This window comes from Sphingobium sp. CFD-2, from assembly GCF_024611135.1.
Lineage (GTDB): Bacteria > Pseudomonadota > Alphaproteobacteria > Sphingomonadales > Sphingomonadaceae > Sphingobium > Sphingobium fuliginis.
The window spans coordinates 2,871,123-2,926,209 of record NZ_CP084405.1 but is presented as its reverse complement, the minus strand read 5'-3'; the positions used below and the strand labels follow the sequence as shown (position 1 = coordinate 2,926,209).

Annotated in this window: 55 protein-coding genes and 1 pseudogene (1 of these 56 running past the window's edge); 32 read left to right on the top strand and 24 right to left on the bottom strand. The window is 66.4% G+C overall.

The features are described from left to right. Positions 1-2 precede the first annotated feature (2 nt). The 3 genes from LDB29_RS14475 to LDB29_RS14465 all read left to right on the top strand — a co-directional run bounded on the left by LDB29_RS14475 (position 3) and on the right by LDB29_RS14465 (position 2,510). Positions 3-659 (top strand): adenylate kinase, encoded by a 657-nt coding sequence (locus LDB29_RS14475; protein ID WP_025547288.1) that lies wholly within the window; start codon positions 3-5, stop codon positions 657-659. Positions 660-755: 96 nt separating this feature from the next. Further along, positions 756-1,295, top strand: a complete 540-nt coding sequence (locus tag LDB29_RS14470; protein WP_025547290.1) for an SRPBCC family protein — start codon at positions 756-758, stop codon at positions 1,293-1,295. A 174-nt stretch (positions 1,296-1,469) separates the two neighbouring features. Further along, positions 1,470-2,510, top strand: coding sequence for an acyltransferase (locus LDB29_RS14465; protein ID WP_025547291.1), 1,041 nt, complete (start codon positions 1,470-1,472; stop codon positions 2,508-2,510). Positions 2,511-2,544: 34 nt separating this feature from the next. Here LDB29_RS14465 and LDB29_RS14460 read toward each other — a convergent pair whose 3' ends face one another. Beyond that, the gene (locus LDB29_RS14460) at positions 2,545-3,189 is read right to left on the bottom strand and encodes a glutathione S-transferase family protein (protein WP_025547292.1); all 645 of its coding nucleotides are present in this window, start codon (positions 3,187-3,189) and stop codon (positions 2,545-2,547) included. Positions 3,190-3,687: 498 nt separating this feature from the next. On the opposite strand from LDB29_RS14460, the gene LDB29_RS14455 reads away from it, so the two are divergent. The 4 genes from LDB29_RS14455 to LDB29_RS14440 all read left to right on the top strand — a co-directional run bounded on the left by LDB29_RS14455 (position 3,688) and on the right by LDB29_RS14440 (position 7,873). Continuing rightward, positions 3,688-5,643 (top strand): ribonucleoside-diphosphate reductase subunit alpha, encoded by a 1,956-nt coding sequence (locus LDB29_RS14455; RefSeq protein WP_025547294.1) that lies wholly within the window; start codon positions 3,688-3,690, stop codon positions 5,641-5,643. A 22-nt stretch (positions 5,644-5,665) separates the two neighbouring features. Next, entirely contained in the window at positions 5,666-6,121 is a 456-nt protein-coding gene (locus tag LDB29_RS14450) for an endonuclease domain-containing protein (RefSeq protein ID WP_257557038.1), read from the top strand. Between the two features lie 6 nt (positions 6,122-6,127). Further along, entirely contained in the window at positions 6,128-7,183 is a 1,056-nt protein-coding gene (locus tag LDB29_RS14445; RefSeq protein ID WP_025547297.1) for a ribonucleotide-diphosphate reductase subunit beta, read from the top strand. 189 nt (positions 7,184-7,372) lie between these two features. Further along, the gene (locus LDB29_RS14440; RefSeq protein ID WP_025547299.1) at positions 7,373-7,873 is read left to right on the top strand and encodes a glycine zipper 2TM domain-containing protein; all 501 of its coding nucleotides are present in this window, start codon (positions 7,373-7,375) and stop codon (positions 7,871-7,873) included. A 68-nt stretch (positions 7,874-7,941) separates the two neighbouring features. Here LDB29_RS14440 and LDB29_RS14435 read toward each other — a convergent pair whose 3' ends face one another. Next, on the bottom strand, positions 7,942-8,517 hold the full coding sequence (locus LDB29_RS14435; RefSeq protein WP_257554486.1) for a thermonuclease family protein: 576 nt from the start codon (positions 8,515-8,517) through the stop codon (positions 7,942-7,944). A 116-nt stretch (positions 8,518-8,633) separates the two neighbouring features. Here LDB29_RS14435 and LDB29_RS14430 point away from each other — a divergent pair, with 116 nt between their 5' ends. Next, the gene (locus LDB29_RS14430) at positions 8,634-9,026 is read left to right on the top strand and encodes a globin (protein WP_025547301.1); all 393 of its coding nucleotides are present in this window, start codon (positions 8,634-8,636) and stop codon (positions 9,024-9,026) included. A 27-nt stretch (positions 9,027-9,053) separates the two neighbouring features. On the opposite strand, the gene LDB29_RS14425 is transcribed toward LDB29_RS14430, so the two are convergent. Next, a complete protein-coding gene (locus LDB29_RS14425; protein WP_025547303.1) occupies positions 9,054-9,359 on the bottom strand; it encodes a hypothetical protein in 306 nt (101 codons plus the stop codon). A 134-nt stretch (positions 9,360-9,493) separates the two neighbouring features. Between LDB29_RS14425 and LDB29_RS14420 the strand changes: the two genes are divergently transcribed. The 5 genes from LDB29_RS14420 (at position 9,494) to LDB29_RS14400 (ending at position 12,574) form a co-directional block, all read left to right on the top strand. Then, a complete protein-coding gene (locus LDB29_RS14420) occupies positions 9,494-9,874 on the top strand; it encodes a RidA family protein (RefSeq protein ID WP_025547304.1) in 381 nt (126 codons plus the stop codon). Positions 9,875-9,879: 5 nt separating this feature from the next. Beyond that, the gene (locus LDB29_RS14415) at positions 9,880-10,236 is read left to right on the top strand and encodes an ArsC family reductase (protein ID WP_025547306.1); all 357 of its coding nucleotides are present in this window, start codon (positions 9,880-9,882) and stop codon (positions 10,234-10,236) included. Between the two features lie 11 nt (positions 10,237-10,247). Beyond that, positions 10,248-11,285, top strand: coding sequence for a glycerophosphodiester phosphodiesterase (locus LDB29_RS14410; RefSeq protein WP_373886346.1), 1,038 nt, complete (start codon positions 10,248-10,250; stop codon positions 11,283-11,285). Positions 11,286-11,324: 39 nt separating this feature from the next. Further along, positions 11,325-11,750: an Rrf2 family transcriptional regulator gene (locus LDB29_RS14405; protein WP_013848211.1), complete on the top strand. Its 426-nt coding sequence runs from the start codon at positions 11,325-11,327 to the stop codon at positions 11,748-11,750. A 167-nt stretch (positions 11,751-11,917) separates the two neighbouring features. Then, a complete protein-coding gene (locus tag LDB29_RS14400; RefSeq protein WP_025547311.1) occupies positions 11,918-12,574 on the top strand; it encodes an MBL fold metallo-hydrolase in 657 nt (218 codons plus the stop codon). 2 nt (positions 12,575-12,576) lie between these two features. Here the strand turns inward: LDB29_RS14400 and LDB29_RS14395 are convergent. Continuing rightward, positions 12,577-13,009, bottom strand: a pseudogene (locus LDB29_RS14395) (MAPEG family protein). A 208-nt stretch (positions 13,010-13,217) separates the two neighbouring features. Here LDB29_RS14395 and rpmF point away from each other — a divergent pair. From rpmF to LDB29_RS14370, 5 genes are all read left to right on the top strand, one after another. After that, positions 13,218-13,397 (top strand): 50S ribosomal protein L32, encoded by a 180-nt coding sequence (gene rpmF / locus LDB29_RS14390; RefSeq protein WP_013848214.1) that lies wholly within the window; start codon positions 13,218-13,220, stop codon positions 13,395-13,397. Between the two features lie 68 nt (positions 13,398-13,465). Then, positions 13,466-14,491 carry a phosphate acyltransferase PlsX gene (gene plsX, locus LDB29_RS14385; RefSeq protein WP_037481578.1) on the top strand — a complete coding sequence of 342 codons (1,026 nt, stop codon included), beginning with the start codon at positions 13,466-13,468 and terminating at the stop codon, positions 14,489-14,491. Next, complete coding sequence (locus LDB29_RS14380; protein WP_025547316.1) at positions 14,488-15,456, top strand: beta-ketoacyl-ACP synthase III; 969 nt, start codon at positions 14,488-14,490, stop codon at positions 15,454-15,456. The genes plsX and LDB29_RS14380 overlap by 4 nt, the downstream gene beginning before the upstream one ends. A gap of 572 nt (positions 15,457-16,028) precedes the next feature. Further along, positions 16,029-16,325, top strand: coding sequence for an integration host factor subunit alpha (gene ihfA / locus LDB29_RS14375; RefSeq protein WP_007687990.1), 297 nt, complete (start codon positions 16,029-16,031; stop codon positions 16,323-16,325). Between the two features lie 72 nt (positions 16,326-16,397). Further along, on the top strand, positions 16,398-16,751 hold the full coding sequence (locus LDB29_RS14370; protein WP_025547319.1) for a MerR family transcriptional regulator: 354 nt from the start codon (positions 16,398-16,400) through the stop codon (positions 16,749-16,751). A gap of 121 nt (positions 16,752-16,872) precedes the next feature. On the opposite strand, the gene LDB29_RS14365 is transcribed toward LDB29_RS14370, so the two are convergent. From LDB29_RS14365 to LDB29_RS14355, 3 genes are all read right to left on the bottom strand, one after another. Beyond that, positions 16,873-17,415, bottom strand: coding sequence for a histidine phosphatase family protein (locus LDB29_RS14365; RefSeq protein ID WP_025547320.1), 543 nt, complete (start codon positions 17,413-17,415; stop codon positions 16,873-16,875). Positions 17,416-17,487: 72 nt separating this feature from the next. Continuing rightward, complete coding sequence (locus LDB29_RS14360) at positions 17,488-20,223, bottom strand: ATP-dependent DNA helicase (RefSeq protein WP_025547322.1); 2,736 nt, start codon at positions 20,221-20,223, stop codon at positions 17,488-17,490. A 52-nt stretch (positions 20,224-20,275) separates the two neighbouring features. After that, positions 20,276-20,632 (bottom strand): PilZ domain-containing protein, encoded by a 357-nt coding sequence (locus tag LDB29_RS14355; RefSeq protein ID WP_025547324.1) that lies wholly within the window; start codon positions 20,630-20,632, stop codon positions 20,276-20,278. Positions 20,633-20,872: 240 nt separating this feature from the next. On the opposite strand from LDB29_RS14355, the gene LDB29_RS14350 reads away from it, so the two are divergent. Further along, positions 20,873-22,453, top strand: a complete 1,581-nt coding sequence (locus tag LDB29_RS14350) for a lysine--tRNA ligase (protein ID WP_025547326.1) — start codon at positions 20,873-20,875, stop codon at positions 22,451-22,453. A gap of 218 nt (positions 22,454-22,671) precedes the next feature. On the opposite strand, the gene LDB29_RS14345 is transcribed toward LDB29_RS14350, so the two are convergent. From LDB29_RS14345 to LDB29_RS14335, 3 genes are all read right to left on the bottom strand, one after another. Continuing rightward, the gene (locus tag LDB29_RS14345) at positions 22,672-23,142 is read right to left on the bottom strand and encodes an RcnB family protein (RefSeq protein WP_025547327.1); all 471 of its coding nucleotides are present in this window, start codon (positions 23,140-23,142) and stop codon (positions 22,672-22,674) included. Positions 23,143-23,335: 193 nt separating this feature from the next. Continuing rightward, on the bottom strand, positions 23,336-24,013 hold the full coding sequence (locus LDB29_RS14340) for a 2OG-Fe(II) oxygenase (RefSeq protein ID WP_099186375.1): 678 nt from the start codon (positions 24,011-24,013) through the stop codon (positions 23,336-23,338). 114 nt (positions 24,014-24,127) lie between these two features. Then, positions 24,128-25,060 (bottom strand): RcnB family protein, encoded by a 933-nt coding sequence (locus LDB29_RS14335; protein WP_037481581.1) that lies wholly within the window; start codon positions 25,058-25,060, stop codon positions 24,128-24,130. Between the two features lie 226 nt (positions 25,061-25,286). On the opposite strand from LDB29_RS14335, the gene LDB29_RS14330 reads away from it, so the two are divergent. From LDB29_RS14330 to LDB29_RS14320, 3 genes are all read left to right on the top strand, one after another. After that, positions 25,287-25,820 (top strand): biliverdin-producing heme oxygenase, encoded by a 534-nt coding sequence (locus LDB29_RS14330; protein ID WP_037481584.1) that lies wholly within the window; start codon positions 25,287-25,289, stop codon positions 25,818-25,820. Next, a complete protein-coding gene (locus tag LDB29_RS14325) occupies positions 25,813-28,380 on the top strand; it encodes an HWE histidine kinase domain-containing protein (protein WP_099186374.1) in 2,568 nt (855 codons plus the stop codon). Before LDB29_RS14330 ends, LDB29_RS14325 begins: the two co-directional genes overlap by 8 nt. 94 nt (positions 28,381-28,474) lie before the next feature. Further along, the gene (locus tag LDB29_RS14320) at positions 28,475-29,284 is read left to right on the top strand and encodes a class III extradiol ring-cleavage dioxygenase (protein WP_025547334.1); all 810 of its coding nucleotides are present in this window, start codon (positions 28,475-28,477) and stop codon (positions 29,282-29,284) included. A gap of 21 nt (positions 29,285-29,305) precedes the next feature. On the opposite strand, the gene LDB29_RS14315 is transcribed toward LDB29_RS14320, so the two are convergent. The 3 genes from LDB29_RS14315 to LDB29_RS14305 all read right to left on the bottom strand — a co-directional run bounded on the left by LDB29_RS14315 (position 29,306) and on the right by LDB29_RS14305 (position 31,745). Continuing rightward, positions 29,306-29,842, bottom strand: coding sequence for a (2Fe-2S)-binding protein (locus LDB29_RS14315; protein ID WP_025547336.1), 537 nt, complete (start codon positions 29,840-29,842; stop codon positions 29,306-29,308). Continuing rightward, positions 29,839-30,315: a DUF2721 domain-containing protein gene (locus LDB29_RS14310; protein WP_025547338.1), complete on the bottom strand. Its 477-nt coding sequence runs from the start codon at positions 30,313-30,315 to the stop codon at positions 29,839-29,841. Before LDB29_RS14310 ends, LDB29_RS14315 begins: the two co-directional genes overlap by 4 nt. A 221-nt stretch (positions 30,316-30,536) precedes the next feature. Further along, positions 30,537-31,745 carry an LL-diaminopimelate aminotransferase gene (locus LDB29_RS14305; RefSeq protein WP_025547340.1) on the bottom strand — a complete coding sequence of 403 codons (1,209 nt, stop codon included), beginning with the start codon at positions 31,743-31,745 and terminating at the stop codon, positions 30,537-30,539. A gap of 139 nt (positions 31,746-31,884) precedes the next feature. On the opposite strand from LDB29_RS14305, the gene LDB29_RS14300 reads away from it, so the two are divergent. The 4 genes from LDB29_RS14300 to LDB29_RS14285 all read left to right on the top strand — a co-directional run bounded on the left by LDB29_RS14300 (position 31,885) and on the right by LDB29_RS14285 (position 36,416). After that, positions 31,885-33,624 carry an alpha/beta hydrolase gene (locus LDB29_RS14300; protein WP_099186373.1) on the top strand — a complete coding sequence of 580 codons (1,740 nt, stop codon included), beginning with the start codon at positions 31,885-31,887 and terminating at the stop codon, positions 33,622-33,624. A 153-nt stretch (positions 33,625-33,777) separates the two neighbouring features. Then, positions 33,778-34,680, top strand: coding sequence for a phasin family protein (locus LDB29_RS14295; RefSeq protein WP_025547342.1), 903 nt, complete (start codon positions 33,778-33,780; stop codon positions 34,678-34,680). A 330-nt stretch (positions 34,681-35,010) separates the two neighbouring features. Continuing rightward, positions 35,011-35,841, top strand: a complete 831-nt coding sequence (locus tag LDB29_RS14290) for a sulfite exporter TauE/SafE family protein (protein WP_025547343.1) — start codon at positions 35,011-35,013, stop codon at positions 35,839-35,841. Between the two features lie 209 nt (positions 35,842-36,050). Further along, positions 36,051-36,416: a hypothetical protein gene (locus tag LDB29_RS14285; RefSeq protein WP_025547345.1), complete on the top strand. Its 366-nt coding sequence runs from the start codon at positions 36,051-36,053 to the stop codon at positions 36,414-36,416. A gap of 146 nt (positions 36,417-36,562) precedes the next feature. On the opposite strand, the gene LDB29_RS14280 is transcribed toward LDB29_RS14285, so the two are convergent. From LDB29_RS14280 to ung, 6 genes are all read right to left on the bottom strand, one after another. Beyond that, complete coding sequence (locus LDB29_RS14280; protein WP_025547346.1) at positions 36,563-37,453, bottom strand: transglutaminase family protein; 891 nt, start codon at positions 37,451-37,453, stop codon at positions 36,563-36,565. After that, the gene (locus tag LDB29_RS14275; RefSeq protein WP_025547348.1) at positions 37,450-39,921 is read right to left on the bottom strand and encodes a circularly permuted type 2 ATP-grasp protein; all 2,472 of its coding nucleotides are present in this window, start codon (positions 39,919-39,921) and stop codon (positions 37,450-37,452) included. Before LDB29_RS14275 ends, LDB29_RS14280 begins: the two co-directional genes overlap by 4 nt. Beyond that, complete coding sequence (locus LDB29_RS14270) at positions 39,918-43,247, bottom strand: DUF2126 domain-containing protein (RefSeq protein ID WP_025547350.1); 3,330 nt, start codon at positions 43,245-43,247, stop codon at positions 39,918-39,920. Before LDB29_RS14270 ends, LDB29_RS14275 begins: the two co-directional genes overlap by 4 nt. A 198-nt stretch (positions 43,248-43,445) precedes the next feature. After that, positions 43,446-43,877 carry a DUF488 family protein gene (locus LDB29_RS14265; RefSeq protein WP_025552249.1) on the bottom strand — a complete coding sequence of 144 codons (432 nt, stop codon included), beginning with the start codon at positions 43,875-43,877 and terminating at the stop codon, positions 43,446-43,448. 39 nt (positions 43,878-43,916) lie between these two features. Next, a complete protein-coding gene (locus LDB29_RS14260; protein ID WP_025552251.1) occupies positions 43,917-44,180 on the bottom strand; it encodes a hypothetical protein in 264 nt (87 codons plus the stop codon). Continuing rightward, on the bottom strand, positions 44,177-44,872 hold the full coding sequence (gene ung, locus LDB29_RS14255; protein ID WP_025552253.1) for a uracil-DNA glycosylase: 696 nt from the start codon (positions 44,870-44,872) through the stop codon (positions 44,177-44,179). Before ung ends, LDB29_RS14260 begins: the two co-directional genes overlap by 4 nt. Before the next feature lie 79 nt (positions 44,873-44,951). Here ung and LDB29_RS14250 point away from each other — a divergent pair, with 79 nt between their 5' ends. From LDB29_RS14250 to LDB29_RS14240, 3 genes are all read left to right on the top strand, one after another. Next, the gene (locus tag LDB29_RS14250; protein ID WP_025552255.1) at positions 44,952-45,923 is read left to right on the top strand and encodes a serine hydrolase; all 972 of its coding nucleotides are present in this window, start codon (positions 44,952-44,954) and stop codon (positions 45,921-45,923) included. Positions 45,924-45,988: 65 nt separating this feature from the next. Next, entirely contained in the window at positions 45,989-46,357 is a 369-nt protein-coding gene (locus LDB29_RS14245; protein WP_025552257.1) for a DUF962 domain-containing protein, read from the top strand. Between the two features lie 116 nt (positions 46,358-46,473). After that, positions 46,474-47,529 (top strand): GNAT family N-acetyltransferase, encoded by a 1,056-nt coding sequence (locus LDB29_RS14240; RefSeq protein WP_193666668.1) that lies wholly within the window; start codon positions 46,474-46,476, stop codon positions 47,527-47,529. Here the strand turns inward: LDB29_RS14240 and LDB29_RS14235 are convergent. The 3 genes from LDB29_RS14235 to LDB29_RS14225 are packed head-to-tail and all read right to left on the bottom strand — an operon-like array spanning position 47,507 to position 50,743. Next, a complete protein-coding gene (locus LDB29_RS14235; protein ID WP_025552156.1) occupies positions 47,507-48,367 on the bottom strand; it encodes a cupin-like domain-containing protein in 861 nt (286 codons plus the stop codon). The genes LDB29_RS14240 and LDB29_RS14235 overlap by 23 nt on opposite strands. Further along, positions 48,364-49,479 (bottom strand): GNAT family N-acetyltransferase, encoded by a 1,116-nt coding sequence (locus LDB29_RS14230; protein ID WP_099186371.1) that lies wholly within the window; start codon positions 49,477-49,479, stop codon positions 48,364-48,366. The genes LDB29_RS14235 and LDB29_RS14230 overlap by 4 nt, the downstream gene beginning before the upstream one ends. 34 nt (positions 49,480-49,513) lie before the next feature. Beyond that, positions 49,514-50,743 carry a polyhydroxyalkanoate depolymerase gene (locus LDB29_RS14225; RefSeq protein ID WP_025552155.1) on the bottom strand — a complete coding sequence of 410 codons (1,230 nt, stop codon included), beginning with the start codon at positions 50,741-50,743 and terminating at the stop codon, positions 49,514-49,516. 125 nt (positions 50,744-50,868) lie between these two features. Here LDB29_RS14225 and LDB29_RS14220 point away from each other — a divergent pair, with 125 nt between their 5' ends. Next, a complete protein-coding gene (locus tag LDB29_RS14220) occupies positions 50,869-51,525 on the top strand; it encodes a glutathione S-transferase (protein ID WP_025552154.1) in 657 nt (218 codons plus the stop codon). Between the two features lie 149 nt (positions 51,526-51,674). On the opposite strand, the gene LDB29_RS14215 is transcribed toward LDB29_RS14220, so the two are convergent. Continuing rightward, complete coding sequence (locus LDB29_RS14215) at positions 51,675-52,400, bottom strand: glutamine amidotransferase (protein WP_048576291.1); 726 nt, start codon at positions 52,398-52,400, stop codon at positions 51,675-51,677. 71 nt (positions 52,401-52,471) lie between these two features. Beyond that, positions 52,472-52,711 carry a hypothetical protein gene (locus LDB29_RS14210; RefSeq protein ID WP_044661366.1) on the bottom strand — a complete coding sequence of 80 codons (240 nt, stop codon included), beginning with the start codon at positions 52,709-52,711 and terminating at the stop codon, positions 52,472-52,474. 539 nt (positions 52,712-53,250) lie between these two features. Here LDB29_RS14210 and LDB29_RS14205 point away from each other — a divergent pair. Next, a complete protein-coding gene (locus tag LDB29_RS14205) occupies positions 53,251-54,261 on the top strand; it encodes an NAD-dependent epimerase/dehydratase family protein (RefSeq protein ID WP_099186370.1) in 1,011 nt (336 codons plus the stop codon). Positions 54,262-54,604: 343 nt separating this feature from the next. Next, positions 54,605-55,087: the 5' portion of an SIS domain-containing protein gene (locus tag LDB29_RS14200; RefSeq protein ID WP_044661368.1), read on the top strand. It continues 525 nt past the right edge of the window; the window shows 483 of its 1,008 coding nt (coding positions 1-483); its start codon is at positions 54,605-54,607; the stop codon falls past the right edge of the window.

The window sequence follows — 55,087 nt, the reverse complement described above, 5'->3', positions numbered from 1 at the left end:
ACATGAATATCATTCTGCTCGGCCCTCCGGGCGCCGGCAAGGGAACGCAGGCGACGCGCCTGGTGGACAGCCGGGCCATGGTGCAACTCTCGACCGGCGACATGCTGCGCGCGGCGGTGAAGGCCGGGACGCCCATCGGCCTCAAGGCCAAGGCGGTGATGGAGGCCGGCGAACTGGTGTCGGACGAGATCGTCTCCGGCATCATCGGGGAGGCGCTGGATGCCCTGGCGCCCGAAACCGGCGTGATCTTCGACGGCTATCCGCGGACGGAGGCGCAGGCCCATTCGCTGGACGGCATCTTGGCCGACCGCAACCGCACCCTAGACCATGTGATCGAACTGGAAGTGAACGAGGATGCCCTGGTAGAGCGCATCACCGGCCGCTTCACCTGCGCGACCTGCGGCGAGGGCTATCACGACAGCTTCAAGCAGCCCAAGGTCGAGGGCGAGTGCGACAAGTGCCATGGGCACGAATTCAAGCGCCGTCCCGACGACAATGAGGAAACCGTCCGCACCCGCATGGCCGAATATCGCGCCAAGACCGCGCCGATCCTGCCGATCTACGAAGCGCGCGGCATCGTCTCGCGGGTCGACGGCATGGCCGATATGGACGATGTGACGGTCGCGATTGCCGCCATATTGGACGGCAAAGGCGCCTGACACCTCTCCGTTCGCGCCGGATTGCCGCATTCGGCCGCTCGGCAAATGCGGCAATCGGCATTAGGCTACCCTTCTGATCAGGGAAGGGAAGGCGCGATGGGAAAGCAGCGGATATGGATATGGGCTGGCGTGGCGATGGCTGCGCCGGCCCATTCTGCCGTCACCGGCAGCAGCGATCATGGCTTCGCCGTGGAGAACAGCGTCCACATCTCCGCCGACGCGGCCACCGTCTATCGGCTGTTGGGCCAGCCGGGGCGCTGGTGGAACGGGCAGCATACATATAGCGGCGACGCCGCCAATCTCAGCCTTGATCCCGTAGCCGGCGGCTGCTTTTGCGAGAAGGTGCCGGGGAAGGACGGCAGGCCGGGCAGCGTCGAACATGGCCGCGTGATCCAGGCGCAGCCCGACAGGCAGTTGCGCCTGTCCGGAGCGCTGGGGCCTTTGCAGGCGGAGGCGGTGACCGGCACGCTCACCTTCGACATTGCGCCCGACGGCGAGGGCGCGCGTGTCGGGATGAGCTATGTCGTCGGCGGCTATCTCCGCGCCGGTGCCGCGGGCATCGCTCCGATCGTCGACAGGGTGCTGGCCGAACAGTTGCAGGGGCTGAAACGCGCCGCGGAAGTAGGCGGGCAATAGCTTTCCACGCCGGTTGCGCCGCTGACGCGCAATGCCATGCCAGCCGATAGGCCGACGGGGCGCGCAACGGGCCTCGTCGCGCCACCGCCGCTTTTTTTTCCGGAAATGCCGCCGGGCTGCGCGTTAACCACGATATTAACGGTATGATTGCTGTTCTGTTGCTATGGCGGACTCATGACGGGGCCGCGCCCTTCCACCCGCCGCCTGACGGAATTGGACGCCTTGCGGGGGCTGGGCGCGCTGTGCGTGCTCGTCTTCCACTATTCGACGCGCTTCCATGAGCTGTTCCCCCAGGCGGCCCATGTGCCCTTCCGCTTTCTGGGCGGCAATTACCGGGTGCTGCTGTTCTTCGCCATCTCCGGCTTCGCGATCTTCTTCACGCTCGATCGCATCCGCACCACCGCCGATTTCCTGATCAACCGCTTCGCCCGGCTCTATCCCGCCTATCTGGTCGCCATGCTGCTGACGCTGGGCATCGAATATCTGGCCCATGTCTCGCAACTGCTGATCGGGCCGGGGGCGATCCTGGCCAATGTCACCATGCTGCAGGGCTTCGCCTTCCTGCCGGAGGTCGACGGCGCCTATTGGACGCTGACGGTAGAGATCGCCTTCTATGTCTGCATGCTGTCGATCTGGAAGTGGACGGGCCTCAGGCGGCTGGAACCCGTACTGCTCGCCTGGCTGGCCCTGCGCTGGCTCTATGCGCTGTGGCCGGGCATGCCGGAGCGGATCGTGATGCTGCTGGTGCTGCGCTACGTGCCCTTCTTCATCATCGGCATATTGTCCTATCGCGTCTGGGCAGGGCAGCGGAGCTGGCTGCAACAGGCGCCCTATGCCGCGCTTGCGCTGCTGTCGATCGCGACGATCGACAGCCCGGACATCATGCTGGCCGGCCTCCTGCTGCTCGCCGCCTTCGCAGCGCTGACCGCCGGGCGGCTGCACTTCCTCAGCCTTCGTCCGCTCGTCTGGATGGGCGGTATCAGCTATTCCTTCTACCTCATCCACCAGCATGTCGGTTTCGTCGTGATGCTCAAGATGGCGGAGGCGGGATATAGCCCCTGGGCGGGATTTGCGGCGGCGTTCGCCGTGGCGCTGGCGCTGGGCACGCTGATCAACCGGCTGGTCGAACGGCCCGCTGGCGAGGCGATATTGGGCTGGTGGCGCCGTCGCCGGGACCGTGCCGTGCCGCGCGAGACGGCCCCGAGCCGGGCCTGAGGCGATTCGGAAGCGCTGCCCGATCCCCTAAGGCCTAATCCGCAAAGGGAAACATGGACCACCAGGGCTGCTTCTCCCGCAGCACCCGGGCAAAGCTTTCCCGCGCCTCCAACCGTTCCAGATAGGCGCGCAGCCCCGGAAAACCCCCGCGCATCGGCTCGATCTTGTCGGCATAGAACAGCGCCGGGGCCGCCGCGCAATCGGCCAAGGTGAAATCGTCGCCCGCCGCCCAGCGCCGCCCCGCCATCCGCGCCTCCAGCAACGCATAGGCCTTGCCCAGCATTCGCCGCGCCTCCCCCACGCCATGGGAATCGCGGGCCACGCCCTCGGGCCGGATCTTGTCCGCGACGATCGCCTGCATCGGCGTCATCACATAGAGGTCGAACAGCCGGTCCATCAGCCGCACCTCCAGCGCCGCGTCGGCATCCTCGGGTATCGGCCGGAAGGGTCCGGGATGATGCCGTCCCAGATATTCGACGATGATGCTGGTTTCCGCGACCGTCCTGTCCCGCGCCTCGTCCCGCAGCACGGGGAACTTCCCCAGCGGCCACAGCGTCAGCCACGCCTCCGCCACGGCCGGATCGTCCAGCATGCGCGCTTCGAAAGCCGTGCCGTTCTCGTAAAGGGCGATCAGCACCTTCCAGCTGCAGGAGGAGAGGGGGTGGTAATAGAGAATCATGTCGGCTCCTCTCGTCGGCCATGGGTTCGCGCCATTCCGTTCCCCTGTCTTGTCATCCATCCGTCACGAAGCGCCAAGCGCGGAATCGCCCGGCCCGGGGAATTGCGTGGCAAGCCAAATTTATTTTCCGCGCCAAATTGTCCCTCTTGCCTTTTGCAAAGCCAAGGAAAGTCCGTGCGTCGCTGCGCTGCGCCGTGCCGGACCGTCGATGAAATGAGTCTCCGCGTCGATGAACCGAGTCCCCGAACTGTCATTTACCCCCTTGAAAGGAAATGAAGCTGTGGCACTATCCCTTGTATCGGGTTAACGGGGGTTACCCAACAGATTGTGATCGCACCAACCGGGCCGGTTCCCGGAGGAAGGCTGTTTTTGCCCTTGCGATCGCGTCTGCTGGCCCCATCTCCGTGCCTGACCGGGTCGATAATGCTACATTCGTTCGGCCCGGCCGGCAGCGGCTTGACCGAATCGAACGAAACAGGAACATTCGGGGAGCTGGTCATGGATTTTCGAGACAGCGAACAGGTGAGTGCAAGCGACGTGGCAACCGTGATTGACGAAGTGGTCGAAACCGTGGCGGACAAGAAGAAGGCTCCCGCTCCTTCGGACCAGGCGCCGGCCCCCAAGGCCGATCCCACGCCGGGCTCGTCAACCGTGCTGGAACGCCGTTTCCATGTCGTGACCGACGCCAGCCGCGACGCGCTGCTGACCGATTTCGGCAAGGACACGCTGCAGGACCGCTATCTGCTGCCCGGCGAGAGCTATCAGGACCTGTTCGCCCGCGTCGCCGCCGCCTATGCCGACGACGCCGACCATGCCCAGCGCGTCTACGACTATATCTCGCGCCTCTGGTTCATGCCCGCGACGCCCGTCCTGTCGAACGGCGGCACCGGACGCGGCCTGCCCATCAGCTGCTATCTGAACAGCGTCGACGACAGCCTGGAAGGCATCGTCAACACCTGGAACGAGAATGTCTGGCTCGCCAGCCGGGGCGGCGGCATCGGCACCTATTGGGGCAATGTGCGCGGCATCGGGGAGCCGGTGGGCCTCAACGGCAAGACCAGCGGCATCATCCCCTTCGTCCGCGTGATGGACTCGCTGACCCTCGCGATCAGCCAGGGCAGCCTGCGCCGCGGCTCGGCTGCCTGCTATCTCGACATCTCCCATCCGGAGATCGAGGAATTCCTGGAAATCCGCAAGACGTCGGGCGACTTCAACCGCAAGGCGCTGAACCTGCACCATGGCGTCCTGCTGACCGACGAGTTCATGGAGGCGGTGCGCGACGGCAAGGACTTCGCCCTGCGCAGCCCGAAGGACCAGTCGGTGCGCGGCAGCGTCAACGCCCGCGCCCTGTTCCAGAAACTGGTGGAGGTCCGCCTCGCCACCGGCGAACCCTATATCGTCTTCAACGACACCGTGAACCGCACGATGCCCAAGCATCACCGCGATCTCGGCCTCAAGGTGTCGACCTCCAACCTCTGCTCCGAAATCACTTTGCCGACGGGTCGCGACCATATCGGCAATGACCGCACGGCCGTCTGCTGTCTTTCCTCCCTCAATCTCGAAACCTGGGATGAGTGGAAGGACGACAGGCAGTTTGTCGAGGATGTCATGCGCTTCCTCGACAATGTGCTGCAGGACTATATCGACCGCGCGCCGCCGGAAATGGCGCGGGCGAAATATAGTGCGAGCCGTGAACGGTCGGTGGGCCTGGGGGTGATGGGGTTCCACTCCTTCCTCCAGGCCCGGGGACTTCCCTTCGAAGGCGCGATGGCGAAAAGCTGGAACCTGCGCATCTTCAAGCACATCAACGAGAAGGTGAACGAAGCCTCGATGCAGCTCGCGGTCGAGCGCGGCCCGTGCCCGGACGCCGCCGACATGGGCGTGATGGAGCGCTTCTCCTGCAAGATGGCGATCGCGCCCACCGCGTCGATCAGCATCATCTGCGGCGGCGCGTCGGCCTGCATCGAACCGATCCCGGCGAACATCTACACCCACAAGACGCTGTCGGGCAGCTTCGCGGTCAAGAACCCCTATCTCGAAAAGCTGCTGGTCGAAAAGGCGAAGGACTCGACGGCTGTCTGGAATTCGATCCTGGAAAAGGGCGGCAGCGTCCAGCATCTCGACTTCCTGACCCAGGAGGAAAAGGATGTGTTCAAGACCAGCTTCGAGATCGACCAGCGCTGGCTGCTCGAACTGGCCGCCGACCGCACGCCCTATATCGACCAGGCGCAGTCGCTGAACCTGTTCATCCCGGCCGATGTGGAGAAATGGGACCTGCTGATGCTCCACTACCGGGCGTGGGAGCTGGGCATCAAGTCGCTCTATTATCTCCGCTCGAAATCGGTCCAGCGCGCCGGCTTCGCGGGCGGGGTGGAAGCGGACAACACCATCGACGCCCCCAAATTCGAAATCGGCGAGACCACCGACTATGACGAGTGCCTCGCCTGCCAGTGACCCGATAATTTCCTCTCCCCTTGTGGGAGAGGAAGGGGCCCGCGCGGCAAAGCCGCGTGGGAAGGTGAGGGGTAAGGCCCCAAACCCGACGATCGCCCGTGCGAGAGAACTGCGCCGCAACGCCACGGATGCTGAGAAGCTGCTCTGGAAGCATCTCCGCCAAAAGCTGTCCGCAGCGAAGTTCCGCCGCCAGGTTCCCATCGGCCCCTATTTCGCGGACTTCGCCTCTCATGCCGCCCGCCTGGTCGTCGAACTGGATGGCGGCCAACATGAAGAATCGGCAGATGCGCCCCGCACGGCCTTCCTCGAACGGGAAGGCTATCGCGTGATCCGCTTCTGGAACCATGACGTGATGCAGAATCTGGAAGGCGTGCTGGCAACCATCGCCGCCTTCACCCCTCACCCTCCCATCGCTGACGCGATGGGCCCCTCCCTCTCCCACAAGGGGAGAGGGTCTGGTATAAGTTTCGCGGAGTAAAAACCCATGCCCCTTCTTCAAGCCAGCAAGGTCTACAAGCCCTTCGAATATCCCTGGGCCTATGAGTTCTGGAAGCGCCAGCAGCAGCTCCACTGGCTGCCGGAGGAAGTGCCCCTGGGCGAGGATTGCCGCGATTGGGCGCAGAAGCTCAGCGACCATGAACGCAACCTGCTGACGCAGATCTTCCGCTTCTTCACCCAGGCGGACGTGGAGGTGCAGGACTGCTACCACGAAAAATACGGCCGCGTGTTCAAGCCGACCGAAATCAAGATGATGCTGACCGCCTTCAGCAACATGGAAACGGTCCACATCGCCGCCTATTCGCACCTGCTCGACACCATCGGCATGCCGGAAAGCGAATATAGCGCCTTCATGCAGTATAAGGAGATGAAGGACAAACACGACTATCTCCAGCAGTTCGGCGTCGACACGGACGAGGACATCGCCAAGACGCTGGCCATGTTCGGCGGCTTCACCGAGGGGTTGCAGCTTTTCGCCAGCTTCGCGATGCTGATGAACTTCCCGCGCTTCAACAAGATGAAGGGCATGGGCCAGATCGTGAGCTGGTCGGTCCGCGACGAGACGCTACACTGCGAGGGCATCGTCCGCCTGTTCCACGCCTTCGTGAAGGAACGCGACTGCCTGACCCCGGCGGTCAAGGACGACATCATGGACATGTGCCAGAAGACCGTCCGCATCGAGGACGCCTTCGTCGACCTCGTCTTCGAAATGGGCCCGGTGCCCGGCATGACGCCCAAGGACATCAAGAAATATGTCCGCTACATCGCCGACTGGCGCCTGGGGCAATTGGGCCTGAAGCCCATCTACATGATCGACGAGCACCCGCTCCCCTGGCTGACCCCGCTGCTGAACGGCGTGGAGCACGCCAATTTCTTCGAAACCCGCGCCACGGAATATTCAAAGGCGGCCACCCGCGGCCAGTGGAACGACGTGTGGGATGCGTTCGACCGCCGCTCCAAGCTCAAGGGCGGCACCGCCGCCAATGCGGATGAAGCGGGCGATCCAGATATGTTCAAGGCCGCCGGGATCGCGGCGGAATAATCATGACAGGCGAAAAGGCGGCACCGCTCCCACGGTGCCGCCTTTCGGTCCAAGGCAATGCTTGCCGGCCGTCCCCGCCGGCCGGCAAGCTGACCCCCGCATGAACGCCCTGTTTTGTTCCGTTCATGCAACGTTTATCTGCTTTGGTTTGTTGTGCTCCCATCGAAAAGTCGACCAAGGGAGCCAGAGATGAAATCCACCCTGAAAACCGCTTTCGCCGCCCTGTCGCTTGGCGCCGTGACGCTGAGCGCCGCCCCTGCCGCCGCCGATCCGCCGCCCTGGGCCGGACATGGCAAGGGCCATGGCCGCGACGACTGGAAGCATGGCGGCCGCCACGACAATGGCCGTCACGAAGGCTGGCGCCGTCCCGGCGGCGTGATCTACAGCTATGACTGGAACCGGCCGGACCCGCGCTATGGCCGCTACTATCGGCCTGACCGCTATTATCGCGGCGGTTACGAGCCGATCCGCGTCACCCGCTCCACCCGCATCTATCGCGGCTATGACGACCGCTATTATTGCCGCCGTTCGGACGGCACCACCGGTCTGATCGTCGGCGCGGCGCTGGGCGGCCTGCTCGGCGGCCAGCTCGACCGCGGCTATTCGAACACGGCGGGCATCCTCATCGGCGCAGGCGCGGGCGCGCTGCTGGGCCGGGAGATCGACCGCGGCAATCTGAGCTGCCGCTAAGCGGTAGGGGGAGGGCGAAGGCCCTCCCCTCCCGACCCGCTTAACACCGGGCCATCAATAGCGGGCCATCAACACCATGGGTGCCGCGCCCCGTCCCATTCCCGCGCCAGCCCTTCGCTCACCAGCATCTCGCCGATCGACTGCCCGCCGCGCGTCACCACCCGCAGCGCCCGCCCATAGCGGTCCGTCTCCCGATCCCCGCTCTCCAGCGAGAAAGGGCCGGCATTCATCAACTGATGCAATCGCTGCGTCGCCCGCGCTCCCAGAGCGGCTTCCTCGGCACAGCGCGGCCCGTGCGTTTCCGGCGCGTCGATGTCCATCACCCGCACCTTCTCGCCATGGAACCAGAAGGTGTCTCCGTCGACCACGCAATTGACGCCCCCGCCGACATGGCAGAAGCCGAATTGCGCCGACAGGCTGTCCCCTGCGACGGGAAAGGCGGCCTCCCGCCCACTCCTCTGGAAGCGCTGCGCCAGGTCCGGCCCGAACCAGCCCAGCGCCGCGCCGATCAGCACCCCGCCGATCACCAGGACGGCGATGGAGGGCCCACGGGACTTCCTGGGTTGCAGGCGCCCGCGCCCAGCCCGACGCGCCTCCGCCAACCAGACCGTTTCGCTGCGCTTCTTCCTCGACCCTCGGCTCATGACGGGGCCATAACGAAAGCCGCTCCTGCCGTCTCGCGCCAAAAGCGTCCGATTTGACCCTGATCAATGATCGCCGCCCGCAAGCCGCCACGCTGTGCCCATCCGCAGGAGGCTCCATGACCACCCCCTATGCCCGCATCGGCGGCGAAGCGACCGTCGCCGCCATCGCCAACCGTTTCTACGACCTGATCGACCGGGACCCCGCCTATGCCGATCTGCGCGCCATCCATGCGGCCGACCTCAGCGCCGTGCGCCATGGTCTCACCCGCTTTCTGGCGGGATGGTCCGGCGGCCCGCGCGACTGGTTCGAACGCGGCCAGTGCATCATGTCGCTGCACCGCGCCTTCCCGATCACCTCGGCGCTGGCGGATCGATGGTCCGCCGCCATGACCCGCGCCATAAAGGCGCAACCGGGCATCGACCCGCAACTCGCCGCCGCCATGGCCGATGCGCTCGGCCATATGGCGCGGGGGATGATCAACCTGTCGCTGGATCAGAACGCGGCTTAGCCGGATAGCAGGCCGGCGGGCCGGACCTTATTCCTCGTCCTCGGTCGGCCCCAATATATCCTCCTCATCGTCCATCTGCGGTTCGCCGGCGAAGGCGTCATTGTCGATCCGGCCGGATCGGTTCATCTCCTCCATCTTCTCCACCAGATCGGGCGTGTCGTCGGGTAGGATCTGCGCCGGGTTGGGCCGCCCGCCGCGCTCGCTGTCTTCGGCCAGGTCCGTCGACCGCACCCGCGCCTCGTCGGCCACGTCCTGCGCCTGCGAACCCGCTTCGGCCTGTTCGTCATTCTCCTCGCCCGTGTCGGGAAAGGGACTGTTGTCGGGTCGGTTCATGCTCTGTCTCCTTTCCGCTCCAACGGCCGGCGGCCCGCGCCGTTCCCGCCGGGCAAAAGGCGCTGGACAGCATCCCGCGAACGGGGCAAGAGCCGCGGCGATCCTTTTCGCTTCGTTCTGCACAAGGAACTTCCATGCCCCGCCAGCTTATTTCCTCCGGCTCGCCCTTCGAGGCGCAGGTCGGCTATTCGCGCGCCGTCGTCCAGGGCGACTGGTGCTTCGTCGCCGGCACCACCGGCACCGATCCCGAAACCAGGGCCATGCCCGAATCCGTCGTCGACCAGGGCAGGAACGCGCTGAAGGTCATCGGCCGGGCGCTGGAGGAGGCGGGCTTCTCCTTCGCGGACGTGGTGCGCGTCACCTATTACATCACGGACCCGGCCTATTGGGATGTGCTGGGGGAGGCGACCGCACCGGTCTTCGGCGACATCCGCCCCGCCGCGAGCTGCATCGTCACCGGCCTCATCAAGCCGGAGATGAAGATCGAGATCGAAGTCACCGCGTTCAAGGGATAACAGCCATGCTGACCATGTACGGCATCAAGAATTGCGACACGATCAAGAAGGCGCGCAATTTCCTCGACAATAGCGGCAAGGCCTACAGCTTCCACGACTATAAGGTGTCGGGCGTCGACAAGGCGAAGCTGGAGGAATGGGTGATGGAACATGGGTGGGAAACCATCCTCAACCGTTCCGGCACCACCTTCAAGGCGCTGGACGCGGGCGACAAGGCGCATATCGACTCGGAAAAGGCTATTCTGCTGATGATGAGCAACCCTTCGATGATCAAGCGCCCGATCCTGGACCTGGGCGACCGCACCATCGTCGGCTTCAAGGCGACCACCTATGAGGACGCTCTGGAGGGCGTGAAGGCATGACCGTGGGGAGGATGCTCCGGCCGGGCATGTATCGGGCCGCCATCCTCCTCCTCACCCTGTTGATGGCGGCGCCCGCGATGGCCGAACCCTTCATCATCGCCCATCGCGGCGCCAGCGGGGAGCGGCCCGAACATACGCTCGCCGCCTATGAGCGCGCGATCGACCAGGGCGCCGACTATATCGAGCCGGACCTGGTGCTGACCCGCGACGGCGTCCTCGTCGCCCGGCACGAAAATGAGATTGGCGGCACCACCGATGTCGCGGATCATCCCGAATTCGCTACCCGCAGAACCAGCAAGACCATCGACGGCCAGCCCGTCTCCGGCTGGTTCACGGAGGATTTCACGCTCGCGGAACTGCGCACGCTGCGCGCCCGCGAACGGCTGCCGCAGCTTCGCCCCGCCAACAGCCGCTTCAACGACCTGTACCTCATTCCGACCTTCGAGGAGATATTGAAGCTGGTCCGCGCCAAGGAGGCGGAGCTTGGCCGCCGCATCGGCCTCTATCCCGAAACCAAGCATCCCGGCTATTTCGCGGGCATCGGCCTGCCGCATCAGCCGCCCTTGCTCGCGCTGCTCAGCCGATATGGCTATCAGACGGAGGCCGATCCGGTCTTCATCCAGTCCTTCGAGGTCGGCAACCTCAAGGCCCTGCGCGCGGCGACCCGCCTGCGCCTGATCCAGCTGGTGGACGGCGAGGGCGGACCGGCCGATGAACCCGGCACGACCTATGCCGACATGATGACGACCCAGGGGCTGCAACAGATCGCTGACTATGCGGACGGCATCGGCCCTGCGACCGCCATGGTGCTCGCCCCCGACGGGGCGACGGGTCTTGTCGACCGCGCCCATCAGGCCGGATTGCAGGTCCATGTCTGGACGCTGCGCATGGAAAACGGTTTCCTGCCCGCCGCCTTCCAGCGCCCGGACGATCCGCAGGGCAGGGGGGACTTTGCCGGCTATGTCCGGGCGGTCGCCGGCACGGGCGTCGACGCGATGTTCAGCGATTTTCCGAAACAGGCGCGGCAGGCGCTGAATCCCGCGCCCTGATGTCTTGTCAAATCTCCGGCGGGAGCGAATAACAGCCCTATGCTTTCGCAGAAGACCCGTTACGCCATCCGCGCCCTCCAGCATCTCGCAGACCGCTACCGGCAAGGCCCGGTGCCCCTGAACGAGATCGCCACGCGCCAGAATATCCCGTCCAAATTCCTGACGGTGATCCTGTCGGAACTGGCGCGCGAAGGGTTGGTCGCGACGCAGCGTGGGCGGGATGGCGGCTATTGGCTGGCGCTGGCCCCGGTCGACATCAGCTATGGCGACATCGTCCGGCTGACGCGCGGCTCGCTCGCGCTCACCCCCTGCGCCAGCCGCTTCGCGCATGAGACCTGCACCAACTGCCTGCCCGAATCGGAATGCCGCCTGCACCGGGTGATGCTCCGCGTGCGCGACGAAACCGCCAAGGTGCTCGACAGCATCAGCCTGGCGGAACCCTTCGCGACGGAGGAAATGGGCTAGGAACCTTGGCCGGTTGAGCCATCAGGCGCGCCGTGCTCCTGCCTTCGCGGGAGCAGCTTGTGCATCAGGGAAAGCGGAAAAGCAGCAAGCCGCCCCAGCCCCCTCGAATGCCCCTCGCTGCTCCCCAAGGCCTTGCACCCGGCGCGCAGCTTCGCCACATCAGCGCCATGACGACTCCGCCCCTCAAAGCCGCCCTGATCCCCGTCACGCCGCTCCAGCAGAATTGCACGCTCTTCTGGTGCACGGCGACCCATCGCGGCGCCTTCGTCGATCCGGGCGCGGACCTGCCCATTCTGAAAAGGGCGGCCGAGCAGCATGGCGTCACCATAGAGAAGATCCTCGTCACCCACGGTCATATCGACCATTGCGGCCAGGCGGGCATCCTCGCCCGCGATCTGGGCGTTCCGATCGAGGGACCGCATGAAGCCGACCGCTTCTGGATCGACCGGCTGGGCGAGGACGGCGCCCGATACGGCATCGACGGCGAAAGCTTCGAACCCGACCGCTGGCTGGAGGACGGCGATCAGGTCACGGTCGGCGACCTCACGCTCGACGTCTATCACTGCCCCGGCCACACGCCCGGCCATGTCGTCTTCCACCATGCGCCCAGCAAGCTCGCCATCGTCGGGGACGTGCTGTTCCAGGGGTCGATCGGCCGCACCGACTTCCCCATGGGCAATCATCAGCAGTTGGTCGATGCGATCACCGGCAAGCTCTGGCCGTTGGGCGGCGACACGGCCTTCGTCCCCGGCCACGGCCCGATGAGCAACTTCGCCCATGAACGCCGCACCAATCCCTTCGTGGGGGATGCCGTCCTCGCCTGATCCTATCGAACCATCGCCATGGCGGGCGGCGCCGGCACCTCCCGCGTCGCGCCATAGGCGACAGTGAGCGCCGCCACCGCCATGCCGACCATCACCGCCCAGGTCAGCAGCGCTCCTGCACCGCGCCAGACGGTCGGCTTCTCCGCATCCATCCCGAAGCCATGGGCGATTCGCGCCAGCACCAGCGCCAGCGCCAGCGCCCCAGAGCCAGATCGACGCCCCGACCGCCAGTTCCACCAGCCCGAAGAGAATCAGCGTCACCGGCACATATTCGATGAAATTGGCATGCGCGCGCATCCGCTTGGCCAACAGCGCGCTACCACCGTCGCCGTGCAGCACATGATCCGAAATCCGGATTCGCGCGCATCGAATCCCCAGCCACATGTTGAGCAGCGCGCAGGCGGCGGCCAGCGTCAGCGTGATCGGCAGCAACATCGGATTTCCCCTCCTTTCATGGCGACGCCCCCAGAATAGGGCAGCGGCATGGCGGGGCAAGAAGGACTTGCGCACGGGCCAAAAAACGCTATAGGCGCAGGGCTTCGCGATCATCCGGGCCGCATGGGTCTGCGGCGCCGTTGGCGTCGTCATCCATCGGATACGGCCAGTCGCACTAACAGATCAATTTATGGAATAAGGTGCCGACATGGCTGTCCCCAAGAGGAAAACGTCCCCGTCCCGCCGCGGCATGCGCCGCAGCCATGACTCGCTGCGTGTCGAGGCCTATCAGGAATGCTCGAATTGCGGCGAACTGAAGCGCCCGCACAATCTCTGCGACGCCTGCGGCCACTATAACGGCCGTGAAGTCGTCGCCGTCGGGGCCTGACGCTCAAGCATTTCTCCTGAAAAGGGTGCGTTAACTTGTCCAGCCAACCGCGAATCGCAATCGACGCGATGGGCGGGGATGAAGGCGTACGCGTGATGATGGCGGGCGTTGCGCTCGCCCGTCGCCGTCACGAAGGGTTGCGCTTCACCCTTTTCGGGGACGAGGCGCGGATCAAGTCCGCGCTCGACAACCACCCCAATCTGCGCGCCGCGTCGGAAATCGTCCACGCACCCGATGTGGTGGCTTCAGGCGACAAGCCCAGCGTTGCCATCCGCAAGAAGACCAGCTCGATGAGCATGGCCATCGCGGCGGTGAAGGCGGGCGATTGCGGCGCTGCGGTCTCCTCCGGCAATACCGGCGCGCTGATGGCGATGGCGAAGCTCGCCCTGCGCACCATGAAGGGCGTCGACCGGCCCGCGCTGGCCGCCATGCTGCCGACCCTGGGCGACAATGACGTGGTCATGCTGGACCTGGGCGCCAACACCGAATGCGACGCCCGCAACCTTGTCCAGTTCGCGGTGATGGGCGCCGCCTATGCCCGCATCGCGCTCGATCTGGAGCGGCCCCGCGTCCGCCTGATGAACATCGGCACGGAAGAAATGAAGGGGACGGAGGAAATCCGCGACGCCGCCGCGATCCTGCGCGCCGCGACCAGCCTGCCGCTGTCCTTCGAAGGCTTTACGGAGGGCGACAAGATCGGCCGCGGCGATGTCGACGTCATCGTGTCGGACGGCTTTTCCGGCAATGTCGCATTGAAGACGGCGGAGGGCACGGCCCGCTTCGTCACCGACCTGCTGCGCACCGCCTTCACCAGCTCGATCCGTTCCAAGCTCGGCTTCCTGATCTCCAAGCCCGCGATGCACCTGCTGCGCCATCATCTCGACCCCAACAATCATAATGGCGCCGTTTTCCTCGGCCTCAATGGCGTGGTCGTGAAAAGCCATGGCAGCGCAAACGACAAGGGCGTCGCCAATGCCGTCCATGTCGCCGCCCGGCTGCTGGAGGAAGACATCACCCGGCGCATCGCCGCCGACATGCACGGGATCGAGGGGTTGACCGCCCCCGCATCCAGGATGGAGCTGCCCGCAAAGTGATCCGCCGATCCGTTCTCCTGGGCACGGGCTCTGCCCTGCCGGTCCGCTCCGTCACCAATGCCGAATTGGCGCAGACCGTGGACACGAGCGACGAATGGATCGTCGAGCGCACCGGCATCCGCACCCGCTACATCGCGGGAGAGGGTGAAACCACAGCGACGCTCGCCACCGATGCGGCCAGGGCGGCGCTGGAAGCCGCCAGCCTGTCCGCGCAGGACATCGACCTGATCGTGCTGGCCACCGCCACCCCCGACCAGACCTTCCCAGCCACCGCCACCATCGTCCAGGCCGCGCTTGGCATCAACGATTGCGTCGCCTTCGACGTGGCGGCGGTCTGTTCCGGCTTCCTCTACGCCATCACCGTGGCCGACAGCATGATCTGCTCGGGCGCGGCGCGGAACGCCATCGTGATCGGTTCGGAAACCTTCAGCCGCATCCTCGACTGGGAAGACCGCACCACCTGCGTCCTCTTCGGCGACGGCGCGGGCGCGGTCGTGCTGGGCGCCGAGGAAAGCGCTGACGGCAAGCGCGGCATCCTCGCCTCGAAGCTCCATGCCGACGGCCGCCACAACCAGCTTCTCTATGTCGACGGCGGCCCCTCCACCACGCAGACGGTCGGCAAGCTGCGGATGAAGGGACAGGAAGTCTTCCGCCACGCCGTCACCAACCTGGCCTCGGTGCTGACCGAAGTGATGGCTGCTGCCGACATGACCGCGGCGGACATCGACTGGCTGGTCCCGCACCAGGCCAATGCCCGCATCCTCGATGCGACCGCGCGCAAGCTGAAGCTCGCGCCGGAAAAGGTGGTGATGACGGTGGATCGCCATGCGAACACCTCCGCCGCATCGGTTCCCCTGGCCCTGGACCTCGCCATGCGCGACGGGCGCATCCAGTCCGGCGACCTGCTGGTGCTGGAGGCCATGGGCGGCGGCTTCACCTGGGGCGCCTGCGTCCTGCGGGTGTAGGGCCAGGATTGGTCCTGAACATCGTGCGGAAAAGCCGGTCCTGAGCCTGTCGACGAATGGGAACCGGCTTTCTGCCTGAAAGAATGCGACAGCAGAAAGCTGGAGCGCGCGACCTGCGCCGGATTTAACGCAGCGCGCTCTGGAGCCGCCGATCCGATGCAGTCGTTCGGAATCCGTTCCGGAGCAGGCCAAAAAGGAACCGTTCGCGCCGGGCCCGTCCGACGCCTGGCCTTTTCCCGAGGCCACAGTTCCAAGGAAGCGAAGCCTTTCGACAGGCTCAGGGCGAACGGGTGAGAAAAAGCGGCCTGTCTGCTTTCCAGACCTCTTCACTTCCGACTCAACCAAACAGCGCCCCGGCAGCATCCTCGTGCCAGGCCGATGTCACCCAAAATGGATGGCATCCCTGCGCCATATTCTTCCCAGTCCCATTGCGGGACCGCTACACCGCCCATTTTTCACGGTTTTTTAAGGATTTCGCCGGGTGGTCATCTTGCCGAATCATGCAGAATCGCGCACATTGTCAAATGATCACCCGCATTTAGGCTCGACGGGTGTCAAGGTGGGGAAATGCGATGAGCGGTAACGGAACTCTGACGCGCGCGGATCTCGCGGAGAGCGTGAACCGTCATATTGGCCTTTCACGGGCAGAAGCGGCAACCTTAATCGAATCCATTTTGGAGCATATGTCCGCCGCGCTCGAACGCGGGGAGAATGTGAAGATCTCCAGCTTCGGCACCTTCGTGTTGCGCGACAAGACGCAGCGCATGGGCCGCAACCCCAAGACGGGCGTGGAAGTGCCGATCGAGCCGCGCCGGGTGCTGACCTTCCGCGCCAGCCAGACGATGCGGGACCGCGTCGCCTCGGCCTGAGGGGGCCGTCGCCAAAACAGCCATTTTCCCGAAGGTTGACCTTTGCGCCGCTAAAGGTGCAACATCAGGACCATGGAAAAGGCAGAGGGCGCATTTCTGACGATCAGTGAGCTGGCGAGCGAACTCGATTTGCCGCAGCATATATTGCGCTATTGGGAAACCCGCTTCACCCAGCTCCGTCCGCTCCAGCGATCGGGCAACCGGCGCTATTACCGCCCCGCCGACGTGGCGCTGGTGCGGCGCATCAACCATCTGCTGAATGTCGAGGGCTTCACCGTCCGTGGCGCGCAAAAGGCGCTGGCCGATGGAGGTGGCGAGCCGCCGGTCGCGCCTGCACCCAAAAATGGCGAAACGGCCCCCCACGCCGATCTGCTGCCGCGCCTGGAAGCCATCCGCACCCTATTGGCCAGGGCGATCGGGGAATAGGGCCCGCGCGTTCCGATCTGGACATATGCTGCACGCCATCATGCGCCTTTCCGGTCACGTCCGGACAGCCGTCATCCCATCGCCGCCGCCCACCGTCAGGGGATCGGCGTAACCGTCAGGTTCAGCGCGATCCCGGCCCCAGCGCCGGGTCCAGGTCGCGCGGGCGCGTGAAGCTGGCCAGGGTCGCGATATTGGGCTTCGCCTCGCTCCAATGTTCGATGGGCAGGTCCATCACCGCGATCGAGGCGGTCGGGAACTTCACCTCCACATCCTCGCGCAGCGGGCTCGCGCCATCGTCGGGCACGAGGTCGAGGACCAGTTCCTCCAGACCCGGATTATGCCCGGACATCAGCACGCTGCCGGCGCTGTCGGGCAGATCGCGGATCACGTCGAACAGGGTGGGCGTGGAGGCGAGATAGATGCGCCGGTCCCAATGCGGGTCGATCACCTCGCCATAGCCGGTGAAGAAGACGTTCAGCGTCTCCACCACCCGCACGGCCGGGGAGGCGATCACCATGTCGAAATGCAGGTCGCGCGCCTTGGCGAATTCCCCCATCACCAGCGCCGCCTTTTCCCCCCGGCGGTTGAGCGGCCGGTCGAAGTCCCGCGCAACCGGATCGTCCCAATCGGACTTGGCGTGACGGAACAGGATCAACCGCTTCATTTTTTCTCCAGGTCCCAGAGTGATTTCGAAGCAGGTGGAACGCCTGCTGACTCGGAAATCACGAAAACACAGTCACCAGGTGCCGGATTCGAGTCCCTGAAGCCCTAGCGTTGCATTACCGTTAAGGCCAGCGCGGGATTGCCCGCTGACCGAGATGATGGCCTCGTCCAGCGTCAGGCGGCGGATCGGCGTGCCGGCGGGGAAAGCGCTCAACAACCGGCTGGGCATGGCGGCGGACAGGATGATGAAGCTGCCCCGGTCCTCCGCCCGCCGGATCAGCCGGCCAAAGGCCTGCGCCATCCGCGCCCGGATCAGCCGGTCGTCATAGGCGCTTCCGCCGCCCGCCAGCTTGCGCGCCGCGTGCAGCACGGTGGGCTTGGACCAGGGCACCCCCTCCATCACCACCAGCCGCAGCGAATGGCCGGGCACGTCCACCCCGTCGCGCAAGGCATCGGTGCCCAGCAGCGAGGCGCGGGGATCGTCGCGGAAAATATCGATCAGCGTGCCTGTGTCCATCGGATCGACATGCTGCGCGTAGAGCGGCAGCCCCGCCCGCGCCAGCCGGTCGGCGATCCGCGCATGCACCGCGCGCAGCCGCCGGATCGCGGTGAACAGCCCCAGCGTCCCGCCGCCCGCCGCCTCGATCAGCCGGGCATAGGCGCCCGACAGCGCCGCAATGTCGCCGCGCTTGATGTCGGTGACGATCAGCACTTCCGACCGTTCCGGATAGTCGAACGGGCTGCTCGCCTCGAACTGCTCCGCTCCGCGCGGCAGATGGGTCGCCCCGCTCCGGCTCGCCGCATTGTCCCAGTCGCCGCCGCCCTTCAGCGTGGCGGATGTGATCAGCACGCCCTGCGCCGGTTTCAGCACCGCCTGCGCCAGCGGCCGCGTCGGGTCCAGCCAGTGGCGGTGGATGCCGATGTCGAACTCCCGCCCCTCGATCCGCTCGACCGCCAGCCAGTCCACGAAATCCGCATCCGCCGGCCCGCCGATCCGCGCCAGCAGGGCCAGCCAGGCCGTCACCAGATCGCGCCGCCAGCCAAGCGAGGCAATCGCCCCCTCGACCCGCGCCCGCGCCGCGCCGTCCAGCCAGTCGGGCGCTTCCTCGATCACGGCTTCCATCCGCTTGCCAAGATGGGTCAGCGGCCGCAGCAGCGCGTCCAGCGCCCGCGCCGCCTCCTGCGCCGCCTCGACCAGCGCGCCGTCAGGTTCCGCCAGCTCGGTCTCCAGCCCATAGCCTGCATCCGCCTCGCCGCCATCGGCGGCCCGCGCATAGACCGTGCCCCGCACCGCCGCGAGCAGCTCCTCGACCGGCCCGAACGGCTCGCCCGCGACGATCCGCTTCAGCCATTCGTCGGCCGGCAGCGCCCTCGCGGCCTCCGCCGCCGCCCGGATCGCCTCGCCGCCCTGCTCGTCATAGCTGGCAAGGTCCGACAGCCGCGCCGCCAGACCCCGACGACGCCCTCTTGAATTGCCCTCCGGCCCCATCACCCAGCGGCGCAGCTCGATGGCTTCCTGCCCCGACAGGGCGACGGAAAAGGTCGAATCCGCCGCATCGAACAGATGATGGCCCTCGTCGAACACGATGCGCTGCGGCGCCTGCCCCGTTTCCCGCCCACGCGCCGCGTTGATCATCACCAGCGCATGATTGGCGATCACGATGTCCGCATCGGCCGAAGCCCGCGCCGATCGTTCGATGAAGCACTTCCGGTAATGCGGACAGCCCGCATAGATGCACTCGCCCCGCCGGTCGGTCAGCGCGGTGGAGCCGTTGCGCCGGAACAGCGTCGGCAGCCATCCCGGCAGGTCGCCGCCGATCATGTCGCCATCCTTGGTGAACGCCGCCCAGCGCGCCACCAGTTGCGCCAGGATCGCCGCGCGCCCCGCAAAGCCGCCTTGCAGCGCGTCCTCCAGATTGAGCAGGCAGAGATAATTTTCCCGCCCCTTGCGCACCACCACGCGCTTCGCCGCCACGGCGGGATCGGGGAACAGGCGCAAACTCTCCCGGTCCAACTGCCGCTGCAACGCCTTGGTAAAGGTGGAAATCCACACCGTCCCCTGCGCCTCCCCGGCCCAGAGCGAGGCGGGGGCGAGATAGCCCAAAGTCTTGCCGATCCCGGTCCCGGCCTCCGCCAGCAGCATATTGGGCTGGTCGCGATGCGCCTTGGGCCGGAACACCTCCGCCGCCGCCGCCGCATAGGCGCGCTGTCCCGGTCGCGCTTCGGCTCCTGCGCCGGTCAACTGCTCCAGCCGCGCCACCACCGCATCGGGTTGCAGCGATACCGAGCGGGGAGCAGGGCGGGGTGGGCTCTCCTCCCATTCCGGCAATTTGGAGAAGAGCCAACGCTCCGCCTCCTTCGGCTGGGCGATGCGCCCGGCCACCAGCGGGGCCCAGGGCCAGCGCAACCGGTGCAGCGACTGCGCCGCCGTCCAGCCGCCCTCGCGCTCGGTCCATGCGGGGGATTCCAGCGTCGCCAGCAGGGCGCCGGTCGCCGCCTGCAACAATTGGGGAATGTCGGCCTCGCTCGCCGGACGAGGCAGGTCCAGCGCTTCGGCCAGCCCCTTGGGCGTCGGCACCAGAAAGCGCGCGGGATGGATGAAGGCCCACAATTCCAGCAGGTCCAGGCCATTCAAATCGGGATAGCCCAGCCGCTGCCCGGTCAGCGGCGCGTTCAGCAGCAGCGTCGGTGTTTCCGCCGTCCGCGCGATGGCGGTGCCCTTGGCGACCGCTGCGGTCCGATCCCCTTCCCTAAGCCATATACCGCCATGGCTGGCGTGAAGGGCGGGCAGGGCAGCGGGGTCGATCACCTCTCCCGCTTAGGCGAACGGGAACAAAAGGGAAACCTGAAAAGCGCCCGATTCAGCCGAACCGACGCCCGAAACCGCCCGCCGGACGACCGCCGGGCATGCGCGGCTGAAAGGCCGTGGGCGTCAGCCGCGCGGCCCGTGCGATCTCCAGCCGGTCGAACAGCGGGCCGTCGGTCAGTTCATAGGGGAAGCGGATGCCCATGCGGTCCTCTTCGGACCATTGCACCGTGCCGAACACGACATGGCCCTCATAGTCGATCTGGCACTGGCTGCGCACTGGCAGGCCGCAGCCCGCAATCTGCGCGCCGCCCTCGCTCAGGTCGACGATCATTCCTTCCACGCTGTCGAGCACCGTCGTCACGACGACGGGTATATCGACCGTTATTCTGTGACGGCTGCGCGGCTGCATAGTCCCTCCTGAGCCCCCTAAGCTCCCGATAAATATGCCTGAACAGGGTTAATCAAAGTTAAAGAGCTGGCGGGAAAAGCCACCATTCGTCTCCATTTCGGCACCTGGAATCGCCGCGTCGGGTCCAAAATGAAGCTTGATCTATATTAATGAAGCCTTTGCCTTTCCTTCCGCCGCATGATGTTTTCCGAGTCGTCAGATGTTTTCAACGGCCGCGAAAATGCTTAGGGGGCATGCATCATGACCGTGTCCGAACTCATCCGCACCGCCGCGCAGGCGTCCAAGGCCTGGCCCTATGAGGAAGCGCGCAAGCTCCTGAAGCGCTATCAGAACGGCGCGCCCGAAAAGGGCTATGTGCTGTTCGAGACGGGCTATGGCCCCTCCGGCCTGCCGCATATCGGCACGTTCAACGAAGTGCTGCGCACCACCATGGTCCGCAACGCCTATCATGCGCTGTCGGACATCCCCACGCGCCTGATCGCGTTCAGCGACGACATGGACGGGCTGCGCAAGGTGCCGGACAATGTGCCCAACCAGGCGATGCTGGCCGAGCATCTGGGCAAGCCGCTGACGCAGGTGCCCGATCCCTTCGGGAAGTTCGAGAGCTTCGCGCATCACAACAACGCCATGCTGCGGGAATTTCTCGACCGCTTCGGCTTCGACTATGAATTCGTCTCCGCTACGGAGCGCTACAGGTCCGGCGCCTTTGACGACGCGCTGAAGAATGTCCTGCGCCACTATCGGGACATCATGGACATCATGCTGCCGACGCTGCGCAAGGAACGGCAGGCGACCTATTCGCCGGTGCTGCCGATCTCGCCCAAAAGCGGCATCGTGCTTCAGGTCCCGGTCGAGGTGATCGACGCCGATGCCGGCCTCGTCCGCTTCGAGGATGAGGGCGAGCTGATCGAACGGTCGATCCTGTCCGGCGGCGCGAAGCTGCAATGGAAGGTCGACTGGGCGATGCGCTGGGTCGCGCTGGGCGTCGATTATGAGATGGCGGGCAAGGACCTGATCGATTCCGTCACCCAATCCTCGAAGATCTGCCGCGCGCTCGGCGCCCGCCCGCCCGAGGGCTTCAATTACGAAATGTTCCTCGACGAGAAGGGCGAGAAGATCTCCAAGTCCAAGGGCAACGGCCTCAGCCTGGAACAATGGCTGACCTATGGCCCGCAGGAGAGCCTCGCCTTCTACGCCTATCGCGAACCGAAGAAGGCGAAGCAGCTCCACATGGGCGTGATCCCCCGCGCCGTGGACGAATATTGGCAGTTCCGCGGCAATTATCCGAACCAGCCGGTCGAACAGCAACTCGGCAATCCGGTGCACCACATCCATGACGGCAAGCTGCCGCAGGGCCGCCTGCCGGTGACATTCGGCCTGCTGCTCAATCTGGTCGGCGTGATGGGCGACGCCAGCCGCGAACAGGTCTGGGGCTATCTCCAGAACTATGTCGCCGATGCCAATGCGGAAAGCTATCCGGAACTGGACGCGCTGATCGGCCATGCGCTCGCCTATCACCGCGATTTCGTCGCCCCTACGCTCCAGCGCCGCGCGCCGACCGAAGGCGAAGCCGCCGCCCTGCGCAGGCTGGACGCCGAACTCGCCGCCCTGCCCGCAGGCGCCTCGGCGGAGGACATCCAGAATATCGTCTATGCCATCGGCAAGGACGAAGCCTATGGCTTTGCCGAACTGCGCGACTGGTTCAAGGCGCTCTACCAGACCCTGCTGGGGGCCGATCAGGGGCCCCGGATGGGCAGCTTCATCGCGCTCTACGGCATCGAAAACAGCCGCCGCCTGATCGCGGAGGCCCTGGCCGCCTGAGCGGCGCGCGGCGGAACATAACGGGGCGCGGGGCGTTTCGGCATATGGTCCACCCCCTTTCGGACTGATGGTGCGCCCAGCGCGCGCCATCGGCCGCGCCCGCCCGGAAACGAGCGGCGCGGCCAAGGGGGGTAAACGGACCGGAAGCGCCATAGCGCAAAAGGAAACGGCCCCTCGGATCTTCCGGGGGCCGTTTCGTTTTTCACGCCTGGCGGCTCTTACCAGAAGAAGCCGCGATGCACTTCCATCACCCGGCCGGTCCGCACATTGACCAGCAGCACGTCGTTATAATGCCTCACCCACCGCAGGTTCGCGCCGGCGCGGGGCAGGCGATAGCGATAGGGGTCGGAAATATAGTAGCGCGAATTATAATAGTTGGGCTGAAGCCGCGCGCCGACTTCCCAGCGATTGTAGCGGAAGGGGGCCCGCCAGTTGCCGCCGCGATAGACGTCGCGGTGCGACCTGCGGTAATCGCGCCAGTCCTCGCGCAATTCCTGCCGGGCTTCGCGCACGTCCCGACGCTCCTCGCGGACGTCGCGCCGGTTGCCGTAGCGCTGCGCATCGCGCAGGTCGCGCTGTTCATGGCGCAGCTCACGGGCGCTGTCGCGCACCTCCGCGCGGGACTGGGCCATGGCGGCCCCCGGCATGACGGTAGCGGCCATCAGGCCCAAGATGATCAATTTACGCATAGGTCTTCTCCCATTGCCTGGCGGCTGAAGTGCGGTGGGGGAGGGGAGAACTTTCCCCGGCCCGACCGGTTCCGCCGACCACGAAGACGGATATGCGCCCCGCCACCTGAACATGCCGGGAATGAAACGGTCAGGAATCAGTCATTTATGTCGCACTTTGTATCAGGGGCCGCCGGGCCCGGCGGTGCGGGGATCAGGGCGTCCAGGGCCGCTCGCGAAACCATTTGGTGACGACATATTTGGTGCCCCGCTCCACCGGGCGCGCGGCGTGCAGGCTGGATCGGTTGGGCGATCCGTCCCGCTCCATATTGTTCCACATCAGCAGCATGCCCTCGACGGGCGGGACCATGAACCCGCAATGCGGGAAATGCGTCTCCCCGCCCGCTTCCACCGGGGAGAGGTAGATCATCGCCGTCCAGCTCCGCTGTCCCCCGGTCTTCAGCATGGCCGGCCAGTAACTGGCCGTCACCGGAAAATAGTCGCAATGCGCCTTATATTCCTGGCCCGGCTGGTATCGCTGCCCCTGCAGCGTCTCGCCATGCTCCGCCGCCAGGCCCATCAGCGCGCAGATGCGGTCGCTGATCCCCCCGACCAGCGGGCTCCAGGGGCTGAGGTTGCAGCTCGCGCTGGTGCGGTAATCGGCATTGGCGCTGCCGGAAAACAGGGTGGAGGGCTGCGCCCCCGCATCGATCAGCTCCCGCAGGCCCGCACATTCCTCCGCGCTCAGAAATTCCTGCCGGCCATAGATTTCAAGCTGCGGCGTATCGATCCGGCTGACCATCGGATTGCGCTCCAGCCGCGCCCGCACCGACTCCCCGATCCGCGCCCGCGCCGCGGAGGCGACCCCGCCATCGTCAACAATCTCGCTCATGCCGCTCTCCTGCCACCGGGCCGCGCCCCTGCGCAAATGAAAAGGACCTGGAACGTCGCCGTCCCAGGTCCAGTATGTCCTGAAGGCCAGTTCAGGAGCGCATGTCTTCCGGCATCACCAGAAGAAATCGTGGATCACGTCGACCACATAGCCGTCGCGTATGTCGACCAGCAGCGCGTCGTCATAATAGCGAATCCAGCGCAGCGAGCCGTAGGCCGGCGGCAGGCGGTAGGAATAGGGATCGTCGATCCAGTAGCTGTTCGAATAGAGCAGGCTGTTCAGGAAGATCCCGATGGAAAAGCGCGAATAGCCGTAGTTCCAGCCGCGCGGCGCATAATAGCGGCCGATCCGGTAGCGGTCGCCATAGCGGGAACGATAGCTGTACCAGTCATAGCGCCGGTCGTTGCGCCAGCCATTGTCCCAGCGCCTCTGTCCTTGCCACCGGGTGCGGTCGTCGAAGCGCCGTCCGTTGTTCCAGCCCGGATTGCCGCCATTCCAACGCCGGTCGTCATCGTTCCAGCGGCGGTCGTTGCGGTCGTCGCGCCGATCCCAGCCGCCCCGATCCCGGTCGTTCCGGTTCCGGTCGTTCCGGTTCCAGTCCCGGCCGTCATTGTCGCGCCGATTGTCCTGCCAGTTCTGCCGATCGCGGTCGTTTCCGCCCCAGTTGCCGCCGCCCCTGTCGCCGCCACCCCAATTACCGCCACCTCTTTCGCCACCACGGGGTGTGGTCTCGAAGCGCTGCTGGTCGCGGTTCCAGCGGGTGACCGTCGCGGGGCCGCGCTGGTCGGGCCGCGCCTCATTGCCGCGCCATTGCGGCTGGGCGACCTGCGCCGGCCGTTCCGGCCGCTGCTGCCGCATTTCGCCGCCCTGCCACTGGCGCTGCGGCTGTCCGTTGCCCTGGCCGCCACGGCCGCCTTCGGGCCGGCCGGCCCGTTCGCCGCCACGGCCGCGCCAGCCGCCATCGTCGCCCCGCTGGGCATAGGCCGGGGCGATCCCGCCCAGTACCGTCGCGGTCATCAAGCCCGCCAGCATCATTTTCCTCAACATGCCGTTCGCCTTTGTTTCACGGGGCCATTCGCCCCTCATATGTCGCTTTTAGGACTTGTGCGATGTCACGATGCTGAACTTGTCTGTCAGCGATTTGAAAGAATCCCCGGCGGCGCCTCAAAGGCTGCTTTGCGCCGAAATCCCCGGAAATGTGACCGAAGGAAGGCAAAAGCTGATCCAGATCAGTGCGCGCCCCTGCAAAGCCCCTTAGGAATGCGGGGTGACGATAACGCCCACTGCCGGCAGCGCCCGACAGGCCCTGCGCCAAGCGACGATGGAAAGCCATCAGCGTGTCGACGACCTGTTCTCGCATTTTTCGCTGAACGATCGCCCCGGCTATGCCGCCTTCCTGAAGGCCCATGCCCGGGCGCTCGCCCCGCTGGAGCGGATGACCCGCCCCGATGCGCCGCGGCTGCCGCTGCTGACCCGGGACCTTGCGGCCCTGGGCGAACCGCAGCCCGCGCCGCTCGCCGCGCCGGCGCCCCCGTCCGATGCCTATCGCTGGGGTCTGCGCTACACGCTGGAAGGATCGCGCCTGGGCGGCGCCATGCTCGCCCGCCGCGTCGGCCCCGGCCTGCCGCGCGCCTATCTGTCCGCCGTGCATGAAAAGGGCGGCTGGGCGGATTTCCAGCGACGACTGGATGAAGCCGCGGCCGATGGGGGCCAGCCATGGATCGGCGACGCGATTCGCGGCGCGGAGGCCGCATTCGATCTGTTCGCCGCCGCCGCCAGGGGCGAAGTGGCGCCCGTCCATGGCTGACGGCAATATCCCGGCCCAGGATTTCGCCGTCGACCTCAGCAATTGCGACCGGGAGCCGATCCATGTGCTGGGCACGGTCCAGCCCTTCGGTTTCCTGATCGCGCTGACCGCCGACTGGCTGGTGTCGCGCGTGTCGGCCAACAGCGCCGATCATATCGGCCTTTCGCCCGAACAGATGCTGGGCCGGCCGATCAGCGGCATCTTCAGCGGGGAGGCGGTCCATTCCCTGCGCAACCGCATCACCCTGCTGCGCGGCCCCGACGCGGTGGAGCGCATCTTCTCCCTCACCCTGATCGACGGGATCGCGCCGTTCGACGTCGCCGTCCACTTCTCCGGATCGCTGGTCGTGATCGAGGCCGAACCGGCGTCCCATGACGAGATGGAGGCCAGCAGCATGGTCCGCTCCATGGTGTCGCGGCTCGGCCAGACGCAGGGCATGGCCGCCTTCCTGCGGGATGGCGCGCGGCAGGTGCGGGCGCTGACGGGCTTCGACCGGGTGATGGTCTATCGCTTTGCGGAGGGCGGCGACGGCGAAGTCGTGGCCGAAGCGCTGCGTCCCGGCATCGACAGCTTCTTCGGCCTGCATTATCCCGCGTCCGACATTCCGGCGCAGGCGCGGGCGCTCTACCTGCGCAACATCTTCCGCGTGATCGCGGACGTGCAGGCGCAGCCGGTTCCCATCGTGCCGCAGCTCGACCCCTCTGGCGCCGCGCTCGACATGTCGCTCTGCCTGACGCGGGCGGTGTCGCCCATCCATATCGAATATCTCGGCAATATGGGGGTGGGGGCCTCGCTCTCCATCTCGATCGTCGTCGAAGGGCGGCTCTGGGGCCTGTTCGCCTGCCACCATTATGGCCCCCGCCTGCCCAGCTTCGCGCAGCGCAGCGCCGCCGAACTGTTCGGCCAGATCTTCTCGATGATGCTCGAAAACCGGGAGCGCAGCGAAACCTCCGCCTATGAGGGCAAGGCGCGGCAGGTGGCCGACCGGCTGATGTCGGCGGTGGCGCAGGACCATGACCTGCTGTCCAACGCCCGCTGGCTGGGCGAGGTGATCTTCGACACCATCCCGGCCGACGGCGTCGGCGTCTATATCGACGGCCAGATGACCTTTTCCGGCCTCGCCCCGGACGAGCGAAGCTTCGCCGCCATCGTCGCCATGCTGAACCGGGCCGCCGCCGGCCAGGTCTTCACCACCGATCATCTGGCGCGCCTGCTGCCCGAATCGTCCGCCCATGCCGACCGGGCGGCGGGGCTGCTCGCCATCCCGCTCTCGCGCCGCCCGCGCGACTATGTGGTGCTGTTCCGGGCGGAACAGCTCCGCTCGGTGCGCTGGGCGGGAAGCCCGGAAAAGCATATCGAATATGGCCCCAACGGCCCCCGCCTGACCCCGCGCAAGAGCTTCGAACAATGGTCGGAACTGGTGCGCGGCACCGCCGTGCCCTTCACCGCCGCCGAACTGCGCGTGGCGGAGGCGCTGCGCACCGCCCTGCTGGAAGTCATATTGCGCCTGTCCGATTCCGCCCATGATGAACGGCAGAAGGCGCATGAGAAGCAGGAATTGCTGATCGCGGAACTCAATCATCGCGTCCGCAACATCCTCTCGCTGATCCGGGGGCTGCTGTCCCAGACCCGCGACAGCGCCGAATCGGTCGACCAGTTCATCGACACGCTGGAAAGCCGCGTCCACGCCCTGGCCCGCGCCCATGACCAGATCACCGCCGACCGCTGGGCGCCCGCCCGGCTCTACGACCTGATAGAGGTGGAATCGGCCGCCTATCTGGCCGAACGGCGCGACCGGGTGAAGCTGACCGGTCCCAATGTGCTGCTCACCCCGGCCGCCTTCACGGTGCTGGCGCTGGTGATCCATGAGATGCTGACCAACGCCGCCAAATATGGCGCTCTGTCCGACAATGGCAGCGTGGCCATCGGCTGGAGGGTCGATGCCGACGGCAGCCTGCTGATCGACTGGCGGGAAAGCGGCGGGCCCGCCGTGGTCGCGCCCACCCGCCGGGGTTTCGGATCGACCGTGATCGAACGGTCCATCCCCTATGATCTCGATGGTCGGGCGGAGGTGCATTACCGCCTTTCCGGTCTGGAGGCGCGATTCTGCATCCCCTCCGCCCATGTCGCCTCCGTCCTGCCCGACGTCGTCGGCATCGAACGCGCCAGCCCCGCCCCGGCGCCCACGCCGACGCTGCTCAAGGGGCGCAACGTCCTGCTGGTCGAAGACAATATGATCATCGCCATGGATGGCGAGGACGCGCTGCGCGACCTCGGCGCCGAAGTGATCACCGCCGCCAGCGTCAGCCGCGCGCGGGATGCGATCGCGAACCATGACGTCGATCTGGCGGTCCTGGACTTCAACCTCGGCAATGAAACCAGCCTTCCCGTGGCGGAACTGCTGGCGGAAAAGGGCGTCTCCTTCCTCTTCGCCACCGGCTATGGCGACGGGCTGGACCTGCCCGAACGCTTCGGCGACGTGACCCTGCTCAAAAAGCCCTATTCCGGCGCCACCCTGGCCCAGGCCATCGCCCCCGTGCTGGAAGAAAACGAAGCTTGAGGGCCGCCCGCCGCCGCCTTTCACGCCCCACCCGAAACAGTCCGTTTCCAGCGCCCCGCTTGCGCCGCGCCCAAATCCATCCGATCTCCTGGGCATGAGACAACCGACTCTCTTCATCCCCCATGGCGGCGGCCCCTGCTTCTTCATGGACCCCAGCGACCCCGATCGCCCGCATTGCGACCCGATGTGGCAGCCGATGCAGGACTATCTGGCGGGCATCGTCGCGACCCTGCCCGAACGCCCCCGTGCGATCCTGCTGGTCTCCGGCCATTGGGAGGAAAGCCGGTTCACCGTCCATGACGGCGAAAGGCCTGGCCTGCTGTTCGACTATTACGGCTTTCCACCGCACACATATGCGCTCCGCTGGGACGCGCCCGGCGCGCCCGCGCTCGCCCGCCGCGCCGCCGGCCTGCTGGAACAGGCGGGCTTCCCCACCGGCAGGGAGGATGCGCGCGGCTGGGACCATGGCGTCTTCATCCCGATGAAGGTCGCCCTGCCGCAGGCCGACATCCCCGTCGCCCAGCTCTCGCTTCGCGGCGATCTCGATCCCGACGCGCATCTCGCCGCCGGCCGGGCGCTCGCGCCGCTGCGCGACGAGGGCGTCCTCATCATCGGATCGGGAATGAGCTTCCACAATCTGCGCGTGCGCGGCGCGCAGGCGACCCAGCCTTCGATGCTCTGGGACGAAGCCCTGACCGCCGCCGTCACCGACCCCGATCCGGCCAGCCGGGCGCAGCGCGTCGCCGCCTGGGCCGACCTGCCCCATGCCCGCTTCGCCCATCCGCGCGAGGAACATCTCCTGCCGCTGATGGTCGCCCTGGGCGCGGGCGGGGAGGATGCGGCCGTGCGCGACCACGCCAGCAATGTGCTGGGCTGGGCCGTGTCGGGCTACCGCTTCGGCTGAACGGCAGGAACGCGGATGGCCTCAAGGCTTCCGCAGCGCCGGAACCGCCTTCGCCGCTTCGTCCGGCGTGATGCCGGAGGGCGGCACGGCGTCCACCACCTCCTCGCCCCGCATCACCCGTCCCGCCCGCTGGATCGCACCCCGCAACCGGGGATAGATGCCGCACCGGCAGATATTGGTGATCGCCGCGTCGATCTCCTCGTCGCCCGGATCGCTGGTCCGCCGCAGCAGCACCGACGCCGCCATGATGACGCCGGGGATGCAGTAACCGCATTGCGAGACATTGTCCGCCGCGAACACCTGTTGCAGCGGATGGCCGCGGTCGGGCGACAACCCCTCTATGGTGGTGACGAACTTGCCCTCCGTGGCGGCGATCGTCACCTGGCAGGAGCGCACGGCTTCCCCGTCTATGTCGACCGTGCAGGCGCCGCAATCGCCCGTGCCGCAGCCATATTTCGTCCCGGTCAGGTTCGATGCGTCGCGCAGCGCCCACAGCAGCGGCGTCGCCGGGTCCATGCGATATTGGACGGGCCGGTCGTTGACCGTGAACTTCGTCATCCCGCGCCCTCTTCCTCGACCTTGTGGTAGAGCACCTCGTTGCGGATGTGGATGGTGCGCGAGGCGAGCCGGATTTCCTGGATGAAGGTGCCGAAGGCCGCCGCCTGCAACACCATGGCCAGGATGAAGAGGATCGCGATCGGCGTGCCCAGATGCACCCCGAACAGATTGGCCGCGAACAGCAGGATGACCACCAGACAGACGGCGCAGGCCGACGCCACCGACAGGAAGATCGCGCCATTGACCACGCTCATCCGCCGGTCCAGCACGCGGATTTCGCTGACCATCCGGTCATGTTCCTTGCCCCGCGACGCGAGGATCTTCTCCTCCACCTTCCGCGCCCGGTCGATGATGCGCGCCAGCCGCCCGACGCAGACGTTCAGGAACGCCCCGATACCCGCAAGCAGGAAGACGGGAGCCAAAGCGAGCTGAATAGTCTGTGCGACCTGGGAAACCTGGGGGAGTGCGATCATCGTTTCACAGCAGCGCAGCGCGAAGGAAATGGCAAGGGTTGAAATGATGGCATGGGACTCACGCCATCATGACTTGGAGGAAACGCGCGCCTGCGAAGGCAGGAGCCCAGTTCCGCCGTCCGGGCATCACTCAACCCTCCGAACCGGGCTGCATGCGAGCCGCCTGTCCCGCTTCAGCGCCTCCGCAGGAGCGCAATCCATATTCCTCAGGCCTATATTCCTCAGGCAGCGCCCTTGGCCGGCGTGTTGACGCCCATGGACTTCAGATAGTGCCGGATATTGCGCGCGGCCTGCCGCAGCCGCTGCTCATTCTCCACCATGGCGATGCGGACATAGCCCTCGCCATCCTCGCCATAGCCGACCCCCGGCGCGACCGCGACCTTGGCATGGGTAAGGAGCTGCTTGGAAAATTCCAGGCTCCCCATGTCCTTGAGGGCAGGGGGCAGCGGCGCCCAGGCGAACATCGACGCCTTGGGCGCGGGAATGTCCCAGCCCGCCCGGCCAAAGGCCTCCACCATCACGTCGCGGCGCTTGTGGTAGAGTTCGCGGTTCTTCTGCACGATGTCCTGCGGCCCGTTCAATGCCGCGCAGGCCGCCGCCTGGATCGGCGTGAACGCGCCATAGTCCAGATAGGACTTCACCCGCTTCAACGCCGCGATCAGTTGCCGGTTGCCCACGGCGAAGCCGATGCGCCAGCCCGCCATGGAATAGGTCTTGCTGAGCGAGGTGAACTCGACCGCCACATCCTTGGCGCCCGGCACCTGCAGGATGGAGGGCGTCGGATTGCCGTCATAATAAAGCTCGGAATAGGCAAGGTCGCTCAGCACCCAGACCTTGTTCTCCTTCGCCCAGGCGACCAGCCGCTCGTAGAAGGCGAGGTCGACCGTCTCCGCCGTCGGATTGCTGGGATAGCCCACCACGAGGATCGACGGGCGCGGCACGGTGAAGGCCATGGCCCGTTCCAGCGACTGCCAATAATGTTCGTCCGGCGTGGTCGGCACGGATCGGATGGTCGCGCCCGCGATGATGAAGCCGAACATGTGGATCGGATAGCTGGGATTGGGCGCCAGCACGACGTCGCCCGGCGCGGTAATCGCGGTGGCCAGGCTGGCGAGCCCCTCCTTCGACCCCATGGTCACGACCACCTCGGTCTCCGGGTCCAGATCGACGCCGAAGCGGCGGCCATAATAATTGGCCTGCGCCCGGCGCAGCCCCGGAATCCCCATCGACTGGGAATAGCCGTGCGCGCTCGGCTTCTGCGCGACCTCGCACAGCTTGGCGATGACATGGTCGGGCGGGGGCAGGTCGGGATTGCCCATGCCTAAGTCGATAATGTCCTCCCCCGCGGCGCGTGCGGCGGCCCGCATCGCGTTCACTTCGGCGATGACATAGGGCGGCAGACGCTTCATGCGGTAGAATTCTTCGGACATTGGGGCTTTCCTGAAAGCTCGCTGTAAGGAATAGTGCGTGACGCGCATTCGGCTTGTCACGATCCGGCTATAACCCGCCAGCCCGCGACACGCCAGAGAAAGCGGCGGACCGGACCATGCCAGGCGAAGGAAGGTGGCCATGAAAGCACAGGACGTCATGGAACCCCATCTCCCCACGCTGGAGGACATGCAGCAATGGACGCAGGTGCTGGGCCGCGCGCAGCAGTTGCTGCTGGAACAGGCGGCGGGCGCGACCGGGCGCACGCTGCCCTTCGATCCCGAAGCCGTGGCGCGCATCCAGACCGGCTTCGCCGACGAAGGCCTCGCCCTGTGGCAGCGTTTCCTGGATTCCGGCGGCCTGCTGCGCGACCAGCCGGAGCCGCCGCCCTCGGGCAGCCCCGCCGCCGCGCGCGACCGCCGCTTCGCCGACCCGGCCTGGACCGAGCATCCCTTCTACGACCTGATCCGGCAAAGTTACCTGCTGCTTTCGGATTATCTGATGAAGCTGGCCGACGCGGTGGACGGCGTCGATCCGAAGCAGAAGGCAAAGCTGCGCTTCGCCACCACCGGCCTGCTCGACGCCATCGCCCCCAGCAATTTCCCGCTGACCAACCCGCTGGTCGTGCAGAAGACGATCCAGAGCGGCGGCGAGAATCTGGTCAAGGGCCTCCAGCACATGCTGGCCGACCTGGAAAAGGGCCAGCTCACCCACACGGACGGCACGGCGTTCGAGCTTGGCCGCAACATCGCCTCCACGCCGGGCAAGGTGATCAGGGAAACGCCGCTCTACCAGTTGATCCACTATGCCCCGACGACGGACAAGGTGCTGGAAACGCCGCTGATCATCTTCCCGCCATGGATCAACCGCTTCTACATTCTCGACCTGTCGCCGGAAAAAAGCTTCGTCAAATGGGCCGTGGACCAGGGGATCAGCGTCTTCCTGGTGTCGTGGAAATCGGCCGACGCCTCGATGAAGGACCTGGTCTGGGACGATTATATACTGAACGGCCAGATCGACGCGATCGACACGGTGCGCGACCTGCTGGGCGTGCCCGGCGTCCACGCCATCGGCTATTGCGTCGCGGGCACCACCCTTGCCGCCACGCTGGCGCTGCTGGCGGCGCGTGGGGAGGGGGAAAAGGTCGCCAGCGCCACCTTCTTCACCGCCCAGGTCGATTTCAGCAAGGCGGGGGACCTCAGCCTGTTCGTCGATGACGAGCAGATGAAGATGGTGGAGCAGCTTTCCTCCGGCGGCTTCCTCGACGGGCGCTACATGGCCGCGACCTTCAACCTGCTGCGCGGGCGCGACCTCATCTGGAACTATGTGGTCAACAATTACCTGCTGGGGCAGGATTATCCGCCCTTCGACCTGCTCTACTGGAATGGCGACACCACCAACCTGCCGGCGCGCTGGCACAGGGATTATCTGACCCAGCTCTATCGCGACAACCTGCTGGTCCGGCCGGGCGCGATCAGCGTCGCGGGCACGCCTATCGACCTGCGCCGGGTCAGGACACCCGCCTATGTTCAGGCGGGACGGGAAGATCATATCGCCCCGCTGGAAAGCGTGTGGAAACTGACCGAACATTTCTCCGGCCCGATCCGTTTCCTGCTGGCGGGGTCGGGGCATATAGCGGGCGTGGTGAACCCGCCCGCCGCCGGCAAATATCAATATTGGACCTGCACCGAATCGCAGCCCACCCTAGAGGCCTTCCTTGCACAGGCGAAGGAGACGAAGGGGAGCTGGTGGCCCGACTGGATCGAGTGGATTCGCGGGCAGACCCCCGCCACGGTCCCGGTGAAGGGCGCCCGCCGCCCGGGCAGAGGCCGACTCAAGGCCATTGAGGATGCGCCCGGCCGCTATGTGAAAACCCGCTAGTTCCTTCACATGGGACAGATGGGACAGGGTTTGCGGCAGCCCGCCTCGTTGCAGCGACGGGCCGTATGAGGCAATTTTGTTGCACTGCACAAAAACACTTGCAACCGCATTTCGATCCCTATATTGTGCACTGCAACAAATGGAGGTTGGTCCATGGCCGTTACCCCAAAGCCAGTGCGTAAGAAGCCTGCCGCCAAGAAGGCGTCGTCGTCGACCCTGTCCGCCAGTGAGGCGCTCAAGGCCGCCGAAGCTGCGATCAAGGCCCCGGCCCAGACGAAGGCGAAGCCCGCCGTCAGGAAACCGGCGCCGCCCAAGCCCGTCGCTCCAGCCCCCAGGCCGGCGCCCGTGGCGAAGGCCGATCCGGTGGCGGTGATCGCGGCGACCACGGCGGTCGACGCCGCGCCTGAGCCCGAGCTGGTGAAGGATGCGACGCCCGAACCCACCCCCGTCGCCGCGGCGCCGGCGGTGAAGACGCCGAAGTTTGAGCCGGTTGCGGAACCGAAGCCGACCGAACCGGAGCTATGGAAGAGCCTGTCGTCCAAGGCCGGGCCGCTAGAGCCCATGTTGCTGCCCGCCACAGAAGGAACGAAGATGATGAACGACGTGATCGAGACCGGAAAGAAATTCGCTGAAGAAACCAAGGCCAAGCTCGAAACGGTCTATGCCGACCTGAACGAGAAGGCGAAGGTGAGCGTCGAGAAGTCGACCAAGGCGATCGAGGAGTTCAGCGACATCGCCAAGGGCAATGTCGAAGCGCTGGTCGAATCCGGCAAGATCGCGGCCAAGGGCTTTGAGACCCTGGGCCAGGAAGCCGTGGACTACAGCCGCAAGAGCTTCGAAAAGGCGACTGCCTCGTTCAAGAGCTTCTCGACCGTGAAGACGCCGACCGAATTCTTCCAGCTCCAGAGCCAGCTGCTCTCCAGCAGCTTCGACGAATTCACCAAGGAAGCGGCCAAGAGCAGCGAAGCGCTGATCAAGCTGGCCGGCGACGTGGCCTCTCCGCTGACCGCCCGCGTGACCGTGGTGACCGACAAGGTGAAGGCGCTCGCCGCCTGATCCCCCCTCGGTTTTCTGAAACAGGGAAACGGCTCCGTGATCGGGGCCGTTTTCTTTTTTGCGAAGCGCGCAAAGGCCCGGTCCGGGCCCTGGAATCCACCCGCATCCTCTCCCGCTCCCCCACAATATTGCGCCTCTCCTTTGCGGGTTCCCCAACGTCGTTCGTCTTGGGAAGATGTGGGGCAGTTGATCGTCCCCGCCACTTACATTCCGCCGAAGAGAGGCATGGGTTTCCATCATGGTCGATTGCACAGCTTCCGCCGCCTTGATCCACCAGGGCATCTTCCCCCATAATGCCGCCCGCACGGCACCGGCAGGGGAGCAGCGCTGATGCACGGCGACGTGATGACCTGGCTCCTGCCGCTGGTCGCGATGCTGGGGGCGGGACTGTTCGCCGGTTTCGCGGCGGGGATTTTCGGGATCGGCGGCGGCTTCGTGGTGGTGCCTGCGCTGTTCGTGGTGCTGCCGCTGCTGGGCGGCACGCATGACGCCATCGCCCATGTCGCCATCGGCACGTCGGCGGCGACGATCATCGTGACGTCGATCCGTTCCCTCCTCGCCCATGCCAAGCGCGGCGCGGTGGAGTTCGAGGTGCTCAAGACCTGGGCGCCGTGGATCATCCTGGGCGACGGCGCGGGCGTGCTGCTGGCCGGCCATGTCGACGGACGCATCCTGACCATGATCTTCGCGATCGGCGTGTTCCTGATGTCGCTCAACTTCCTGCTGCCCAAGGTCGGCGGCAAGGTGATCAGCGACACCATGCCCTCGGGCATCGCCCGCGTCGGCATCGCCGGGGGTCTGGGCACCTTCTCCGCCCTGCTCGGCATCGGCGGCGGCACCATCGCCATCATGGTGATGACGCTGTGCGGCCGCTCGATCCACCGCGCGATCGCCACCGCGTCGGGCATCGGCACGCTCATCGCCATTCCCAGCGCCATCGGCTTCGCGCTGATCGGCCTCAAGGAAGGCGGCCTGCCCTGGGGATCGCTGGGCTATGTCAACATCCCCGCGACGCTCGCCATCGCCTCCATGTCCGTGCTCACCGCGCCGCTGGGCGTCGCCGTCGCGCACGCCATGCCCGCCGCCCCGCTCAAGAAAATCTTCGGCGTCTATCTGGTGATCATCGCCTTCGTCATGTTCCGCAACGCGATCCGCATGTGACCCGCTTCCCCTTCCCGCCCATGGCCGCTGCAAGGGCCATGGGCGGGATTTTGCCATAACCTATTGAAATAAGGTTATTTCCGGCCGGTTTCCCTTTTCCGCCGGTCGCCGCTGGGATGCGCTTCATCCATTCTGCACAACCGTTCATGCGCAAAATCCCTTTCCTCGCACGTTGACCCCCCATCGGGACGAGGAAGAGGAGAAGAGACATGAAACGCTCGACTGTCGCCAGCGCCCTTGCCATGCTCGCCATGGCGCCGCTTTCCGCAACGGCCATGCCCCATGGCGCGATGAGCTATGAAGAAAGGCTCGCCGCGATGGAGGACGACATGACCCTGCCCGCGCCGATTGCGGGCGTGCAGAATAAATATTGGTTCAACTATCGCACCGATGTTGCGGAGGCCCGCAAGGAACTGGCCCACGACCTGCGCCACGCCACCGATGCGGAGGATGAGCGCGACGCCTGGGACGAATATCGCGCGGAACTGGCCGACGCCCGCCGCGACTATGCGAAGGAAATGCGTGAGAAGGGCTATCGCACCGGGCAGGTGCGGGTCCACGGCTCCGGTCGCTGACCATGACATGGGCTGGAGGGTGGTAGAGCCGCCGGAGCATCGTGCGCAAAACCGGTTCCCACTTTTGCGCACGATGCTCTGGAAAGGATGCGGCAGAAAGCCGGAGCGCGCTGCGTCCGATTGGCGCAGCGTGCTCCAGGCGCGCCTCACGCCGACTCATCCTCCGGCATGACGTCCACCATTACCTGCACGCTCTGGCCCGCGCCGCCGACGAACAGCCCGTCCATCGGCGCGACATCGGCATAGTCCCGCCCCATGGCGACGAACAGATGTCCGTCCCCAGCGATCACGCCGTTGGTCGGATCAAGGCCGATCCACCCCCGCGCCGGCCCGCACCACAGCATCGCCCAGGCATGCATGGCGTCCGCGCCCACCAGCCGCGCCATGCCCGGCGGCGGATCGGTGCGCAGATAGCCGCTGACATAGGCGGCGGGCAGCCCGAACCAGCGCAAGGCCGCCACCATCACATGGGCAAAGTCCTGGCACACCCCATGGCGCGCCGCAAAGGCCTCCGCCACCGGCGTCGCCGCGTCCGTCGCCCCGCTCACATAGGCGAATTCGCCCTTGATCCGCCGCGCCAGTTCCACCGCCGCCTCGACAATCGGCCGCCCGGGGACAAGCAAATCCGCTGCCCAATCCCCGATCTCCGCCACCAGCGGCACGCGCTGCGAGGCGTGGAGATAATGCGCCGGCCCCGCCGGTCCCATGTCCCGCGCCACCAGCGCCGCCTCCGCCACCGCGCCGACGGTGGGATCATCGTCCCGCGCTTCCGCCGCTGGCCCGCCCTGCACCCCGGCGCGAAAGCTGCTGTCGATGCTGATCCGGCGCAGCGGGCTGTCGATCTCCAGCCGGGCGACATGCACCGGCCATGCCCCCGGCCGCGATTCGATGGAGGAAGGCGCCGGATCGACCGCCAGATGATAGTCCGACGTCCACTGCCCCGGCCAGGGCGCGGGCCGCAGCCGCAGGTTCAGGCGCGCCAGTTGCACCGGCGCATCATAATGCACGATGGTCTGATGCCGGATGCGGTAGATCATGACAGCAGGCTGGCGCCCTCGCTCTTTTCCTTGCGCCGCTGCAGGAAATAGCGCTGCCCGATGGCGTCCGACAGTTCCAGCAACCGGCCCTCCGCCTCCGCCAGATCGGCCATGCCGAGCACATCCCCCGTCAGCGGCGCCAGCCGCGCCGCCAGCATCGCCGCCAGCCGTTGGGGCTCCTCGGGCATGCCGTCGCCATGCAGCGTCGGCAGCGCCCCGACATGCTCCGCCAGCCTCTCCGCCTGATAGACGATGGAGCGCGGATTATGCGGCTCCAGCGCCACCAGATCGCGCACCGGCGCCAGGGCGGGCCCGGCCAGATAGCGGTTGCGATAGCTGATCTGGCTGTCGTTGAGGTCCAGCAGCACGGTCAGGTCGTCCGCCGAAGCCCCATCGCCCCCGAACAGCATCGCCAGACGGCAGCCATTGATCGCCCGCTCCATCCGCCGCCCCATGTCGTGGAAACGCCACCCCTCGGTCCGCCCCATATTCTCCGCCGCCAGCCCCGACAGCGCCGAAATCCGCTCGATCATCCGGGATGACGCCTTCAGCAGGGTCTCCGTCACCCCGCCGTCGAAATCGGGCAGGGGCAGCCGCACCAGCCGCCAGTAATCCACCGCCAGCCGGTCGCGCAGCCCTTCCCCTATGCCCGCCACCGCTGCCAGCAGGGCCCGCACGCTGCCCGGCTGAGCGCCATCGCCCAACGCCTGCGCGCAGAGCGGCCCGACCGCCCCCGCAACAGCCGGGATCGCGCCCCAGGACGCAAGCTGCCCCATCAGCCGGTCCATGGCGGGCGACCCCACCGCCGGCCCCAGATCGGCCTCGATCGACCCGCCGACGATCGCCCGGATCACCCGCGCCGTCATCTCCATCCGCTCGATATAGCGGCCCAGCCAATAGAGATTGTCCGCCGCCTTGGCGGGCAGCATGCCGCCCACCCGCCGGATCGCCGGAGCCGCCGCCGACAGCCCGTCCTGCGGCACCGGCTTGCCGTCCAGCACGCACATGTCCGCCGACAGGTCGCCTTCGCCCATCAGCGCGGCGCGAATGTCGCCATGCGCCGCCAGCCGCGCAAAGGCGCCCGGCATGATCCGCCATTGCCCCAGCTCGTCCCGCGCCAGGAACACCCGCAGGGTGAAGGGCAGGGCGGTCAGCCTGCCCCCGACGATCGCGGGCGTGGTCGACAGCCGCACCACTTCCTGCCCGACATAATCCATCGGCCGCCGCGCCATCGCCTCCAGCAGGGCCGCCCGCTGCGCCGCATCCATCCCCGATCCGGGCAGGAACCGCGTGCCCGTCAGCCCCGCCACGTCCCGGTCGAAGGCGGACCCCACCACCAGCTCATCCATCGCCCCCGCCACATGCGCCCGCTCGGCCGCCTGCCCGCACCACCATGTCGCGATATTGGGCAGGATGAGGTCCGCCCCCAGCACCTCCCGCGCCAGCCCCGGCAGGAAGGCCGCCATCGCCCGCGATTCGATCACGCCCACGCCCGGCCAGTTGGCCAGCATCAGCCCGCCCTTGACGCAGGCGTCGAACAGGTCCGGCACGCCGATCCGCGATTCCGCGTCGAACGCCAGCGGATCGAGGAAGCGGCTGTCCATCCAGCGCCAGAGGCCATCGACCCGCTTCAACCCCTGAATGGTCCGGACGAACAATTGCCCGTCCGACACGATCAGGTCGTCACCCTCGACCAGCAACAGGCCCAGATAGCGCGCCAGATGCGCCTGCTCGGCATAGCTCTGGTTGAACCGCCCCGGCGACAGCAGCCCGATGCGCGGATCGCTCCGTTCGCAATCCGCCGCCAGCCCGCGCCGCAGGTCGCTCAGGAACGGGGCCAGCCGCCGCACATTGAGCGCGCCCAGCAGGTCCCCGGTCGCCCGCGACAGGGCCAGCCGGTTCTCCAGCGCATAACCGACGCCCACGGGCGTCCGCACCCGGTCCGCCAGCACCCGCCAATCGCCCTGCGGCCCCCGCGCCAGATCGGCGGCGTAGAAATGGACGAAATGCCCATACGGCGGCGGCGCGCCGGTCATCACCCTCCAGTGATGCGGGCTGCCGGTGATCACGCTCGCGGGCAGCTTCCCATCGCGGACCAGCGATTGGGTGGAATAGATGTCGCTGATCACCCGCTCCAGCAACTGCGCCCGCTGGATCAGCCCCTGCTCGATATGCGTCCATTCCCGCGCCCCGATCAGCAGCGGAATGGGGCTGAGCGGCCAGGGCCTTTCCTGCTGGTCCCCGGTCAGCCGGAACGCCAGCCCCAGGTCGACCGCCTGCCGCTCGACATTGCCCGCCAGCACCGCCGGATCGCCCTGCGCCTGCGCCGACAGCCGCTCCAGCATCGTCCGCCAGTGCCCGGCCATCTCCGCGCTCGCTCCGGCGAACAGGTCGCCCTCCGGCGCCCGCGCCAGATAGGCGTCGGCCCAACCGGCCGCTTCCACGACAGGGGCGCTCGCCACGGTCATGGATGCCGGAAACGCAGGTCCAGCGTCATCGGAAATTCGCCCGGGGCCTCGGCGGGCGGCATGTCGACCGGCCCCGGCGTATGGCCATGGTCCTGGAACCGCGCCTTGCGCCGCGCCTCCGCCTCATAGGCGTTGATCGGCAGCGTGTCGTAATTGCGCCCGCCCGGATGCGCGACATGATAGACGCAGCCGCCCAGCGACCGCCCGCTCCAGCTATCCAGCACGTCGAAGGTCAGCGGCGCGTTGACCGGCAGGGCAGGGTGCAGGCAGGCGGCCGGCGCCCAGGCCTTGTACCGCACGCCGCCCACCGCCTCGCCCGGCACGGCGGTCGGCGTCATCGGCACCCGCCGCCCGTTGCAGGCGACGACATGCCGCCCCGCGACCAGCCCCGTCGCCCGCACCTGCAACCGCTCGGTCGAACTGTCGACATAGCGCACGGTCCCGCCAATGGCCCCGGTTTCGCCCAGCACATTCCACGGCTCCAGCGCATGGGCAATCTCCAGCCCCACGCCGCCCGCATCCACCGCGCCATGCACCGGAAAACGGAACTGCCGCTGCGCCTCGAACCAGTTGGGATCGAACGCGTAACCCGCCCCGCGCAGGTCGCCCAGCACCTCCAGAAAATCCGCCCAGACGAAATGCGGCAGCATGAAGCGGTCATGCAAGGCCGTCCCCCAGCGTACCAGACCGCCCTGCTGCGGCTGCCGCCAGAACCACGCCGTCAGCGCCCGCAACAGCAATTGCTGGACAAGGCTCATCCTCGGCTCCGGCGGCATTTCGAAGCCCCGAAACTCCAGCAGCCCCAGCCGCCCGGTCGGCCCGTCGGGGGAGAACATCTTGTCGATGCAGATTTCGGTGCGATGGGTATTGCCCGTCACATCGACCAGCAGGTTGCGGAACAGCCTGTCCACCAGCCATGGCGGCGGCGCGTCGCCTTCTCCGGGCGGCGGCACCTGCGCCAGCGCGATCTCCAGCTCATACAGCCCGTCATGCCGCGCCTCATCGATGCGCGGCGCCTGGCTGGTCGGCCCGATGCACAGCCCCGAAAACAGATAGGACAGCGAAGGATGCCGCTGCCAGTACAGCACGAAACTCTTCAGCAAGTCGGGCCGCCGGATGAAGGGGGAGTCGTTCAAACTCGGCCCCCCCAGCACGATATGATTGCCGCCCCCGGTCCCCACCGAACGCCCATCCACCATGAACTTGTCGGCGGTAAGGTCGCAGGTCCGCGCCAGCGCATAGAGCCGCTCGGTGATCTCCACCGTCTCGTCCCAGCTTGAAGAAGGCTGGATATTCACCTCGATCACGCCGGGATCGGGCGTGGCCTTCAGCACCTGCAGGCGCGGATCGGGCGGCGGCGCATAGCCCTCTATCCGCACCGGAATCCGCATCGCCTCCGCCGCGCCCTCGACCTCGGCGACCAGTTCCAGATAATCCTCCAGCGCCTCCACCGGCGGCAGGAAGACGGACAGGAAATGCCCCCTAGGCTCCACCGTCACGGCGGTGCGCACCGCCCCCTCGATATGGAACTGCTCGACCCGCTCCTGCGCCACGGCCCCGCCCGGCGCGTCGGGCACCCGCTGCACCGGCTGGGCGTGAACCTCGTCCACCGTCGCCCGGAAATCCGGCAAAGGCCCGCGCGGCTCGCTCGGATCGCGGGGATGGATATAGGGAAAGGCCGCCTCCGGCACATGCGGCAACGACCCCAGGGGCAGGCGATAGCCCAGCGCGGAATCCCCCGGCACCGCGAACAGCCGCCCGCGCCGCAATTGCCAAATCTCGCTCTGCCAGCGCGGCGTCGCGGCCTGAGCCTGCCACCGCTGCACCGGCAGCACATAGCCGACCGGCTGGTCCAGCCCCCGCTCGAACGCCCGCACCATCCGCGCCCGCGCCTCCGGATCGGCAATCTTGGGATCGTCGGGCGAGGTGTTGACCGGCAGGTCCGCCTCCTTGACCGCCCACACCGCCGGGTCTTCATAAACCGGCTGGATATGATCGGCGGAAAAGCCCATCGCCCCCGCCATATGCGCGATGAAGGCCTGCGCATCCTCCGCCGTCACCGCCCGCGCACCCGCCGGCGCGACCTCATCCGCGATCAGCGCCGCATCGCGCCAGATCGGCACCCCGTCCTGCCGCCAATAGACCGCATAGGCCCAGCGCGGCAGGCTCTCGCCCGGATACCATTTGCCCTGCCCATGATGCAGCATCCCGCTCGGCGCGAAGGCTTCCCGCAGCCCCCGGATCAGCCGGTCGGCATAACCCGCCTTGGTCGGCCCCACGGCATCGCCGTTCCACTCGCCCGCATCGCCGCCATTCTCCGCCACGAAGGTCGGCTCGCCCCCGGTCGTCAGCCGCACGTCCTGCGCCTGCAAGTCGGCGTCCACCTGCGCGCCCAGCGCCATCACCGCATCCCAGCGCGCATCGGTGAAGGGCTTGGTGATCCGCACCGCCTCGGCAATGCGGCTGACGCCCATGGAAAAGTGGAAATCGACCTCCGCCGGTTCCGCCATCCCGCTGATCGGCGCGGCGGAACGATAATGCGGCGTCGCGCAGAGCGGGATATGCCCTTCGCCCGCGAACATCCCCGAAGTCGCATCGAGCGCCACCCAACCCGCGCCCGGCACATAGGCCTCCGCCCAGGCGTGGAGATCGACCACGTCCTGCGAAACACCCTTCGGCCCCTCCAGCGGCTCGACATCGGCCACAAGCTGGATCGAGTATCCCGATACGAAGCGCGCCGCAAAGCCCAGCCGCCGCAGCAACTGCACCAGCAGCCAGGCCGAATCCCGGCACGACCCGGTGCCGATCTCCAGCGTCTCCTCCGGCGACTGCACCCCGGCCTCCATCCGGATCACATAGCCGACCCGTTGCTGAAGCTGCCGGTTCACCTCGACCAGAAAGTCGATCGTCCGCCCCTCGAACCCCTTGTGGCTCTCCACCAGAGCCTCGAACAGCGGCCCCTGATCCTCCAGGTCGAAATAGGCGGCGAGGTCGGTCTTCAACTGCTCGTCATAGGCGAAGGGATACTCCTCCGCATAAGGCTCCACGAAGAAATCGAATGGATTGATGATGTCGAGATCGGCCAGCAGGTCGACCTCGACGGAGAAACGGTCGACCGGCTCGGGAAAGACGATCCGCGCCAGCCAGTTGCCATGCGGGTCCTGCTGCCAGTTCAGGAAATGCCCCGGCGGATCGATCTTCAACGCATAATTGGGGATTTTCGTCCGGCTGTGCGGCGCGGGCCGCAACCGGATCACCTGCGGCCCAAGCGTGATCGGGCGACTGTAGCGATAGGACGTCAGGTGGTGGAGCGCGGCCTTCAGCATGAAAGCGATGAAACGCCACCCCCTGCTGCAATGCAATATGGAATCGCTTCGGCGGCAAAGAAACTGAATTTATATATAGAAGCCCCTCCCCTTCAGGGGAGGGGTTGGGGTGGGGGCAGGCCGTTACTCCCAGCTTTCCCTTAGGGCACGCCCCCACCCCTCAATCCCCTCCCCTGAAGGGGAGGGGAAGCGCGCTCCTCAAGGCACCAGATCCACCCGCTCCGCATCCGGCATGACCGCATCGATCAGCAACGACCGGTGACAGGCCGCCGCATCCCGCTCGAAGCACAGCAGCGCCACCGCCTGCTCCTCCGCCATCTCCACCAGTTGCGCCGCCTGCACCATCGCCTCGGGCAGCTCCAGCTGCCCCGCATAAATCTCCGCCAGCCGCTGGTGCTGCCCCTTGCGCGCCGCCTCCCGCCCGGCGGCGGGCGTCCCCAGCGCCTTCAACCCGACATAATCGATCCCCGCCTCGCGCAGCCCGGCGGCGAGGATATTCTTGGAAAAGCCCGGCCGCCGCGACAGCGGCACCGCCCGCACATCGGCCAGCATCGTAACCCCCGCCGCGCGCAGGGCGGCGATCACCTCGTCCTGCGTGGCGCCCTCATAGCCGATGGTGAAGATTCGCATGCCCGACAGACTAGCCTGTTCCTGCGCGGCGGCAAAACCCTACTCGTTCCCCTCGGCCCGCTCCATCATCTCCATGAAGTCGCGCGCCGCGTCCCGGTCCGCCGGGTCCTCGAACGCCTCGTCCAGATCGGGCGCCGCCCCCAGCAGGAACATCAGCGACCACAGCGCAAAGCGCCGCCGCCCGTCCGTCTCCAGCCCGAAATCCACCCGCATGCGCTCCAGCCCCGCTTCCAGGGCATCAGGGGTCAGCGCGTCCACATCCCGCACCCCGAAATAGCGGTGCAACTGGTCGTCGAAATTCATGCCGCTACCGTCTCCGGCAACCCCCAGTCGATCGCCCCGCGCCCCTTCTCCTCCAGAAAGGCGTTGGCCTGCGAAAAATGCCGGCACCCCAGGAACCCGTTATGCGCCGAAAGGGGGGAGGGGTGCGCCGCCTTCAGCACCAGATGCCGGCTCCGGTCGACAAATTCCGCCTTGCGCTGCGCATAGCTGCCCCACAGCAGGAACACCACCGGCTCGCCCTGCTGGTTGACCAGCCGGATGATCGCGTCGGTAAACTGTTCCCAGCCGCGCTTCTGGTGCGACGCCGCCTTGCCCATCTCCACCGTCAGCACGCTGTTCAGCAGCAGCACGCCCTGCCGCGCCCAATGCTCCAGGAAACCGTGGCGCGGCGGCGGCAGCCCCAGGTCGCTCTGCAATTCCTTGTAGATATTGACCAGCGACGGCGGCGTCCGCACCCCCGGCTTCACCGAAAAGCACAGGCCATGCGCCTGCCCCTCGCCATGATAGGGGTCCTGCCCCAGCACCACCACCTTCACCCTGTCCAGCGGCGTCAGGTCCAGCGCCCGGAAATATTCGCCGCCCTTGGGGAAGATGCGCTTGCCCTGCGCCTTCTCCTCCTGAAGGAAGCGCTTCAGCCCCTGCATATAGGGGCTCTCGAATTCCCGCAGCAGCGGCGCGCGCCAGCTCTCGTCCAGCTTGATCGTATCGCTCATGGCCCGGCGTGATGAACCCCGCGCCGATCCGCTGTCAACAGTGCTTGCCCTTCTCCGGCAAATCGGGGAAACAGGCGGCATGCCGCGCCTTCGTACCAAGCTGATCGCCTTTCTGGGCCTGTTCCTGGCTCCGCTGCCCACCGCCGACGCCTTCGGCCCGACGCCCAATCCGGTCCAGCACAGCGCCGAATCCCGCCTGATGGCCGAATTCGCCCGTTTCGCCACACTGACCGACGGCACGGTCGGCATCGCCGTGCGCGACCTCGGCACTGGGGAGACGCTCGCCTATAATGGCGACACGCTGTTCCCCATGGCCAGCACCTACAAGGTGGCGGTCACGGCCAAGATCCTCTCGCTGCTGGACGCGGGCAGCCTCAGCCTCGACGAACCGCTCATGCGCCTTGGCCGCCCGCTGCCGGTGCGCACCCTGATCGACATGAGCCTGACGCTCAGCGACAATGAGGCGACCGACGCCCTCGTCGCCCGCGCCGGCGGGCCGCAGGCGGTCAACGACTGGGTCCGCGCCGCCGGGATCAGGGGGCTGCGCGTCGACAGCAACACCCGCGACCTGCTCGCCCGCGCCAAGGTGACGGGCATTGGCTTCGGCGATGAAGCCGCGATGGAATCCGGCCTCTCCGCCAGCCAGCGCGACGCCCGCGACATGCCCAATCTGGGCTTCGCCGCCGATCCGCGCGACACCGCCACGCCGCGGGCGATGGACGACCTGCTCGCCGCGATCCGCCTGGGCAGGGTGCTGCGGCCCCAGACGACTGCGCTGATGCTGTCGGTCATGGAACGCTGCAAGACCGGCAAGGCCCGGCTGCGCGCCATGCTGCCGCCGGGCACCCGCATCGCGCACAAGACCGGGACGCTGAACGGCCTCGGCAACGACGCGGGCATCGTCACGCTGCCCGATGGCCGCATGTTCGTCATCTCGGTCTTCGTGATGAAGGACCATATGGGCCATGAACTGCGCGACCGCATCATGGCCGAAGCGGCGCGGGCGGCCTATGATTATTTCCTGTTCGCCCCCGATCGGCACACGGCCTGACGCATCCATCTTAACTTCCATCCCGTTTCCCGATAGGCTTGCGGACACAGGCAGGAGGGGATGCGATGGACGACAAGACGGCGGCGTTCCGCGACTTTTGGCCCTATTATCTCCAGGAACATGCCCATGCGGGCACGCGGGCGATGCACTATGCCGGCACCAGCCTGGTCGTGCTGCTGATCGCCGCGCTGCCGGTCGCGGGAAGCTGGTGGATGATCCCCGCCGTGCCCCTCGCTGGCTATGGCTTCGCCTGGATCGGCCACAGCCTGATCGAACATAACCGTCCGGCGACCTTCCGCTATCCCTTCTGGTCGCTGCGGGCCGATTTCGTGATGTGGTTCCGCTTCCTGACGGGGAAAATGGGCCGCGACCTCAAACGCGCGGGCGTCCGCCCCGATGGCTCGGTCGACCCCGCATTGCGCCGCGAATTGTGATGGTCCCGACCGGTTTGGGTGGAATCAGGACATTCCCCACCTTCCCCACCTGCCCATACAGCTTGAGGTGCTGCAAGCTTGACCCCCACCGCCGCTCTGCCAAAAGGGGGCCCGCAATGGCCCTCACCGCCCACTTCACCCGCCTGCCCGACCTCGCGAGCCTAGCCCCCCGCTGGCAGGCGCTGGAGTCCCGCGCCGCCGCCAGCTTCTTCCTCGGCTGGACCTGGACCGGCGCCTGGCTGGAAAGCTACGCCGTCCGCCCCGAACTGCTCGCCGTCACCGATGCGCAGGGCCGGGACATCGCGCTCGCCCTCTTCGGCCATGCCCTGCAACCCCGCCTGCTGGGCCGCAGCGCCACCCTGTCGCTCAACCAGTCCGGCGACCCCGGCGCCGACCGCCCCTTCATCGAATATAACGGCCTGCTCGCCGCGAAGGGCAGGGAAGGGGAGGCGACACGGGCCGCCCTCCAGGCCCTGCAAAACCGCAACGACTGGCGCACCCTCCGCCTCAGCGGCATCGCCCCCGACTCGCCGCTCCTGACAATCCCCGCCCGCCGCAAGACCCGCCTCGACCGCTCCCCGGTCTATCAGGTCGACCTCGCCGCCGTCCGCGCCGCCGACTATCTGTCGCTGCTCAGTTCCAACAGCCGCGCCCAGATCCGCCGCGCCCTCAAGGATCATGGCGGCGCGCTCCCGGCCATCGCCAAAGCCGCCCCAGCGGACATCGTCCCATGGCTGGAGGAAATGCGGTCCCTCAACACCGGCCGCCACGCCGACAATGCCTGGGACGACCCCGCCTTCCGCCGCTTCGCCGCCACCCTCGCAAGCCGCGACGAAAAGGTCGAACTGCTGCGCTTCACCGATGGCGGCGGAACCGTCGGCCTGCTCCTCAACTTCCTCCACGACGGCACAGCGATGAACTACCAGTCCGCCTTCGCCGCCCCCCGCGCGCCGAAGGACAAGCCCGGCCTGCTGTGCCACGCCGCCGCCGTCGCCCATTATGCGGAACGCGGCCTCGCGCTCTACTCGCTGCTCGCGGGCAAGGACCGCTACAAGCAGAGCCTCGCCACCCGCGAGGAAGCCCTTGAATGGTGGCAGGTCGACCGCTTCAGCCCCCGCCTCGAAGCCGAGGCCGCCTTGCGCAAAATCCTCAGACGCCCAGCTTCCGCATGATCCGATAGGCGATCCGCCGCGCGCCCTGCGCCTCCGGCCGCGCCCCGATCCGCCCGACCGGCAGCCCGCGCCGCCGCAGCAGCGCGTTCAGGCTGTGCAACTCGCCCTCCGCCACGCTCCGCTCCGACCGCCACGTCACCGACAGGCTGACCGACACGACAGGGCCATTCTCCACGAAATGCGGCGCCTTGACCGGCACATGGATCGCATCGCCCGGCAACAGCGTCACCGCCATGCCCCGCTCGCGAAACCCGTCCCGCCAGTCCAGATTGCGATGCCCGCCCGCATGGAAGGCCTCGCTCTGCACCGCCGGCACCAGTTCCTCGTCGCCCGCCGGAAAGACCGTCATCGTCTTCTCGCCCCGGATCTGGAGCAGGATATTATGCTCCGGGTCCATGTGGAACGGCGTCACGCTGCCGGGCGAGGACAGGAAGATGAACGCCTCCCGATGCAGCATCGGCCCGGTCTCCCGCTCCACCAGCGGCGCCAGTTCCGCCAGCGCCCGGTCCAGCAGCGCGCCATAATCCGCGTCCCGCTCGACATTCTTCAGCACCGCCCAACTGCCGTTGCTCTCTATGGTCCGGATCGTCTCGCCCAGCGTCAGCCCGTTGGACGGCGTATCCTCCGCCCGCACCCCCAGGGGCAGCTTGCCCAGATTATACTCGACCGAAGCGGCCGGCATCCGCTCCGCCAGCCCGGCCAGAGCCTCCAGAGTCAGCAGCGCATGCCCCGCCAGCCCATGGCTCAACTTCGCCGCCCTGTCCGGATAAGCCGCCGCGAAGGCCGCCCGCGCCTCTTCCGGAAACACCCCCGCCTCGATGGCGCTCACCGCGTTCATATCTGCCCCTTCAACCTCTGCCCCAGCGCCTCCACGCCATTGGCCAGCGCAAAGGCGACGCTTCGTCCCGCACCCCGCAGCGCGATGCGATATTGCGTGATCGTCCGCCGCTCGCCCCACAGGCTGTCGATCATCGGATGGTCCGCCGCCGCGCAGCTATCCATCCAGCCGATGGCGGGATCGCCCAGCACCGCCTGCAAATTGGCGATCTCGATCAGCACCCCCGGCGAAAAGCGCCCCAGCGCCTCGTCAAAGGCGATCTTGAAGGAAAAGGCCCCTTCGCCATGCCGGAAATTGACCAGCATCGCGATCGCCCGCCCATCCAGGTCCATGCGCAGGAAATGCAGCCGCCCGTTCTCGAAAGCCGCCGCGCAGGCCGCCCGGAAGAAAGCCGCATCCTCATCCCTGCAGGCCAGCGCCGATCCTTCCGCCCCCTTCCAGCCCGCGGCCTCCAGCGCCAGAAATTCCCCGCACCACGCGGCCAGCTCCGCCCCGTCGACCAGCAGCCGGCTCCCGACCGTGCCCAGTTCGGCCAGCCGCTTCTGCAGGCGCCGCAATTCCTTGCGCTTCTTGGCCCGCACATTGGTTTCCCAATAGGCGTCCGCGTCCAGTTCCGACCGCAGCATCGCCCGGTCGTACCGATGCACCTCCCGCCGCCCGCGCCGCTGCTCGACGCATAGCGCCTCCAGCGCCGCCGCATTCGCCCCCGCCGCGTCCAGCCCCCGCAGATGCAGGAAGCCCGGCGCCCAGTCCGCCTCGTCCAACTGCTCCAGCAGTCCCCGCCACGCCGCCACTTCCTCGCCCCGCCGGATCAGCGGCGCGCCGAAGAAGCAATGATCGTGCATCCAGTTGGTGACGCAGCGCAGCGGCAACCGCCCATGCCGCGCCGAAACCGTCACAGGCATCAGCCCGATCAGTTCCCCGTCCCGCTGCGCCTCCAGCATGCGCACGGCGGTGCCGCCCGCCAGATGGTCCAGCGCCGCGCACAGCATGTCGGGCATGTAGAAGGCATTGGCCTCCGCCGCCGCGTCCGCCAGCGCGGCCCAGCGCGCCCGCTGCACCGGCGCATAGGCGCGCGCATGCGCCATTGCGGGATGGGAAGCCATGTCCATGCCCCGGCCATATCCGCCAATGATTAGGGAAAGGCTAACCCGCGTTCATCGCCAGGATCATGTTTCGCACCTGCGGATAGACCTGCTTTTCCCATTTGCTGCCGGAAAAGACGCCATAATGGCCAACGCCCGGCTGCAGGTGATGGCGTTTCAGATGCGGGCGCAGGCCCGTGCAGAGCGCATGGGCGGCCGCGGTCTGGCCCACGGCGCAGACGTCGTCCTTCTCCCCTTCGACCGTCAGCAGAGCGGTCTTGTGGATGGCGCCCGGATTGACCTTCCGCCCGCGATAGGTGAGTTCGCCCTTGGCCAGCAGCGTCCGCTGGAACACCTTGTCCACCGTTTCCAGATAAAATTCCGCCGTCATGTCGAGCACGGCGAAATATTCCTCGTAAAAGGTCTTGATCTTGTCCGCCTCGACCTGCCTGCCGTCGGCCAGCAGCTGGTAAAGCTCGCGGTGCGCGGCGCCATGCCGGTCCATGTTCATCGACATGAAGGCGGAAAGCTGGAGGAAGCCGGGATAGACCCGCCGGCCGCGCCCGGCATAGCGCATCGGCACCAGGCTGATCAGATTCTCCTCGAACCATTTGATCGACTGTTCATTGGCCAGTTCGTTGACGACCGTGGGCGCGGCGCGCGTGTCGATCGGTCCGCCCATCAGCGTCATGGAGCGCGGCGTCGCCGGGTCCTTGTCCTCCGACATGATCGACACCGCCGCCATGGCGGGCACGCAGGGCTGGCACACCGAAACCAGATGCGATCCCGGCCCGATTTCCTGCATGAAGGTCATGACGTAGTCGACATAATCGTCGAATCCGAAGCGCCCGGCGCTCAGCGGCACGTCCCGGGCGTTCTTCCAGTCGGTGATGTACACGTCATGGTCGCGCAGCAGCGTCTGGACGGTGTTGCGCAGCAGGGTCGAGAAATGGCCCGACATGGGGGCAACCACCAGCACCCTGGGCTGCGGCGTTTCGACATCGTCCTTCGCGAAGTGCAGCAGGTTGCCGAAGGGCAGGTCCAGCGCCACCTCTTCCCGCACGGCGACCACCGCATTGCCGCTATGCACCTCCGTTATGCCATAGGCCGGCCGGCGATGCGTCAGCTTCGCGCCCTGGAACACGTCCATCAGGGCGAACATGCGGCGGGGCATGGCCCAATCCGCCACCGGTCCCATCTTGTCCTTGAAGGAGAGAGCGATCTGAGCACCGAAGCGCGCAGGGGCCATCATGTCGTTCCAGGCCTGATAGCCGCTATATAGCATCATCATCTTGCTCAAACGCGTCCTAAGCTCTTTCGGTGCCGATTCGGTCCCATGCCGGACCGTTATACAGGTTTTGCATATTGCACCGCATCATGATTGATGAAACATAGGGATGAAGCGGGAGGAACGCCATGGCCGACGCCGAACTCACCATTTCCAGCAAGACTTATTCGTCCTGGTCCCTGCGCGGATGGCTGTTGTGCCGCATGGCCGGGCTGAAGGTCGTGGAAAAGACGATTGCGCTCGACGATCCCGAAAACCGGGCGGAATTGCTGCTTCTGTCGCCGTCCGTGCTGGTGCCCCGCCTGACCCATGAGGGGGCGGGCGTGTGGGATACGCTCGCCATTGCGGAATATCTGCATGAACTCTATCCGCACGCCGGCCTTTATCCCGCGGAGCGGATCGCGCGGGCGCACTGCCGTTCGGTTTCGGGCGAAATCCACTCCGGCTTCATCAACCTGCGCTCGGCCCTGCCCATGAACCTGAAGGTGCGGCACGAAAAGTTCCCGGTCTTTTCCGGGGCCAAGCAGGACATCGAGCGGATCGAGGAAATCTGGACCGAATGCCTCGGCGCCTATGGCGGACCCTGGCTGTTCGGGGAAAGGCCGACCGTGGCCGATGCTATGTTCGCCCCCGTGGCGCAGCGTTTCCTGACCTATGCCGTGGCGCTGTCGGAGCGGTCGGCCGCCTATTGCAACTGGAGCAACGACTGGGACCTGATTCGCGAGTGGATCGACGCCGCCCGCGGGGAGAAGGATGAGGTCGAGGAACTGGAAGTCGAATTTTAGGGCGCGCCGCGTTCAATCGGACGCAGGTCGCGCAAGCTTTTGTTGCCGCATCGTTTTAAGCGCAAAACCGGTTCCCACTTTTGCGCACGATGCTCTGGGGCGCGCCGCGTTCAATCGGACGCAGGTCGCGCGCGCTCATTTGCAGGCCGTCATGGCCTGAATGCCGATCGGTCCTGGTTCCCGATTCCGCTCAACCACTCGCCGATCATCGCGCGTCCGGCAGCGACGGCTGCGGGGCCATGGTCGGCATGGTCCTGCCGAAGGGCAGTGCCGCATTGCTTCGCTATGTCGAGATCGGCCCAGAAATGCGTGAGCCAATCCTCGAAGCGCGGGTCTTCGCCCATTTCCGCGTGGAACTGCAACGCCAGCAGGTTGGGGCCGCGGCGAAAGGCCTGATGAGCATAGTTTTCGGTCGACGCCAGCAGCTCGACCCCGGTCGGCATGTCGAAAGTGTCGCTGTGCCAGTGGAGGACGGGCACGCCGTCCAGATGGCGCAGCGGGGATTCCGCGCCCGCCTCGTTCAGCATGACCGGCGCGAATCCCAACTCCATCCGCCCGCCGGGATAGACGGGCGCGCCGAGCGCGGCGGCGATCATCTGGCTGCCCAGGCAGACGCCCAGGGTCGGCAGGTCCTGCTCCAGCCGGGCGGACAGCTTTTCGATCTGGAGCGGAATCCAGGGGTGCAGGTCCTGCTCATAGACGCCCATCGGGCCGCCCATCATGATCAACAGGTCCGGGGTGCAGAGGTCGACATCGGCAAAGTCGGGGCTGGCGACATCGATCCGTTCGATCGCATAGCCCGCGGCCTCGATCGGCTGGAGATAGCCTGCCGCTCCCTCCCGCGGCACATGTCGGACGATCAGCGCTTTCTTCATCTCCATCATGCTGGTAGCCAAAGAGAACATGGCCTGCCACCCCAGCCTTTCTTGGGTTTTTGAAATGAGGGCTATTGGCGGGCGATGCGCATCAACGCGACCGCGCCTATGCCGAGCCAGATGATGTTGAGCACCATCGAGGGGATGGCGCCGTGCCACCATGTGTTGAGGATGAACAGCGTCGAACCCAGAGCGTTCATCCCTTGGAACAGGGCCGACTTGCCGGACACATGCCCGCTCGACACGAGCAGATAGGCGCCCAACACCAGCAACGCGCCCAGCCATCCGGCGATTTCGACAAGGATCGGCAATCCATCCCCCGGGAAAAGGGATGGTCTAGCTTGCCGAAGGCGGACCTGAATAGTGGCTTTGGATCATCTGGGCTCGATCCAGGCAAGTCGTGCGTCTGCAAGGGCCGGTCCCAGTCCCACCCTTATGCAGTCCCACCCTTATGCAGTCCCACCCTTATGCAGTCCCACCCTTATGCAGTCCCACCCTTATGCAGTCCCACCCTCATGCAATATTCCATCTGGCCGGGGCTACCGGACGTCAATGCTTCCCCTCCCCTTCAGGGGAGGGGACCGAGGGGTGGGGGCGTGCCCCACGCGCAAACTCAGCCTGTAGAGGCACTCCCCCACCCCAACCCTTCAAACGAGTCACGTGCCTCGTTTGACCCTGAACGGGAGGGGCTTGATGGCAGGAAACCACCCATTTCCGCCAGCCCATCCGCATCCCAACCCGGCAATTTTTAGGGACTAACACGGAGCTTCTGGGGAAAGCCCTTTACATCGCCTCCCGGATTGTCTGTGAAAGACTCCAGCGCCAAGGCAAGGACAGGAACCCGCAACCCATGACAATCCTCGTGACCGGCGCCGCCGGCTTCATCGGCATGGCCGTCGCGGACCGTCTTCTGTCCGAAGGCCGGGCCGTCTTCGGCATCGACAATATGAACGACTATTACCCCGTCTCGCTGAAGCGGGACCGGATCGCCGCCCTGCACGATCGCCATGGCGGCCTGTTCACCTTCGCGGAGCTGGACTTCGCCGACATGGACGCGCTTCAGGCGGCGCTGCACGACCATCCCGTCGACGCGATCGTCCATCTGGGGGCGCAGGCGGGCGTGCGCTATTCGCTGATCAACCCGCACGCCTATGTCCGCTCCAACCTCGCGGGCCATGTCAACATGCTGGAAGTGGCGCGGGAAAGGCGGGTGAGGCACCTCGTCTACGCCTCCTCCTCCTCGGTCTATGGCGGCAACGACACGCTGCCCTTCCGGGTGGAGGACCGCGCCGACCACCCCGTCTCGCTCTATGCCGCGACCAAGCGCGCCGACGAGCTGATGAGCGAGACCTACGCCCATCTCTTCCGCATTCCCATGACGGGCCTGCGATTCTTCACCGTCTACGGCCCGTGGGGCCGCCCCGACATGGCGATGTGGATCTTCACCTCGAAAATCCTCTCGGGCCAGCCGATCCCCGTCTTCAACCACGGCCGGATGCAGCGCGACTTCACCTATATAGACGACATCGTCAGCGGCGTGATCGGCTGCCTCGACCATGCGCCGGAAGATGACGGCGCGCCCAAGGCGGGGGGCAGCCGCTCGCCCCACCGGCTCTACAATATCGGCAACAACCGGCCCGAGGAGTTGATGCACCTCATCTCCGTCCTGGAGGAAGCCTGCGGCCGCAAGGCGGAGATCGACTTCCAGCCGATGCAGCCGGGCGACGTGCCGGCGACCTTCGCGGACATCAGCGCCATCGCGCAGGACATCGGCTTCGCGCCGACCACGGGGATCGAACTGGGGGTGCCCCGCTTCGTCGACTGGTACCGCGCCTATCATGGTGGGGCGGCAGGCGCATAAACGGCGCGCTTTACAGGTTTATTCCCCTGACCGTGGCGCAATGCAGCACGGCGCCCCACAACCGCTTCCCTCGTAAAAGGTTCCGCCATCCGCCGATATTATTCGGCGGCTCATCGCTTTTTCATCCATTGTGGCGTTAATGGCGCGGAAATCATCATTCGCGCTTGCGAAATCGATTGCCAATACTAGGGGAAGACGCTTATCCCCGGCAGCCGGGTGCCGGTCGTTTCGACCGGTCGGGTCGCGGAACGAGGTAAGGACGGAACACCCTGGGACGGTGGATCGTCGCCGCTGTCGTCAGTCGGAAAAAGCCGGCGGCGGCGGTGGAAAAAAGGGCTTACGCGTGTCGACAGTAACGAAGATCGTGCCATTCGGCTCAGGCGGGCGCATTGCGGAAACCGCGCGCCGGACATTGTCCATCGCGGCCGAAGGGCTGAGCGCTCTCGAAAACCAGTTCAACGACCGGGAATTTTCGGCGACCTTCCTGCGGCTGGTCGGCATCATCATGAATGTGCGCGGCCGCCTGATCGTCACCGGCATGGGCAAGAGCGGCATCGTCGCGCGCAAGATGACGGCGACGCTTACCTCGACCGGCACGCCCGCCATCTTCCTGCACCCCGCCGACGCGGGCCATGGCGATCTGGGCATGGTCACGCCGGACGACGTCGTGCTGATGCTGTCCCATTCGGGCGAATCCAACGAACTCGGCCCGATCATCCAATATTGCAAGCGCTTCGCCATCCCCCTGCTGGGCATGACCGCGCGCAAGCGCAGCACGGTCGCGGCGGCGTCCGACATCTGCATCCTGATGCCCGACGTGAAGGAA

What these genes read in the sequence shown, in the direction of transcription:
- ihfA (WP_007687990.1), top strand. Translation starts at nt 16,029, where the DNA reads ATGAGCGGTAACGGAACTCTGACGCGCGCGGATCTCGCGGAGAGCGTG.
- LDB29_RS14260 (WP_025552251.1), bottom strand. Translation starts at nt 44,180, where the DNA reads ATGAATTTCGACGACCAGTTGCACCGCTATTTCGGGGTGCGGGATGTG.
- LDB29_RS14250 (WP_025552255.1), top strand. Translation starts at nt 44,952, where the DNA reads ATGCCGCGCCTTCGTACCAAGCTGATCGCCTTTCTGGGCCTGTTCCTG.
- LDB29_RS14410 (WP_373886346.1), top strand. Translation starts at nt 10,248, where the DNA reads ATGCTCCGGCCGGGCATGTATCGGGCCGCCATCCTCCTCCTCACCCTG.
- LDB29_RS14335 (WP_037481581.1), bottom strand. Translation starts at nt 25,060, where the DNA reads ATGTTGAGGAAAATGATGCTGGCGGGCTTGATGACCGCGACGGTACTG.
- LDB29_RS14275 (WP_025547348.1), bottom strand. Translation starts at nt 39,921, where the DNA reads ATGACCGTGGCGAGCGCCCCTGTCGTGGAAGCGGCCGGTTGGGCCGAC.
- LDB29_RS14310 (WP_025547338.1), bottom strand. Translation starts at nt 30,315, where the DNA reads ATGATCGCACTCCCCCAGGTTTCCCAGGTCGCACAGACTATTCAGCTC.
- LDB29_RS14350 (WP_025547326.1), top strand. Translation starts at nt 20,873, where the DNA reads ATGACCGTGTCCGAACTCATCCGCACCGCCGCGCAGGCGTCCAAGGCC.
- LDB29_RS14370 (WP_025547319.1), top strand. Translation starts at nt 16,398, where the DNA reads ATGGAAAAGGCAGAGGGCGCATTTCTGACGATCAGTGAGCTGGCGAGC.
- LDB29_RS14305 (WP_025547340.1), bottom strand. Translation starts at nt 31,745, where the DNA reads ATGTCCGAAGAATTCTACCGCATGAAGCGTCTGCCGCCCTATGTCATC.
- LDB29_RS14295 (WP_025547342.1), top strand. Translation starts at nt 33,778, where the DNA reads ATGGCCGTTACCCCAAAGCCAGTGCGTAAGAAGCCTGCCGCCAAGAAG.
- LDB29_RS14475 (WP_025547288.1), top strand. Translation starts at nt 3, where the DNA reads ATGAATATCATTCTGCTCGGCCCTCCGGGCGCCGGCAAGGGAACGCAG.
- LDB29_RS14230 (WP_099186371.1), bottom strand. Translation starts at nt 49,479, where the DNA reads ATGGACATGGCTTCCCATCCCGCAATGGCGCATGCGCGCGCCTATGCG.
- LDB29_RS14415 (WP_025547306.1), top strand. Translation starts at nt 9,880, where the DNA reads ATGCTGACCATGTACGGCATCAAGAATTGCGACACGATCAAGAAGGCG.
- LDB29_RS14240 (WP_193666668.1), top strand. Translation starts at nt 46,474, where the DNA reads ATGGCCCTCACCGCCCACTTCACCCGCCTGCCCGACCTCGCGAGCCTA.
- LDB29_RS14245 (WP_025552257.1), top strand. Translation starts at nt 45,989, where the DNA reads ATGGACGACAAGACGGCGGCGTTCCGCGACTTTTGGCCCTATTATCTC.
- LDB29_RS14455 (WP_025547294.1), top strand. Translation starts at nt 3,688, where the DNA reads ATGGATTTTCGAGACAGCGAACAGGTGAGTGCAAGCGACGTGGCAACC.
- LDB29_RS14465 (WP_025547291.1), top strand. Translation starts at nt 1,470, where the DNA reads ATGACGGGGCCGCGCCCTTCCACCCGCCGCCTGACGGAATTGGACGCC.
- LDB29_RS14440 (WP_025547299.1), top strand. Translation starts at nt 7,373, where the DNA reads ATGAAATCCACCCTGAAAACCGCTTTCGCCGCCCTGTCGCTTGGCGCC.
- LDB29_RS14470 (WP_025547290.1), top strand. Translation starts at nt 756, where the DNA reads ATGGGAAAGCAGCGGATATGGATATGGGCTGGCGTGGCGATGGCTGCG.
- LDB29_RS14425 (WP_025547303.1), bottom strand. Translation starts at nt 9,359, where the DNA reads ATGAACCGACCCGACAACAGTCCCTTTCCCGACACGGGCGAGGAGAAT.
- LDB29_RS14405 (WP_013848211.1), top strand. Translation starts at nt 11,325, where the DNA reads ATGCTTTCGCAGAAGACCCGTTACGCCATCCGCGCCCTCCAGCATCTC.
- plsX (WP_037481578.1), top strand. Translation starts at nt 13,466, where the DNA reads ATGGGCGGGGATGAAGGCGTACGCGTGATGATGGCGGGCGTTGCGCTC.
- LDB29_RS14270 (WP_025547350.1), bottom strand. Translation starts at nt 43,247, where the DNA reads ATGCTGAAGGCCGCGCTCCACCACCTGACGTCCTATCGCTACAGTCGC.
- LDB29_RS14435 (WP_257554486.1), bottom strand. Translation starts at nt 8,517, where the DNA reads ATGAGCCGAGGGTCGAGGAAGAAGCGCAGCGAAACGGTCTGGTTGGCG.
- LDB29_RS14220 (WP_025552154.1), top strand. Translation starts at nt 50,869, where the DNA reads ATGGCCGACGCCGAACTCACCATTTCCAGCAAGACTTATTCGTCCTGG.
- LDB29_RS14460 (WP_025547292.1), bottom strand. Translation starts at nt 3,189, where the DNA reads ATGATTCTCTATTACCACCCCCTCTCCTCCTGCAGCTGGAAGGTGCTG.
- LDB29_RS14340 (WP_099186375.1), bottom strand. Translation starts at nt 24,013, where the DNA reads ATGAGCGAGATTGTTGACGATGGCGGGGTCGCCTCCGCGGCGCGGGCG.
- LDB29_RS14300 (WP_099186373.1), top strand. Translation starts at nt 31,885, where the DNA reads ATGAAAGCACAGGACGTCATGGAACCCCATCTCCCCACGCTGGAGGAC.
- LDB29_RS14315 (WP_025547336.1), bottom strand. Translation starts at nt 29,842, where the DNA reads ATGACGAAGTTCACGGTCAACGACCGGCCCGTCCAATATCGCATGGAC.
- LDB29_RS14285 (WP_025547345.1), top strand. Translation starts at nt 36,051, where the DNA reads ATGAAACGCTCGACTGTCGCCAGCGCCCTTGCCATGCTCGCCATGGCG.
- rpmF (WP_013848214.1), top strand. Translation starts at nt 13,218, where the DNA reads ATGGCTGTCCCCAAGAGGAAAACGTCCCCGTCCCGCCGCGGCATGCGC.
- LDB29_RS14445 (WP_025547297.1), top strand. Translation starts at nt 6,128, where the DNA reads ATGCCCCTTCTTCAAGCCAGCAAGGTCTACAAGCCCTTCGAATATCCC.
- LDB29_RS14235 (WP_025552156.1), bottom strand. Translation starts at nt 48,367, where the DNA reads ATGAACGCGGTGAGCGCCATCGAGGCGGGGGTGTTTCCGGAAGAGGCG.
- LDB29_RS14215 (WP_048576291.1), bottom strand. Translation starts at nt 52,400, where the DNA reads ATGAAGAAAGCGCTGATCGTCCGACATGTGCCGCGGGAGGGAGCGGCA.
- LDB29_RS14290 (WP_025547343.1), top strand. Translation starts at nt 35,011, where the DNA reads ATGCACGGCGACGTGATGACCTGGCTCCTGCCGCTGGTCGCGATGCTG.
- LDB29_RS14420 (WP_025547304.1), top strand. Translation starts at nt 9,494, where the DNA reads ATGCCCCGCCAGCTTATTTCCTCCGGCTCGCCCTTCGAGGCGCAGGTC.
- LDB29_RS14280 (WP_025547346.1), bottom strand. Translation starts at nt 37,453, where the DNA reads ATGATCTACCGCATCCGGCATCAGACCATCGTGCATTATGATGCGCCG.
- LDB29_RS14265 (WP_025552249.1), bottom strand. Translation starts at nt 43,877, where the DNA reads ATGCGAATCTTCACCATCGGCTATGAGGGCGCCACGCAGGACGAGGTG.
- LDB29_RS14355 (WP_025547324.1), bottom strand. Translation starts at nt 20,632, where the DNA reads ATGCAGCCGCGCAGCCGTCACAGAATAACGGTCGATATACCCGTCGTC.
- LDB29_RS14205 (WP_099186370.1), top strand. Translation starts at nt 53,251, where the DNA reads ATGACAATCCTCGTGACCGGCGCCGCCGGCTTCATCGGCATGGCCGTC.
- ung (WP_025552253.1), bottom strand. Translation starts at nt 44,872, where the DNA reads ATGAGCGATACGATCAAGCTGGACGAGAGCTGGCGCGCGCCGCTGCTG.
- LDB29_RS14400 (WP_025547311.1), top strand. Translation starts at nt 11,918, where the DNA reads ATGACGACTCCGCCCCTCAAAGCCGCCCTGATCCCCGTCACGCCGCTC.
- LDB29_RS14325 (WP_099186374.1), top strand. Translation starts at nt 25,813, where the DNA reads ATGGCTGACGGCAATATCCCGGCCCAGGATTTCGCCGTCGACCTCAGC.
- LDB29_RS14430 (WP_025547301.1), top strand. Translation starts at nt 8,634, where the DNA reads ATGACCACCCCCTATGCCCGCATCGGCGGCGAAGCGACCGTCGCCGCC.
- LDB29_RS14225 (WP_025552155.1), bottom strand. Translation starts at nt 50,743, where the DNA reads ATGATGATGCTATATAGCGGCTATCAGGCCTGGAACGACATGATGGCC.
- LDB29_RS14320 (WP_025547334.1), top strand. Translation starts at nt 28,475, where the DNA reads ATGAGACAACCGACTCTCTTCATCCCCCATGGCGGCGGCCCCTGCTTC.
- LDB29_RS14365 (WP_025547320.1), bottom strand. Translation starts at nt 17,415, where the DNA reads ATGAAGCGGTTGATCCTGTTCCGTCACGCCAAGTCCGATTGGGACGAT.
- LDB29_RS14345 (WP_025547327.1), bottom strand. Translation starts at nt 23,142, where the DNA reads ATGCGTAAATTGATCATCTTGGGCCTGATGGCCGCTACCGTCATGCCG.